Raw genomic sequence first — 47,655 nt, forward strand, 5'->3', positions numbered from 1 at the left:
TAGCAGTGTTCGGCTCTTCGCATTCAGCCATTATCATTATTCGCCAATTACATGAGCTTGGTGTTCAACGCATCGATAATTTTTATCGTAATAGCTTGCGTTTTGCTGTTCCTATGGAGGGCTGGACGCTGTATGACAATACCGGCTTAAAAGCCGATACTGCTCGTTGGGCGATAGATACCTTATGTCACAATTGCCCAGATCACATCGTTCGCCATGTATCCAACGAGCAAAATATTCAGCGCTTTTTGCCTGAATGCAGCAAGGTCATTTATGCGACAGGGTTTGAGCGCCGTAGCCCAAGTTTTTCCGCTATCGATGCCAATCAGTATGATTGTTTCACCGGAATTATTGCTCCTGGAGTCTTTGGCGCAGGTCTTGCCTACCCACTAAAAATTAGAACGCCACTCGGTGATTCTGAGTTTGATATTGGGCTGTGGAAGTTCATGAAAGGCATGCAAAAAGTGTTACCAATTTGGTTGAAGTACCCTTAGGGCTTTGCCTTAAATACAAGGCTTAGGACTGTATACCCAAGTTTGTTTCCAACCCTGTCGGTTGAAGCAACTTGGGTATTTTTCTTTTCCATACCATCTGCAGTTAAATCAGTGACTACCTCCCGCTTTCAAGTCAAATAAGGGTTTTACACAGTTTAAGCTTGGGCAACTCTCACTTTAGAGCTGAAAAAATTGAAATTATCTCAATAAGTTATTAGAAATTAACTATGAGTTACTTCTACTAATTGAAGCAAGGAATCATTCAACCAGTGGACGTTTATATAACTCAGTTCAGAATGTAGCTCTGGGCTTGGTCGTCAAGAGAATGAGATGTCTAAAGGGATGTATATGAAGGCGTATAGGCAAATTCGTTTTGGGTGGCTCGGTGTGTTGTGTTTGATGGCGGTTGCACCGTTCTCTAACGCCACCAGTACTGACGATTGGGGAGAAGTCAGTGATATTGGCTCGACGGGCCTTGTGGTGGCAGCTTTGGCTGTTCCTACCTTCAATGGAGACTGGCTGGGGCTTCAGCAAGCCAGTGTTAGTATTGTCACCGCTTCTGGAATTGCGATATTAGGTAAAGCGGCGGTGAACAAAACTCGGCCAGACGGCTCGGATCGAAAGAGCTTTATTTCCAACCATACCTCGACCGCCTTTGGCGCGGCGACAACACTAAGTATTCGTTATGGTTGGCAGGTTGCGATTCCCGCTTACAGTGTTGCCACCTTAGTTGGTGTCGGCAGAGTGAAAGCCGATAGGCACTACTGGGAAGATGCGGCATTAGGTGCGCTGGTCGGTACTGTCGCTGGTTGGACGTTTACCACGCCTTCTCGCTACCAATTGCAAGTCATACCTTGGGCGAGTCGAAGAGAGGCGGGTGTGATGGTAGCGATGAATTGGTGATGTGTTATTGCATGCCCCCCAAGATTTGCCTTTTTACAAACCATAGTTGCAGAACAGGCAGCAAAAACCATTGAGCGACTGGAGACAGCCCTATGCCAAACCAAGGTATGATGGGCATCAGTTCTCCATAATGCCAGCGATTCAAAGGTCCGGTTGCCAAGAGTTCAAACGCAAGCGTAATGGCTATCCCAATAACAAGGAAATAGGTGATACTGAATTTATTTCCTGTTATGACCCAATCTCGGGACCGAGATAACAAGCATGCCCCCCAAAAGGCGATCAGAGAAATAACAACATCGCCCAAAGTGGCTCTTGTGCAATGAAGAATGACATTGTAATACGGCACGTGAGAGAAGTCGCCGAATAACGGCATTTGGAATAGCTCCCAGATAAAATTGAGCAAGAAGGCAAATATTGCGATATGAAGCTCGGGTAGATTCATCAAGTTTTTTAAACTGAGTTGTGCCATCTTTTGCCTCTCCAACGATATAAACGATGTCGTTCAATATAACTTCAATCGAAGAAATACGCTTGTGCATTTTTGCATTAGCACTGTGAATCCTACAAGAAGCCTGTCGCAGAAGTACGCGAAGGCAGCGTAAAAAACGTTAGATACGACAGATCGCGTCTAAAATATTTAATATAGAATGTATTGGGTTGGTACATGCGGTAGAAATCTCTCCAGCCTCTTATACTAAGAATGACTTGAGGTATAAACACTAGAACCGGTAGCAAGTGATGGATAGTGAAAATCAAGAAGTGGTTATTATTGTTGGCCACAAAGTGATTCAAGATAACCACTCGAAATTCTTTGAGTGGTTAGACAAAGTGAAGGCGGTATGCGGAAACTTTGAAGGTTATTTGGGGACCGAAACGTTGCACACAAGAGAAAATGAGTACACGTGCATTTATCGATTCTCAACCCTTGATAATCTCGAACGCTGGATGGCTTCAGAGCAGCGTACTAAGCTGATGGAAGAAAAAGTTGATATCGTTGAAGAGGACAGTCAATACACTCATCATTATGGGCTAGAGTCTGTCTACCACAATAAAACGATTGGCAAAAAAGATCCTACCAAAATCGAGTTAATGCTACTCACTTTTATCGGTCTGTTTCTTCCTGTTTATTTCATTCCCGGTTGGTTGGCGAAAATCGAGCAACTGCCTAGCATTGCGATTACTATTCTATCCTTAATCATAACCGTTGTTTTGATGAACTATGTGATTATGCCGATTCTGTTTTTCTTGTACTACAAAGTTCGGCGCTGAATAATTGCCATAATTTGAGTGCACGAACGCTAATGCACTCCATACTAAGAGGGCACACTTAGTGCGCCATAGCAGGCGTTTTGTTCTTTTCTGAAATATGATCCGTTTTCATGCTTAGTGCAACGAAGATGCCCAGCGCCATCAAAATGATCAGAAGCCATGCTGCGTGATGAAAACCCACCAAAAAACCACCTTGCGCGGAACGAGCCAGCAATAACCCAAATGCGGCCCCTAAGTTGCCACCGAGTTCTTGGATCGACGAATACGTGCCTGTCGCAATTCCCGCTTGTTGAACAGACAAGGTGGACACAGCCACCGTTGTTGTCGGCCCCCAAACTAGCGATGTCGCGATGCCAAAGCTCGCCATCGAGGCGATGACTATCATTGGGTTTGCCGAACCATCAAGGGCAAGCAAGAGTGCAGCTGACATTACGGCAAAAACAAAGCCTGAGGCAATCCAATATTTGGCTTGGTGGACGTTATAGCGTTTGCCGACTAACAAGGACAAGAACACTTGGGGTAGTGGCAGGAAAATCATCACCAAACCCACCTGAACCACTGAATAATGAGCAACAGACTCAAGAAATAGCGGAACCAGTAAAAACACACTCCAAGTAAAAAATATCAATAAGCTACTGTTAATTGACGCCTTTAAAAACAGAGGATTTTTGAGTAAGTCTGCTCTTAAAATTGGCATGTCAGCTCGCTTTTCGACTTTGACTAACGCTAATGTACTTAAAACGCAGACGAGCAGTGAAGTGAGGATCCAGTGGATAGACAAGCTGCCATATTCAACAATAGCAAAGACTAAACTACCAAGAGCGAGTGTCACCAAAATGGTTCCTGCGATATCTAGGTGCGCAGCATCATGGTCATTTTTGGATTCGCTAGCAAATTTTATCACCAAGAAGCTTGAGATGAGGGCGAGAGTTAAGACAAACCAGTAAATCGAGCGCCAGCCTAAATACCCAACCAGCATTCCGCCCACAATCGGTCCCATCGCTAACGAAATCCCTATCACCATCGCCCAAAGACCAACGGCTTTTCCTCTTTGATGCTCTGGGAACTCAAGAGACATCATGGCCTGCGAAGCAGACAGCATAATCGCATTGCCCAGCCCGGTAAAAAACTGTAGAGCGATGATCACCCCAATACTTTGACTCAACGCGTCACCAATCATCGCTAAGCTGGTGCATGCTAAACCAAATACAAAGATTTTCTTTCGGCCAAAAATGTCAGCGAGTCGTCCAAATGTCACCAAAAACGCACAGCCAACAATACCAAAAATATTGACGATCCACTGAGCTTCAATCAGCTTGGCATGCAGCTCTTTGGTTATCGTAGGTAGAGACACATTCATGAGTGGGTAATAGATACTTATCGCCACGATCCCCAAGCAAATACCGAGAATACTAGGGATGTTAAGTGATGGATTCACTTTGCCCATAGCCTAACCTCTAAAACAAATTAATTTAACAAGATGATGAAATATCGGACTGTAAACAGACCTAGGTAGGAGAGGGGTGTATTATAATCGCTAAAAACGTGATCTGTATAGCCTATTTGATTATATAAATGCGTTGATTTGTGTGAATTTTATGTTTCTAACCAAGGGCAGATAATGAAGTTAATTCCATTGTTACTGTTTTCTATTCCTTTTTTCGCGAATGCGCAAGACGCGCCGTACTGCAATCCTGAACACCTTCAAATTCGGCACTTAGCATTGGTTACTCCCGGTATGTCGCAGACGGATGATATATATGGCGTATTTAATACCTCCAATCATGCTTGCTTGATGTTAAATCAGGCGGTTCACGTGTCGCCTATCGTCGAAGGCAATAACAAAGTGGTGATGAGGCAAAATCCTCAGCCGACTATACCAAAGAAGCGCGATTATTATTTACTGCCATCAGCCAAAGGAAACACTCAACTCCTTGAGAGCTTAGTGTGGTTTAAAGTTCACGGGGCAGGAGCGTGTGATAGCCGAGTTCAAATTAACGAGCTTATGGTGACATTATCGCCATCCGATAAGCAGCAATATACTTTGCCTTTTTCAGGGTATTCTTCTTGTGGCGTTGCGCATAGTGTGCCGCTGCGTCAGGGGGCAAAGGGGTGGCCAAGTTATTGCCAATATGATGGAAAAACACAGAGCGAGCAGAGAGCAAGTAAAACGATTTTAATCGACCAGACTGCCTCCTGTGGCTAATGGCCCACTTTCGCGTCAAAGGCCTTTGAAATGGATGGCCATTCCTGCAGACCTTTTCCTTAAATTGGGCCACTAACATCGCTCTGAATCCTGCATCTTGAAGTAACTTGGGTATATATACATTCCAATATGGAATGTATATATGAAAAAGTGATTGTTGACTCCACTAGTGCACGAAAATAAAATTCCCCTCGCTTCAAGCCTTGAAGCTGTATAGGTAGATTGAGTAAATAGGTTAGTTTATGTCTGTTGTTGAGCGAATTCTTCTAGCAAGTGATGAAAGTGAGTACCAAGCGGAACTGCCCATTTTAAAGCGCCATTCAGAAAAAATATCAAAATGTACGGAATCCATCGAAAAAATTATTCGGGTGATTTCTCCAGACCTAAACCTTATCAATTTTACCTTTTCAAGAATCAATGATAGGTCTGAGTTGTCATGTGTCTCGTTAAGGCCTGAGATACTGTTTGGCTTATATAAACTTGGACTCTTCAAAAAAGAAGAAACGTTAAATTTATCTGTGGTTAAGCCAATCTATAGCTTAACTCCATTACATAACCAAGAAATAAAAGCCTTTTATAAACAAACACTAAATATTGATAATGAAGTGACGTGTATTGCCCTAGATTTTGAGCTTGGCCGAAGCAAAGATTCATTTTATTTTTTATTTGAAAAAGATGAGAGTAAATCTCTGGGCTCTTATTACCATTTACTTCATAGCCTTTGTTTGTACTTCTACAAATATTTTGATCAGGATAAGCTTGAGTTATTTTTCTTATCTGACCTAATAAAAGGCAATAAATCTAATCGGGAAGATGGTCAATCATTCTCCCCTTTTGATTCGCTAAAAAGTCGTTATGACTTAACTTCTATACAGCTCGATTACGTTAAGTTGGTCGCCCTAGAAATGGAAGCAAAGACCATATCTAAAATTACCAACCGCTCGACACGAACGGTAGAGTCAGCCATATCTGAGCTGAAACGAAAGTTTGAAGTGGATACTAAGTCTCAACTTGAAGGCATTTTAAAACTGCACTACACGATTGAAGCGAATAAGTATCTAAAAGAGCAAGGCTTATTGTAGTCCAATGACGCAAACTACGTCCTAATATCACTAAAATGGAAATCTTGAATTAGGCTGGATTTTAATGTTTTTATCAGTTTTCGTATCGAGTCGTTGAGCGGTCTACTGGCTAAATGGTAGATGGAAAAATCAAAAAAATCGACGTTGGAAGAAATACGCTCTAGTTGCCCTGCGTGGATTTTTTCTTCCACCATAAACAAAGGCACTAAGGTCGCAGCTTGTCCAGATTCGGCAATTTGTACCCGCACTTCGTTGCTATCTACTTGATAGGCGATATTTCCCTTTGCTTTGACTCTTTGGTAAAACTCTTGAATTAATGGGTTGTTAAGACGTGATGCGATATGGTGAGTATCGAATTGAGGGAATGCCCATTTGTAGTTGGTAATGTCGTCTTGTTTGTGGATTGCTGGGGATTTAATGCACGCTGTTTCTAAGCTTAAGAAAGGTGTTTTTGCAAGAAGATCTAATTCTGGAATATTGGGTAGCAGTTCCGACTGAGAAATGAAAAAATCGATTTCGCCTTGAAGCAACTTTCTATTTAAATTCATGAAGGTGCCGGAAATAATACTCACCTTGACGTCATCATTGTTTTCGTTGTTAACTGGCAGGCCTATACAAAGTGCTTGACTGATGATGGGCGAGACTAGCTTTCCGATCCCTATGCTCAGTGCACCATAATTTCCATCGTGGACTTTTTGGGTCAGTCTTTCTAAAGACAGGAACTCTCTGTACAAGTCCTGAAACTTAGCATAAAGATAATCCGCAGCTTGGGTTGGTGCTAGGTTTCGTGTACTTCTATCAAACAGCACTACATCAAGTTTCGCTTCCAGACCTTTCATGATTTTGGTTACGCTGGATTGTGTCGTGCCAGAAACCTTGGCCGCTTCTGTGATGCTTTTCAGTTCGTACACATTAATAAAGTATTCAATCGCACTTCCATTAATGCTCATAATATTTTGTTTGTTCATCGCTTGTTCACTAACTCTAAAGCTTCTTCCACTGTCGAAGTACTAGCCAAAAATGAAAGGCCAGAATGTTGGCAAGCTTTTGAGACATACATTACTTGAAGCGCACTGGTTTGCACTAACACTACGCCGTGGCAGCCAATTTTCGCTAGCTCTTGGTAGCACAAGCCTAACATTGTTAATGCTTCATCTGTCATGTGCGCATCTTTAGATGGAGCCTCAATATAGTACCAGTGTGGCTTTTTATTCGTCTCTATGAGTTCGAGCACCAGATCCACTTGGTGCATTACGCCTGCTTTATTAAACTGCCCTTTAGGGTAGTGAATGATTGCGTTGCCTTCCATAGTAACGCTTTGACTACCATGGCTTTCATGTCTAATTTTCATTGTCGCTATTTTTTACCGATTATACAGGTTAGTACTTTAGATGTTAGAACTGTCAACACAAATTGCATAATTCACGTAATTGACATGTTATGGATTAATGAAATAGCTGACTGACTTGAGGCTTCCACAAGTATTGTATAACAAACAATGAGATAACAATGCCCACCAAGTTTAATGCCTGCTCAAAAGCAAGGGATAGAGCAGTACTCGGATGATGTATATGTATGGAAATCAGGCTGTAGGGTATCATAAATAGGTACAGACCGATGGTCAGGTTTTTGCCCCAGCGCTTCATTAACCATAGGCCACGTGCAGATAACACAAGGGTGAGACTAACCAGCATGAGTATACAGGCTCCCGTTCTCTGATCGACAAGCATTTGCTGTGATCCCATGACAAGGTTAGCCAAGGCTGTAATAATAATCCCTGTTCCGCCTGAGAATAGGCCCAAAATGGATATGAAAATTAATTCGGGTGGCTTGGGTTTAGTGTTCACACTTTTTCCCTCCACCCTTTTTCCCTCCACCCGTAGTGAGTTAGCACACTATGGTTACTCAGTTTTCCTGAATAGCTGCCCGCTAGGTTGGCAGAATAATTCGACTTGCTCGATAAGTGACTGTTTCGAATCTCGGAGCAGATTAATGATTTCCCCGATACCTCAATCACGCTACCAGGGCTATAAACCTGGCTTTTATAGAAGCAGATGCCATTTCCAGATAAGGGTACGTCTGGCCTAGCAAATGAAACATTTGGTAGAGAGGCAGCGAGAATGCCAGAAATCATGATTATAGAAATTTTCATACTTATTCCCCACAAATAGTATTCAGTCTGGAAACGGAACTCAAAACATGGGTAGTGAATATAGAGGTATTGGTATGAATTTCCCCCGTAGTGGATACTTATTATAATTTGAATTTACAGTACGAAATATTATTTATGTAATGGTGGAAGGTGTGGCTAGTCTAATATTTTCGGCGGTTGACTAACTCTAATCCGAGACGGTTATTGGCTGAAACCATTAATGATTGTTTTTGTTTTGTATAGGGAATACTAAGTTGTGTACGGATAATATTACCTTTCGCTATAACATGATGTATCTGAACATTACTTCCCAAAAATTCGATATCCACTAAGTCAAGAGATTGGGTGAGTGCATTATGGTGAAAGCTCGCTAGGTATACATTATTTTCTTTCGTTCCGGTGGAGTGAACTAAGATACTGGTGTAAGCGTGATTGTTAAACTGCTCAAGCTTGGTGAGCTTTTTCACATCCATTTTAATTACGCCTACTTCTTCTCCATTGTTGTACTGACCCACAATGTCGTTGGTGATAGGCTCAATTTGATTCAAGTGAACTTGTGTAGAGCTATTTGGCACATTAACGATAATGGGAGCGGCAATTGGAATGTTAATGATCTGGCTGATGGTATCTATGCTGTGAAAAGGCTGATTTTGCCGTGTTTCGTTGCGCTCACGCACATCTGGCCACAACCTAACCGCCAATATGATGATTAGCACTGTGGTCATGCAAATTACATAACCAATAAATAATGCCCGTGAACTCCTTGATTGCATTCTTCTTTCCTTTCGGTGACGAACGGCCTCGTCAATGAAGCTCAAGCAGCTTGCTTGATATACAGACTTAGCACATTGACTAGGTCGTTTTTCAGATCAAATTTATACAAGGTATCGTCTGCACCAAACTCTTTGGCTGCTTCTAAAACGAGTGCAGGATCTCGTTCACCGTATCCGGATGAAATCGCGATAACAGGGACTTGATAGTTCTGCTTTATATGGGTAATGAGCTCATAACCATTAAACTCTGGCATGACAATGTCGGTTACCACGATGTCGTAGGTATGCTTGGACAACTTGTCTATCGCGATCGAGGCATTGTCGCACAGGGTTAGGTCGACAGAGTGATAAAAATAGCTTTCTTTTATCAAAGTCTTTATGAGGCTCAAGCACAGCATTGAGTCATCAATGACGAGTATTTTATGTTTCATCATAATTATTCTACCTAGCAACTGATATGAAACAAATTTGTTATTAGTTTAAATATAGACTACTTTTTAGAGTGAATTAGAAAAAAGTAAAGCTAGGTAGAAATGTAATGTTAGTAGTAACTCTTGATGATATTGATTTACCACAAATTTATGCCCATATTGGTTGGTTGATCAATTCCAAAAAAGCAGAGGCAATAGCTTTTGAAGTGGCAGGAGAGCAGTTGACTGTTAAAGTCGTCCCGGAGATTTGCTTATCCAATAAATTATTAAGTGAAGTGCTAGACTCCCACTTTAATCAAAGATTGCCTTTTAAGTTGAATTTAGAAAGATATATCGTCACTAAGCCTGTGAATATTCAAGGGCGGAGTATTGAAGATATTCTAATGGAATTAGTCAGCTATTTGAATGATGAGCTGAGAGATGTCGACTCGATACGAGAAGTTGGCAGTGAAGTACCAGTATAATACATATTCTTATACCCAGTAACTTGGGTATATTCAGCTTAATCAAATATTTGCATCCAATAATGTTGCCTTTGCTTGTGCTGGCATAGCCAAAGAGATTGTTCACAAGTATAAGGGCAACCCGACGTTTTGATGACATGCAGCTTGTGTTCGTGCGCGATGTAATCGGGAAGGTACGCGAGTAACGGGCGAGCATTTATCAAGGCAATTAGCGCTGCCGTATTATCCACTCTTGCTGAAATTAACCGACTAAAATGTTCATCATGCCAGCCATCTGGGCTGCGCTGCTCTTCCATTTTTCCATAAAAAGGTTGAGAAGGAACGATAAAAGGATGCTGTAGAACTTGTTCAATAGGGGTTACTTGGCCAGATCGGCTAACAAGTGGGTGATTAAGGTTCGCGGCGGTAACAAAAGTGACTTTCCTTAGTTTTTTCGCAACGATTTGTCGCTCGGAAGGTGGCTGATCGTTAAGTTGGCAAATGAGCGCTAAATCAACGTCGTGTTTAAGCAACATAGACAAATCATGTGCTGTTTTTGTCTCTATCGTCGCTTGTGGCTGTGCTGCGATAAATTGGTGCATGAGGCCGGGTAAAAAATAGCTAAGGACGGCATTAGGACCACTGACTCTTAGGTGTGGCCTACGAGGTTTGCCTAATTCACGTTCTATTTTTTCATTGACTTCTATGAGTTCAATAGCCCGTTGAAACAGGGTCTCTCCGGCAGAGGTTAATGCCCAGTTGCCACCGATACGGCTGAACATTTCATGCTGATAGTGTTCCTCAATGCGTTTTATGGTTTTAGATAAGGTCCCAGGATGGATGCCAAGTTGCCTAGCGGCCTGCCTAAGGCTCTGAGCTTTAGCCACTTCTACGAATATTGCCAGATCGTTGATTTTCATGTGTTGCCTATTTGGAAACAGATGTGGAAAATATGTTTCTTAAAATTATATACTGTCTAACATAGACTAACCCCCTTCGAAAAGATACCTATGGGTAAATGAATATGCGACTCTCTCCAATTCGTGCCGGCCAATTTCAACTTGCCAATCGTATAGTTGTGCCTCCTATGGCATCTCAAACGGCATCCACTCAAGGCTTTGTTACTGAACAAACTCTCACACACTATGATCGACTCGCGCAATCTGGCGCGGGGTTAGTGATGGTGGAGTACAGTTTTGTTGCTCCCTCTGGTCGCAGTGAACCAAATCAACTTGGGGCGCACGATGATCGATGTATTCAAGGAATGCGAAAAATAGCGACAGTTATACATGCAAGTGGAGCGAAAGCTGGGTTTCAGCTGACGCACTGTGGAGGTAAAGCTCAGTTAGATGTATGCCCTGATTTGATGGCGCCATCGGGCATTACGGTGCCTGCGTATGATAGAACGCTACCAGAGCCGCGCTCAATGGACCTAGAAGATATGCTGAGCTGGAAAAGAGCTTTTGTTCAAGCAGCGGTGCGAGTCGAGGCGGCCGGGTTTGACTTCGTAGAACTTCATTGCGCTCACGGTTATGGTTTAAACCAAGTGTTGTCGCCCATTACCAATCAGCGGCAGGATAGATATGGTGGCAGCAATGAAAATCGTGCACGCCTTATCGTGGAGATCATTGAGGAAATTAAGCAACGTACTCATCTTTCCGTAATGGTACGGATTCCCGGGCAAGATCTATACCCTGAAGGTCTAACGCAACAGGATATGGTGCAAATCTGCCAGTGGTTTATCGGGGCTGGTGTCGACGTGATTGATGTCTCTTCGGGTATCGGTGGTTGGAATCGTCCTAAAGATAGGCGTGGTGAAGGGTATTTGGTTGCGGAATCTGCCTATCTAAAAAGTGCGGGACTAGCGGTACCTGTTATCGGAGTGGGTGGCATTGAAAGCCCGGAATACATCGAACAAGCTTTAAGCGATCAATGGTTGGATCTTGTCGCGGTGGGCAGGGCGATTCTACGTGATCCCTCAACGTTTAAACAGCGAGTGATACAGCAAGATAAGGTGAAGGATACTCAAACCGCTTGATACTCTGTTGAGCACTATTGTTGTACCAAATTAAAGACGCTCTTTGCTCAAAGCGTCTTTTTTAGTTTTTCTTCAATCTGTACATTGTCAATGGAAACAAAGCCATTTTGGCAATACTTTGCGAGGCGCTCTTTAAAATCAGGTACGGAAAGGGCCTTAGAAAACAAAAAGCCTTGGTAATAATCGCATTGACTATTTTGCAGAAAATCGAGCTTTTCTTTTGAGTCAACGCCTTCTGCAATGACCTTCATGTTCAAGCATCTCGCCATATTGATAATTGCTAAGATTAGCTCTCTATCCTCTTGTTTATTATTAATTTTATCGACAAAAGACTTGTCTATTTTTATATGATCAATTGGGAATTGAGACAGATAACTTAACGACGAGAATCCAGTGCCAAAGTCGTCTAATGCTATTGTCACGCCCATATTGCTGATTTTGTTGAGAACAGAGCGGGATAACGCCTTATTCGCCATCATCGCCGACTCGGTGATCTCGATGACTAAGTTTTGCGGTATTAGGTTAAAATGCTTCAGCGCGTTTGAGAGGATATTCACCAAAGAGTGGTTGACGAAATGCTTGGCCGATATATTGATGGACAAAGATGCACAATGAGAAACAATGCCTTGTCTTTCCCAGCTTTTCCATTGATGGAAGGATTCGTGAATCAGCCATTCGGTCACAGGGATGATAAGCCCATTTTCTTCCAGTAAAGGAATAAATTCGCCCGGAGATACCAGCCCAGCTTGAGGGTTATTCCAGCGCAGTAGGGCTTCGGCACCGATGATTTCTTTGGTTGTTAAGTTGAGTTGCGGCTGATAATGAATGGAAAGCTCTGACTTTTTAACCGCGTGATGCAGCTCATTTGATAGCTCCATTCGATACAAGTTTTTCGAATTCAGTTTGTCGGTGAAAAACTGTAGCTGATTTCGACCATTTTCTTTTGCGCGGTACATGGCTAAGTCAGCATGCTTGATCAGTGTTTCGCTGTCGGTACAATATTCACTAGTGACGGCAACGCCCATACTAATGGTGACAAACAGTTCGTGACTCTCAATCAAGAAAGGGGCCTCAAAACAGGCGAGTAACTTTTCAGAGACGGTAATTAAGTTTCTTACTTCAGTAAAATCGTCAATAATGACCACAAACTCGTCACCACCTAGCCGGGCTGCGGTGTCACACTTTCTTATATTGTTCTTGATTCTCTCAGAAACCAGATAAAGCAATTTGTCTCCAACGTTGTGTCCGAGCGTGTCATTTATTACTTTGAATTTGTCTAGATCAATGAATAGTAAGGATACCAGTGTGGCCGCTCGTTGTGCACGGAGCAAAGATTGCTCTAAACGGTCGGAAAACAAAGCACGATTGGGTAATCCTGTTAAGGTATCGTATTGAGCAAGGTATTTTAGTTTCTTCTCAGTGATCTTGCGCTCTGTAATATCCCGAACAATGCCGGTATAAAACAATTTTCCATCACACATATAACTGGTCACAGACATCTCGATAAGCTTTGATGTACCTAAGTGATCATCATATCGATAGACGGCCTCTTTGTTTTCTATACTACCGTTTGTTAGATCAAGCGAATTCAATGTATGGGCTTCTCCATACATGGGTTTTAGTATCTCGAGTATATTGACGGCGGAGCTAAAGTCCGTTGAGGATAATATCCTTTCACATGATTTATTGATCTTTAGAACCTGACCTTGCTTATCAAAAGAAACAATCCCATCATGAGTGTTTTCCAGTAGTGAGGTGAGCTCAGTATTACTTTTTAGCAGTTCTTTACGCATGCAATACATTCGTTCGACACCAGAGATAAACGCATCAAACATGGTGAGATTTAAAGGCTTGGTGAAATAGAAGTCCCCTCCGGCATCTATGCCTTTTTTATAGTAGCTTTCTTTGCCAGCACCACTCATAAAAATAATGGGTGTCCATTGCTCTTCTACATTGCGTATGACATGGGCAACTTGAAAGCCATTCATACCGGGCATTTCTACATCCAATACCACCATGTCTAGGTCGTGTTGGGCAAATAATTTTAAGCCTTGTATACCTGATGTCGCCGTCAATACTTCGTAGTTTCGTTCTTTAAACCAATCAGACAAGATGGTTAGTATGGCCTTAGAGTCATCGATTATTAGAGTTTTCATTAAGCATTCCCCAAACTTAATTCCCTTTATGTAATGAGTTGCTTATCAATAGTCATGTTCTTCAATAGTAGTTCAATCCTTTAAAACCAACAAACTACTCAAATGATTAGGGCGACCGATGGTCGCCCTGAATTGGTTGATGTCTAAGCTTTTGGTGCCGTGGCGGGTTGATGAGTCAGGTTCAAGTAGTACTGAGGCGCTGGGTAGTCTCTGTAACGTACTGTGGTCATCATGCCTGCATCAGCGTGCCATAAGATGTGGCAGTGGAAGGCCCATACACCCGGGTTATCAGCATCAAACGCGATGGTGACTTTGGAGTGTGGTAGCACATTGACCGTATCACGCATTGGACCATCGATAGCTTTGCCATTTAGTGAGACAATTTGGAAATCGGTGCCGTGTAAGTGCATAGGGTGCGGCATCATGGATTCATTGTTCAGCGTGACTTCTACGCGCTCGCCTTTGCTCACCCATAGCGGTGGTGTGTTAGGCCAAGTCTTACCGTTGATTTCCCATGCGTATTTGGTCATATCGCCCGTTAGGTTCAGCGTGTAGTGCTCGTCGACCTTACGTTTAGCTAGCGGTGTTTTCGCATGCAACTGTAGCAACTGTTTGTAGTTGTACGCTGGGTACTCGGTGTTAACTTTTTCTGAGATGTTAGGAATTTTCGCCCCTTCAGTGGCCAAAATAATGCCCGTTCTTAGCTTGGTGCCTTCCCCTTCAGCGATGATGGGGAATGCCCCTTTGTGTGGTACGGTAAAGAGGACATCACTGCGTTGAGCTATCGCGACTTGGTAATTATTACCGTTGACGGGTTTGACACCTTGGCCATCCACCGCAATCAAGGTGTTATCCAGTTTACCCATGTTTAAGTACACGTTGGTATCGGTTGAACCATTAATGAATCTTAACCTCACCTTTTCACCCACTTTAACACGAACGATTTCTGGTTTTTTCAGTGTATGGCGATTGGCGAGCAGTACATTCGGTGGCACATCGTTAATTTCGTTGCCGTTAATTTTCAGCTTGGATTCATTGGGCTTGGTCAATGCTTTCCAAATGCTATTAGGGCTGGCGTAATTAAAATCCTGCACCATCATGGTGACGTTTTTCACGTTCGCTTCCGGGCCAGATTTTGGATAGATGATAAAGGGTGCCGCCATCAATCTGGCTTCTTCAAAGCCGACATGGGAGTGCATCCAATACGTGCCAGTTTGATTGAGCTTAAAGTCATAATGCTGCTGCCCATGTGGGGGAATCGGCAATTGGGTGACATCAGGAACGCCATCTTCTTTGTTCGGGTCGACTAAGCCATGCCAGTGTAGGGTGATGGGTTTATCGGTGTCGTTTTTCACTATCGCGTTGAAGTTTTCACCTTCACGACCAGTAAAGCCATTCCCCCCTGCACTATTGGTAATTTGATAGACGGTTTCATTGTGTCCATCAATATTGAGCTGAGTGTTGTGTACCGTCAGCGTAATCGGGGCTTGTGCTGCGTAACTGGATACGGAATACAGGGGTAGTATCGCTAAACCAGCGGTGGCAAGCATTTTGAAGGTTTTAGACTTAGTCATCATAATTTTTTCTCGTTTCTGTGTGAGTGACTACAAGGTAATCCTTACCCTTACTGTAAGGTCAATGGTTTAATTTAAAAAATTGACCAAAATTTTTGTTTTATAGCTCTATTTGTTCTTAATGATTTGATTTTTATAGAAAAATTAAATTGTCCATAAAACAAAATTTTCCAAAAAAATCGATTGGTTGCAGAGTGATGATGGGCATCTGGCCTCAATGCTTTCATCAAATAACATCCCATTTTGCTTGCCAATCAGGCGTATCGACCGACAACGGCTAGAAGATCGATAGCAAAACATTTTAGTTACAAATTGAAATATAAATAGCCAACGCTCGCAGGTACATTCTGTTAAATTGCACAAAGGTTATGCAAAAATGCACAATGGATAGGCATGCCGTGGCAAAATTTACTGTGTGATCAGTGCGATAGGTAACGAACCAACATGGAAAAACGCATGGTTATAAGCGGTTTACTATTTATGATGACTAACAATAATCAGGATTTAAAAATAAATTGCTCCATCATGCTTCTCATCCCTTGAGCTTGTTGTTCTAGCTCTTCTGCGGATTTCGCGCTTTCGTTGGAGGCTGCGGCGTTCATTTGAACCACTTGGTCAACGGAGGCAACCGCTTCATGTGCTTCAGAAACGCCTTGTGCCTGCTCTCGGCTTGATTCTGCAATTTGTGCGACAAGGTTGGACGTGTTGTTAATACTCTCAAAGATTGACACAAGTGCAGACTCGGTGTTTTCTGCTATGGCGGCACCATTGATGGTTTTCTCTTCGGCACCCTTGATGAGTTTCGTGGTTTCTTCAGCGGCCGCTGTGCTACGAGATGCCAGGTTGCGGACTTCATCGGCAACGACTGCAAATCCGCGCCCCTGATCACCTGCGCGTGCCGCCTCAATGGCTGCGTTTAATGCGAGTAGGTTAGTTTGCTCGGCAATCTCATCAATCGTTTTGATAAATTCAGAGATGCTTTGGCTTGATGACTTTATCTCTTGCATGGCAGCAACCATTTCTTTCATGTGTTCCTGGCCACGACTGACGGCCGCTTTTGCCTGCTCAGCAAGGTGGTTTGCCTCTTTTGCGTTGTTTGCGTTGTTGCCCGTTTGTGTGGAGAGCTCTTCCAATGAAACGGAAATTCGCTCCAAACTTTCTTTTTGTTGAGTTGCCCCTTCTGCCAAGGATTGGCTAGATTGAGAGACATTTGAACTGCCTGACGAAATTTGATCGCCCGTTCTTTGTACATTTTTAAGCACATCGGTGAGATTAGTCACCATGTGTAGCAGGGCATTGCCTAAACTATCGCGATCTGATGCGAGTTTTACATCTGAAGAGAGATCACCTTCTGCTATGGTTTGGGCTAACATTGCTTTTTCTTTTAAGGTTGCAACCATACTTAAAATTGAGCCGTAAAGGCTATTGGGCAGTACGTTTTGGTTAGGTAGATCGAGCTCAAGATCTCCTTCAGAAACGGATTTTACGATATTCGTTACTTCTTCCGGATCTCCGCCTAACTGATTGTTTGTACGGCGCGTAATAGTAAACGCGACCACAACTCCGACCGCAAAGGCAATAATGACTAAAACGGTGATAACCCATACGGCGACCTCATTGTTGCGTTGTAATTGCGGGCCAAGAATGTCTTGTTCTTCTTTCACCGAAAGCTTTATCTTTTCTATTTCGGAGGCAACGATGGGGCCAATTCTGTCTAACGTATTGTCTATAATGTTGTTTCTTTTATGTATTACATCGACAACTCCCGCAAATGTTGTTTTGTAAAGCTTGGAATCGGATGCCACTTTGGCCAACAGATCGCGTCTAAAGGGGTTTTCAAGCTCATCATCTAGGTTGATCAAGTTTTTCTCTAAGTCGTTGAATTCAGCGTTCACTCTATCTATGGCGCTTTGTTGGTTTGATTCAACAAATTTCAATACGTAGAGCCTAGCGAGAAGCAAATTGCGCATAGATAGTGAGGTGCTGTACGCAGCTGCCATGTCGTAGTCGTTATTGGCAGAAGTAAGAATTTCAGTTAAGTTTTGTTCAATCTTAGGCCCAATGACATTAAGGCCTTGATTGAATAATTGGTTGCGCTGCTGTTTCAATGTCACGACTTCACGAAACTTACTCTCGTACTCAGTCAACATGGTTTTGATTGAGTTCATCATATTTCGGCGATTAGGATCGCTGACATTATTTAATGCTTCTTCCAAGAATCTAGTGGTTTTTTCTGCGTACTTTTCGAAGGTTTCCCTGTCTTTTTCCGATGCACTAATAATGTAGTTTTTTACGGCCATTCGCATCATCAGCACATTGGCTTGGACTCGACCAGTAATATTGGTGGTTCTGGCGAGCGAGCGATAAGTTTGAAACCCGTTAGAGGCCTGCTCGATGACATAGAAAGAAGTGACGCCGACCACTAAAAGCAGGGCAACCACACTGCCAAAACCTAAGTACATGGATTTTTGAAAACTTAGCATAAGTTCAGATCCTATCTATATGGAAAATTAATCCAGCATCCTGAAATAACTTGGGTGTAAGCGAATTATTGACCTTATTAATATAGAAGATGATTAAGGTTTGTGTGATTGATGACTTTTCTCTTTACATCGTTGCCAAATGAAAAAAGTAAGTCAGGAAGCACTAAGGTGTGAACTGCAGTCCAAGTTGAGTTGTGCAAAATACAAGCACCACTTCTATATGTTGGGAGAACAGCATTGTTTATGGGTGTGGTTGCATTTATGAAAAGTGAGTTTTGGATCTTTTATTCCTAACCATGGAGCCCCGCTTATAAGCATGTAGGGGCTGCCTGTCGTTAAAAAGCATTATAGGCAGCATGAGAGGTTATGCGGAGTTGACCGCATATAAAAAGGAAAAAAGTAATGATCTATTCTCTTTATTCGAAACGCTATGTCGCTGTGCTGACGGTTATTGTTGGCATCTTATACCTGTTCAGTGGGCGAGCAATGGCATTGGAGTACGAATATCTTTTGCAAAGTGAGTGGGGTGGTGGAGGTATGTCGACATTAATTGTCAGGAACAATACCGATGCCCCTGTTACCCACTGGCAAGTTAACTTTTCGTGGCTAGGGGATGAACACGTCGATTTTGCGTGGAACGCGACGGTGAACCAGTCTGGTAATACAGTCACAGCGACCTGTAATCCTAGCTTTTGTGTTATCCCTCCTGGAGAGGCGAAAGCATTTGGCTTTGTCTTTTCTGCCAGTCAAAAATCCATCATTCCTACTAGCATTGTGGTTAAGGCCGATGGTGGGGCTACTGAGCCACCTGGACCTGTCACACCAACTCCCGAGCTGCCTACCACGCCACCTAATACTATCGTCCATGACCAGTTTAACTATGTATTAGGGACACAAACGATCTATCCGCTATATGGCTTCACTAACGACGGACGATTAGTGGAAACGGCAAAAGAAATTAAATCACTAGGCTCGAATTTATTGAAATTTAGTCTGTCCCCCTACAGTTACCAAGATTTGGTGACAAACTATCAATCTTACGCTTATCAGTTTGTTAAGTTGGCTCGCGACGTTCCGGATTTCAAGCAAGTTTTGGATATGGACTTTGCGTATTACATGATTTGGTTAGAGGACTCTGGCCATTGGATGGACAACAATGGTATGGATCAGCAAGAGCTCGATCTACAGTATTCTAAGATCTACAACTTAGCCGAGTATTTGCTGACTACTTATAACAACACGGGCAAGACTTTTATGTTTGGCAACTGGGAACTGGATTGGCAGTTGGTGAAAACAGTGGAAGTTGACCCGGCGACCGGCAATAGCGTAGAGCGATATGACGATTCGGTGGTAGAGTTGCCCGATTTACGTATTCAAGGCCTAATAGACTTTCTTAACATCCGGCAAAAAGCCATAGATGATGCACTTGCCAATGTGCCGCATAACAATGTATCGATACTACAGTATATTGAAGTGAATCGCGTGGAGTCCGCGATGCAAGGGAAAGAGCGAGTCACGAATATGGTATTGCCCCACACCAATGCGGATCTGGTGTCTTACTCTGCTTACGATATTCCAAACAAAGCAGAAAATGCAGATATCAATAAATTGGATGCGGCGATGACCGACGCGCTAAATTTTATTGATTCGCACCTTCCTGCCAAAGCCGGTGTGCCTTTCGACAATCGAGTGTTTATTGGTGAGTATGGTTATGCCTCAAGCTGGTTTTTGGATCATGGTGACAAAGCCGGTGAAACACAGGCCTTACTGACCAAAGGCATGATGAAAGTCGCGTTGAATTGGGGCACGCCATTTATCTTATACTGGCAGATATACGACAATGAATGGGATGGCTACTTGCAGAATTATCGCGGTTTTTGGTTAGTTGACCAAAATGGTGTTAAGCAGCCCAGTTACTTCTTACATCAAAATTTTTTAACGCAAGCGAAAGCTTGGGTAGCGGACTTTACTGCACTTCATGACAGGCCTCCGACGTCTGAAGAATATCGTCAGCAAGCTCTAAAAATTATCGACGCACTATAGTTTCACAAACCGAATGCCCAACACACGTGGTTGGGCATAGTTGTCAATTTACAGGTTTTCAACTTGTTGTGTTCGCACCTCAATGTTTCCTTTATTCTGCTCTAACTGCTTTAAGCAGAACACACATAGGGTGCCGATGACCATCACAATACCAGCGAGATATAAGCCTTGCGTATAGCCTAACCCGTGAGAAGCCATAACAGCGACGGCAATAGGTGCGACCACTTGCGCAAAGGAATAGCTTAGTGCTACTTTTGCCATCATTTTGGCCGGATTTTTAGGGTAGTATTGACCTGACATCGTCATTACGATGTTAACGATGGCGATAAACGTGTTGCCAAACAGTATCGCGCTAATGAGCAGAGTGGTCAGGCTAGAATCAAATGCAACCAATAAGATCCCCATTGTTTGGATTAGACAAGCGAGAAGCAATGCATTTAAATGCCCCATCCGATGTGAAATCTTATCCCAAATAATGGGAGACGGTGCTGCCGCTGCCCCTAACAAAATAAATATCAAATAGCCTTGAGAATCATTGCCTAGAGTATGGTTGACGATAGCAACGATAAATGTGGCATTTACGACAAACCCAACGCCTGCACAGAAATAGCCTAGCCTTAACATTCGTAAAAACAGTGGTGATGGAGTCTTCCCAAGTGCTTCTTTTGTCGTCTTGTGGGAGTGTTGACGTGTGGGCTTAGGAAGCCACATTAACGCGGGGTAGAGCAATAGCGCGCACGTAATGCCATAGACAAGCCACATTTCGCGCCAATCTATAGATTGGTGCACAAAAGTAGCCACTATAGCGGCGAGCATAATCCCCAAACCAATGCCACTAAAATGCCAACCTAATTTCGATGCTTTATTGTTATTAATTAACCAATTAAGCACCAAGCCTGAGCTCATTAATATACCGGCAGAGCTACTTATGCCGGCAAAAAATCGTAGTAAGCCCCAGAGCCAAATATTAGAGGTACTCGCCATCAACATGGTTGATAACACGGCGATTACCATCCCTAAGCGGTAGCACGTGTCTTTTAGGCGAATATCATGGATAGAAGCGGTGAGCACCACTCCAAGAAAATAGCCTATGTAATTAATGCTTGCCAACCAAGCGCCAGCGCTCTGGCTTAATCCAGCTTGAGTTTGCATGATAGGCAGCATAGGCGTGTAAGCAAATCGTGCTATGCCAACGCTGAGCACTAGACTTGCAATACCTGCAACGAATACTTTTGCTTTATCAAAATCGAACGACATACGTAAATCTCAATGGTGTCACAATACCAGTGACTATAAATACATTGTTAATTCAATAAAAATGATTTATTTTGAACTTAACTATCAATAAAAGAGAATTAATGGGATGGATCTTCAATCGTTAAGAACCTTCGATATGGTGGTAAAAGAAGGAGGGATATCTCCTGCTTCGAAAAAGTTGAACACCGTACAGTCTAATGTGACGATGAGAATACAGCGTTTAGAATCCGAGCTTGGTGTAGCGCTGTTTCATCGAAAAGGGCGCGGATTGGTCTTGACGGTCGCGGGGAGAACATTGCAGGACTATGCGCAGAAAATGCTTAAATTGGAGCAACAAACCGCAATGGCATTACGCCATGTTGGCAGTGAGGAGGGCGAACTTAGAGTGGGTTCGATAGAAACCTTCGCTGCAACTGAGCTACCTAACCTTCTCAAAAATTGTACCGTGGATCATCCCAAAATTGCTTTGCAAGTCCATAGTGCTACCACCGCTGAGCTGGTAACTAAACTGCTCGAACACAAGCTAGACGTCGCTTTTGTTAGTGGGCCAGTTGAGCATTCAGAGCTGGTTACCGACGCAGTTCGAGAGGATTCTCTAGTATTAGTGCATCGTAAAGAGGCCGATGTTGCGACACTTCCTTTAATCTTGTTTCGGCAAGGATGCTCTTATCGCTCTCAAGCACTAGCCTGGAGGCGCTCTTTGGGGGACACACAGCTTAAGATAATGGAGATGGGATCTCTGGACGGCATACTAGGATGTGCTGCAGTCGGAATAGGTTGCACCCTTATGCCTGAACGCGTGTTAAAGCAAATGGCGAAGTACAATCAAGAACTGACGGCAACGCCTTTGCCACAACAATACTCTCGCACCCAAGTTCAGATGCTAAGACATAAAGATACCGCGTTGCTACCTGCGATTAGCACGCTCAGAGATGCGCTTATGGCGATTAATATGTAGAAGGCCCCACGCTCCAAAAATTAAAAAGGACACATGCTCTAAGTGTTGAGTAAGTATGATTTGTCGAGAGCCTTGAGGTATATCGTCATACTCGGGATATCTTCCGTGATCTATTTCCGTCATCATTATTTCATCTCTTCACTCTTGGATATCAGATAATGACAACAGCTCGCTCTCGATTAGTATGCCTTGAATCCACCGCCTACTATCATTGTGTCTCACGCTGTGTTCGACGCTCATTTCTGTGCGGTGAAGATGCCTTGACGGGTAGAAGCTATGAGCACCGTCGAGCATGGGTTGAGAAGAAAATACACCAATTGTCTGCTGTTTACTGTATTGATGTGTGTGCTTATGCCGTCATGAGTAATCACTACCATATTGTCATGCATGTCGATAAACAAGGTGCGGACAAGCTAACACCCTATGAAGTGGCTAAACGTTGGGGTCAACATCACCACTTACCATTGATAGTTCAACGTTGGCTGAACGGTGAAGCTAAGAGTAAAGCAGAAAACCAAGCGGTCTTCACCCTAATGGAGCAATGGCGAGCTAGACTCTGTAACCTGAGCTGGTTTATGAAAGAGCTCAACTATGAGATTGCGTGCCGAGCGAACAAAGAAGATGACTGTAAAGGGCATTTTTGGGAAAGCCGCTTTAAAAGCCAAGCTTTACTGGATGAACAAGCCTTACTTGCGGCAATGGCGTATGTGGATTTGAACCCTGTGCGAGCTGGCGTGAGCAAGACGCCAGAAAGCTCAGAGCATACATCGATTCAAGTGAGAATTCGCGCGCTCAAGAACAATCAACCCACCGTCCCAGGGCTAGCGGTGTTCATTGGTAACCCAACCAATGAAATAGTCAAAGGATTACCGTTTCGTCTCATCGATTACCTGGAACTGGTAGATTGGAGCGCTAGGCAGTATAGTGAAGGGAAACACGTCATGCTGAGCAAGGTTCCTCCGATACTCTGCAGACTCAATCTCTCTCCCACCCAATGGGCCATCGCTACCACTCAAATTGAAAAGCCCCGAGCTACATTTGTAGGCTGTAAACCCAACCTTATCCACCTCAAACAACTGAATCGCCGAAAGCGGGTTCATGCCTTATCTTTAGATAGCTAATCGTATCTCGTACCAATTTTCACTTTACTCTAAGACAAGGCAAATCGTGATTGCAGTTGAAAGCCAAGCAAATAATCATCTGTTTGGCTGCAACTTCATTTATTAAAAGTAACGTATTGTTCTCTCACGTTGATGAGTGACAAAACGCATTTGCTTGTTGTGTTCTTTAGGGTGTGTGTCCATACAAGACAATCTAGAAAGCCTTCTTTGCTCGCTTGCTGGATGGTTTCCATCCTCGTGAGAGGAATGTCGTCCTCTTTTTCCTCAATATGACGCTGTACTGAATTTAATATTTGAGAGGTTCTAGATAGACTTAATACCATAGGTAAGTTTTATTGTGTGAACTGTGGCGTCAGGATAATTAATCTTTAATCGTGCTTATATTAAAAATTTGATTATCTTATCATTTATCTGATTGATTTATTAAAGACTACCGATCTCACCCAGAGTAACCCAATCAAGTTAGATAGAGGTCAAGGTGCCAAATTTGCATGATGCTTGTTATGTCACTGAGTACTGATTCGAAATCCTCGCATGGTTTTATTCTCTTGTTACGTCTGGGTGCTCTTGTGTGGCATTTTCATGGAAAATATCTGCTAGATAGCGGCCAATTTCATCAGGATCTAGCTCAGGTGGTATGACGACATCATAGATTCGAGCCTTGATTGAAGTCGCTGACTCTCGGTAAAGCAACCATTGGTCATGCTTACGTTCTACCGACATTGTTTGACCAAATACGCTGAACTTAAGTTTTTTCATTTCAATCCATTATTATCATTGTTTTCAATTTGGTGTAATTTAAGCTTTGGCCAGTGAACAAGCCAGTTTTTGCCATCTACTCGTTGAGCAAACTCACTAAATTTTCTTTTATTGTTGTAACTGATCGTTAAGTCGAATAGTCGTTTAATACCAAATGATGAGATCACGTCCAAAGAACCGTTTGCCAATAGCCGAACGGCAATAGCGGTCTCTTTTTCTGGCCAAAAGCTCATGGCATCTACCACACTCGTGTAGGCCCTATCTTGGTTTCGAGTGTGTAATTTTGCTTGGTTGCGGACTTGCCAAACAATAGAAGGACACATCTCGGTCAGTGCATTTTCATAAACGGTGTTCTGATTTGTGGAGCGTTCTTTGGGGTCGAAATAAATGACATCCACATCATTAAGCAGAGTACGTGGGTTGTAGCCATGGAGATCATCCCAGACTAAGTTTCGTATAAATCCCGCCGCGATATAACACTGCGGTAGATTGAGTGTGCGAACACAACGTAGCGCTTGCATGCGTAGTGAGTCTGAGGTGATGAGGTGTTTTAATCTATCCAAATAGCAGTTCGAAGACATCTAAAGCGATTTATACTCCCATATTGTTTAAATGATATTCACTAGAATCCACCCAGTGGAAGTCAGTTTAACAGCATTGAGTGTATGACGCTGCTGATCTTTGCTCAGTGTGAAGTGCCATTCGCGTTGTTGCGGGTTTTCTCTAACATAGGAGAGTAGGGATTCTATCGTACTATTCATACTGGGCTCTGAAGAGGGTTGACCATCTAAATTGGCATTAAACAACGCTTTTGCGCTGCGGTAGTAGATCGGCTTGTTGATACTCTCAGCAATATGCGAGCCTAAATCTGCGATTTTCATTCCTTTGTCACTCACGATAAGAAAACGGCCCAAGTCGAACGACCGGATATCTTTAAACGTGCGTAGAAGGTGATTAATGGTGACATCGACGGATGCAACGCCTAATAAGTGTCCTTTGCTGTACATTGGGTAGGAAGCGGTGACCATCAGGCCGCCACCAACGAGATCCATATACGGATCAGACCATCCGAGTTTTCTGTCTTTGAAGTTAGCCGCTTGATAGAAAGGTGTCTGGGTTGGGTTCTTATTGGCTAAAGCTTCATCAAATGGTACATAGGGGTAGATAGCCATAACGTTGTCGCTGGTGGTTAGATACACCCAGCCATCGTTAAGGGTAGTATATAAAGCAGAAAATGCGGGTTGCATCTTGGCAATGGTGCTGACTTGTTTGCGCAGTAAAGGTGTGATGCTGTCGTCGCTATAAATGTAGCTTGATAGAACAGGGGAGCGATAACTCACTGAGCCTTTAGGAGTGTTGGAAAAGTCAATTTGCCTCAACCCTTGACGGAGCTGTTGACTAAAAGCGCCATGAGATAAACTTGAGTCTTGGTTACTATGGTGTTTCACATACTGACCCACGTAGAGCGAAGAGCCCGAGCCAAGGCTGCCGCCCAACGTTTGATAGGATTTAATGTAAGTTCTTCCTAATGATGTCGCCGAATTAGCGACCTGATCAAACTTAGCGTCGATGTTATTGGCAAGTTCACTGACAAAGGTTTGCTGAAGGTACTCAACTTGGGTGCCTGAATTAGCGAAAGTCGCCACTGGGAGTACGCCAGCGAATAGAGTGATAAATAAACGTAACGAAGTTTTCATATCAATCCTTGAATGTAAAAATGTTCGTTAAACTCAATGAAAATCTAAAGGCAATATCCATTATAATCAAATAAATACAGATAACAGAGCGTTACTGTTAGGTCTTGTGATCACTTTGGATGAAGAAGTACGAGATTAACATTGATTTTCAGTACCAATGTTGAGGCGACGTGGGTAAGCATACTGAATTAAAATCTTTTATTTCAATGAGTTGAACTTCTTGCCCAACGGTTTGTCATCGATATAAGCAGATAGGACTGTTTTTCTTAAGTATAGATGAGACAATACTCAACCCTAAGTCCATTCAATTTGAACCAATGGTATGAAATTAAAACAGTTTGTTAAAGAATTTGAGGTTAGATTTACTGACTTAAACGCGGGCAACCATCTATCCAACCACCTCATGTTGGGCTACATTACTGATTATGTCTCCGCATTTTTGGCGAAGCATCATTTTGATTACGGGAATGTTTTCGATCATAAAGTGTTGTTCAGCCGAGTGAACGTGGATTTTAAGCGTGAAGTGTTTGAAGCTGATGTAGTAAAAGTCCGTGTTGAGTCTTCAGAGGTCAAAAGCCGCAAGCTTATCTTGAACTTTGTTGCTACGGTGGGGGACAATATCGCGGCAAAAACCACTCATGAGATTTGCTTTCTGAAAGACGATCGCGTGGTATCGATTGATGAAGACATAGCGAACTTGTTTGCGTGCTGAACTGAATTTTTCGGCAATGGGAAGTGTTTCCAGCACTTCCCGAATATTTTGTCTGAATCACTACGATTTCATTAACAGGCCACCATTGTTGTTGATTACTTCTCCAGTGATGTTTGGCTGTTGGGCTAGGAACAGAACAGTGCTTGCAATTTCTTGTGCAGTAGCGACTTCGCGTCGCGGAATTTGTTCGTGCATTTGTTGTGCGTACGGGATGTTTTTGATCATGTCGGTGTCCACGTAGCCCGGGGCCACACAGTTTACTGTGATACCTTTCTCTGCATACTCTAAAGCAATGACTCGACTAAATGCTTCAAGCCCAGCTTTGGAAACGGAATAACTCATCAGCCCTTTTTGAGGCATAGATCCAAGTACGCTAGAAATATTGATAACTCTGCCAAACTTGTTCTTCGACATGTGGCGAATAAACTTTTTAGTGATGAAAATGGCGGACTTAAGATTAACATCCAACAGGTTGGTAAACTCTTCTTCGTTGACGCGAGACAGTAACTCAATGCTACTAATACCAGCGTTGTTGACCAGCACGTCTGGAAGCGAGCCATTTGCTTTTAACGTTGTATACAAGGTATCTAAATTATCGCGATGTCTTACATCGAAATGGTGTGATTCAAAGCCTAGCTCGGCTAAGTTGGCAATGTCTTCCTCACGTCTAGCCGTTGCAACGACATGATAGCCACTTTGTTTAAAAAGGGTAGCAGTGGCTAGCCCTATTCCCCGGTTTGCTCCAGTAACAAGTACATTTTTCATAAGGTCGGTTCTAATCACGAGTAAAGCGGTATTCTCTCATAGGTAACTTACTCAATTCAAAAGAATAGTTTTGATAATTAGCTCGTAGCCTCTTGTGTCAACCAGTGAATAAAGCGCTTTATTCGACTTAACCGTTTTGACTGAAGGTGATACATGGCAGCGTTGCTAATTCCAGGAGTGAGTTCAATATCAAACGGCTTAATGAGCCATTTTGTCTATGGGGCCTATGGGGCCTAGGCAACTTACTAAAAAAATGGGGAAGGCCCTAGCCTTCCCCATAACATAAACTTATGACATAGGTTAATCAGCGGCGCACTGTTTGTTGACCTCATCAAAGTGGCGAGTGGTGGTCTCGCATGGCTCTTTATCTTTAAGGCTAACAAGGATAAGAGTGATAGAAGCTAGAACGAATCCTGGTACGATTTCGTATAGGCTGAATAGTGTAGAATTCGGCCAAGTCGCATGTGCCCATATCCAAGCAAGTACTACGGCAGCGCCGACAATCATCGCTGCGATTGCACCATTGGCGGTACAACGTCTCCAAAACAGTGAGAATAGGATAACGGGACCAAACGCTGCTCCCATCCCAGCCCATGCATGACCAACGATGGATAAAATCGTGCTTTGCGGGTTGCTAGCAAAAATCATTGCTACCAGTGATACGGCAACCACTGCTGCGCGACCAAACCAGATTTTAGATTTTTCGGATAACTCGATATGGAAGAAATGAGCGATATCTTCTGTTAGTGCACTTGAAGACGCTAATAGCTGAGCGGCGATAGTACTCATGACTGCTGATAATACTGCAGAAAACAATATCGCTGCTATCCACGTTGGGAATAGGCCTTTCGCCAATTCTAAGAAGACCATTTCATTATCGAAACTGTGGCCACGGGTTGAATAGTACATGGCACCTGTGATACCAACGGCAAACGCGCCAAGTAGAGAGACGATCATCCAGCTCATACAAATTCGGCGTGCGACAGGCATACCTTTTACATCTCGAATCGCCATAAAACGAACAAGAATATGTGGCTGACCAAAGTAGCCTAAACCCCAAGCAAGTAGCGAAATAATACCGATTGCACTGGTATGCTCGCTAATAGTTGAGAAGTAGTGGGTAGGTAAAGCACTGACTGCGGTCGAATGATCTAAATGATACCAAGTCGCGATTGGCGTAATAAGTAGTGCAAAAAACATCAGAGAGCCTTGGAAAAAGTCCACCCAGTTTACGGCCAAAAATCCACCAATTGCGGTATACGCGACTAAGAAAATTGCGCCAAACCAAACTGCTTCATGATAGGGCAAATGGAACAGGGCTTGGAATAAGAATGCACCACTGACAAAGCCTGCCGCTGCATACAAAGTAAAAAAGATCAGGATGACAACGGCTGTCATCAGTCTGAGTACTCGGTTACCGTTGCCAAATCGAGCATCAAAATACGACGGTATGGTGAGAGCATCGCCCACATTTTCTGTGTATATTCTCAATTTTTTAGCGACATAACGCCAGTTCAGGTAGGCACCGATGGTCAGGCCAACAGGTAGCCACAATTGATCCAAACCCGATACGAACACCGCGCCAGGTAGGCCAAGAAGCAACCAGCCACTCATGTCCGATGCACCTGCGCCCAAAGCAGTAATAGCTGGGCTCAAGCTTCGGCCACCAAGTACATAGTCTGAATTATCTTTAGTTGCTCTTGCTGCGAAGAGGCCTATTGCAAACACGATTAGAAAGTAAATCGCCAAAACGATATAAAACGTTAACATCAAATCTCCTAGTGGCCCGCGTATTTATTGTTATCACTCAAGTATGGGTGTATTTCGGGCCTTGATTGTTCTATTTTTCTTGGAATGTAAAGTGTGAACGCCGTTTCTGCGTTCTCCTAGTTTCATTACTTAGCGTAAATTTATAAATAACCCTTATACATTATATGGTTGCGTTGCAGTGATAATATTATCACTAGGGCATTATCATCCAACCCTTACACTTAACACACCGAATGCCAAAAGGTAATATTTTGCTTTTATATATTTTACATTTATATCTATATCGCTAAATGATGACGGCGGATTCTAACATTAAATGAACTGATAATGAGTGAATGGTGAGTAAATTTGTGGTCTTGATGCCGCTTTCGACCTTCAGTGAATTTAAACCATTTCCTGCTCAATATAATTCAAAAATGCGCTGATTTTAGGCGGTTGCAGGGATTTGCTTGAATAGTAGGCATAAAGTTCGAGATCCAGTGGTTGATGATCTAACGCGACGATTTGCAATGCGGAACTTGCAAGTTGGGCTTGACAGGCTTCTTGCGCAAGTATGGCAAAACCAATACCTGACACGGCGGCATTCATCGCCATGTTCCCGCTATTTACTCTAAATTGAGATTTGACACTGACAGTGATAGGGCGATGGCCCCGTTTAGGTTTAAATTTCCATGGTGTACCATTAAGTGCTGTTGTGGTGGAGATGCAGGGAAGCTGTCCAAGTTCTTGTATTGTTGATGGTCGTCCGACTTTGTCAATGAGATCAGGGCTTGCTACCACCACACTCTGCCAGCAGCGCAGTTTCTTCGCTATCCAATTTTTGTCGGCTAATTTTCCTCTATTGAAGTTGAGTATGACATCGTAACCATCTTGCAAACTAACCTGTGGGTGTAAGCTTGTATCACAACATATTGATATGTCTGGATAACTGGTTGCAAAACTGCTGATCACGCTACCAAGGGCAGGGATGTCGGGAATCATTAATTTCAATGTTCCAGACACAGATTGGTTGGCCGATTTGATGTCATTAAACGTTTCGTATAGTGCGGTCGTTAAGTGGTAGGTCTGATTAAACAAAGCGGTTCCCGTTTCAGTCGCGACCACTTTTCTCGTGCTCCGCTCGAATAGCTTTACGCCAAGATATTGCTCTAATAAGTGGATATGTCGACTCACGTTTGAACTCGGTATGGCTAATGCTTCGCTTGCGCGTATAAAGCTATGGTGCTGGAACACGCAGTGAAAGCTATCTAGCCAACTATGATCGATTTTCTCTTCCAACTTATTATCCCAAAATATGAGTTAGTGAATGCAATTTTGGTCAGTTTATCCCATTTTTTTGATTGATTAAACTAGGTGCTCTCTTATTAGAAAGTGAGTGTAAAATTTTGAAAAATAGGAAAAATATAAACTTAAGTGGAGAGGTTTACCCATTTTTGATTCATTTTGTTGTTGCGTTAACTACTCTAGCGACTGTGCCACTGGGCGCTTACATTGTATCTGGGACTTCACTAGAGCCATCCCAACTTGGGTACTTGGTCAGTGCGAATGCAATTTTTTCCTCTCTGGTCAGTTACTTCGTCAGTAATCGACCTTGGTTCAGCAGGCTGAACATGCCACTTTTTGTCGCTAGCTTGGCCATTGCCCTATTTTTGATGACGTTATCTCGGTCGCCCTACATCATGATCATTTTCCAGAGTTTAATTGGTGGCTTAAGTGGTGCGATCACTGTCATGAACTTTAATCGGACAATGCATACGAGTTCACAGCAGAATAGAAAATCACGTATTGCCATGCTTCTCAGTGCGTACCCGTTAGCGCTTGCCGTTGGTGTACCGGTATTGATTCTTGCAGCCAGTACGCATGGCTGGAAGGTTGCATTTTATGTGTTATCAGTGATGACATTGTTCGTTGCCTTGTGCGGTATAAAAATAGTAAATACCAAGTCAGAGCTGTGCATTGACATTGCTAGTAATGAGCATCAAGCCAGTGTAAATGGAGGTATTTATAAGCGCAGCGACTTTTGGCTCGGTAGTGGCGCTATCTTTATGTGCGTGTTTAGCACATTCTTATTTTCGATACCTTTACCCTCTTACTTGCTTACCCAGCAACATGTCTCCGCTTCCATGCTGAGCATCGCTTATGTGTTAGGAGGGTTAGGGTGCTTTTTTATGACAAACAAAAATGCGCAAGGTGATCACTGTTCTTTGTCTATAAAAGGGTTAACGCTAAGCTCCGTTGGTATAGGCTTGCTGGCGTGGATAGCATTCTACGTTCAGCAGAGCAACGTGGCTGTGATGGCGTTTGTTCTATTTGTTGTTGTTAGCGCGAGCAGAACGATAATGGTGAAAACAGAAGCGTTGTACCAGGTTGATTCTGGTGTTAGGTCGTTAATGATTGGCAGTCAGCCTGGAATACAGCACACCGCTATGGCCGCGGCTGGACTCATTGGCAGCGCCATATTGTCTTATGGTAATGAGGGTGGTTATGCTTCATTAGTAGAGGTTGGTGTATGCTTTTTACTTCTCGTTCCTGTGCTATATGCCGCTTTTAAACATCACCTAAGTGAGAAAAAGCCTAGCGTTTGCTAGGCTTTACTGCGTGTTTGGTCTAGTTAGCTATGCGCATCACTAGGCAACCAAGATTGTTCTGAAATCAGTCTTTGGTGTCTGAACGTTAGCTGCTCAACTTTTTGTCCATCTGGATCCCAGCAAGTGACTTTGCCATCACTTAAAGCGCCATCTTTATATTTGGCTTCAGTGGCTTTGTGACCATTTGGATAATAGTGGGTGAAGGTGCCATCTTGTTTGCCATTGACGTAATGTGCAGTTAGTCGTTTTTCACCATTCGGGAACCAACGCTCTACTGGTCCATTAAGCTTGCCGTTTTTGTACTCTAATACGGCTTTCTTAGCACCATTTGGATACCAAGCTTCAACTTTTCCGTCTATTTTGCCTTTCACATAATGAATTTTTGAGGCTGTTTGGCCGTTTACATACCAGTTTGTTTCTAAACCGTACTCTAACCCATTTTTGAATTGGGTCTTGGTAGCGTACTGACCATTATCATATTTTTCAGCATACTTGCCAGTGAAAGGCGTGGTTTGGTTTACCTGATAAGCGACTCCTTGCCTCACTTGCAGGTAGTCGACTGTATTCCCGTTAGTGGTAGTCGTAGCTGCATAACTTGCGCCTGAGACTGCACTTAACGCAATTATCAAAGGTATGTATTTTTTCATAGGGACGCCTCTTTATAACTGACTGTTTTCAATATAGTGGATTGAAATGTACTGAAATACAGCATTCCATTTCAATAAATAAAAGTCTTCAACTAATTCGTAAGACATATTTTGCACAATTGCATTACATTTTGATGGAACTTTTCTCTCATCAAACAATCGAGTGTAATAAATAGCATTTTTTTGTTAAAAATTTATGTTATTCAATGTCTTATAAAAACATTGTTAACATGAATTTTATATCTATTTACCTATTATTATGGGATGAATAGTATTTTTCAAAGCTTATTATCAATATATAAGATACAGAAAATCGGCTAGAAATAAGTACTTATTCAATAAAAGTATGTTTTATATTTTCTCTATAAATAAAGATCAATTTGTCATTTAAAAGACTTATTGATAGAAAAACCCTATCCCGATATTTATACATGGGGATAGGGTTTCAATGTGCTAACTCGCGTCAGATACAGCCCTAATAAAAGTGGTTTGCGTTGCGGTTTGGCCGGAAGAATCTTGAACTTTTAAGGTATATTGCTTGTTGGCGTGGGTAATGTTTGACAGGTAAACCGTGCCATTGCTGTCGGTCGTATAGGTTTTTGAAGTTTGTTTGCCAGCCACGGTAACCGGGGTATTAGCAAGGGCTTGGCCATTCTCGGAAACGGTCACGTTCGTGTACTGTCCCATCGGGATTACCTGAAAATTAATATCGTTCGCACCAGCTGCAAATGCGAAGGTAGAAGTCATGGCGGCAAGTGCAACAATTGGAAGTAGTATTTTTTTCATTTTGATATCCTCGTGATTCATCTTAATTAATTTGTCTATATACGTGGATAACGCTTAATTACGGTAAGTTGCTGATACTGCGCTACTAAACAGCAAAGAGATAAGCAGGCCACTAGAGATAAGTTACGCCATCAGTAATGAATCATTGATGAATAAAGCTGACAGGTTAGATTTATACCCCGTTTTATTTGAACCCAGACCAATTCCGCTCAAAATCCCAATTATTGCTCGTTATCTAATTCTATTGGCTATACTTTTGTTACGTATGTCACACATTGCGTTTTGCGGCTCTATGCTGGCTGGGTGCGAGCGTTTTGCAGTTAGTGTCTATTTTTTGGCTCGAAGTCACATTGTAATCATTCTACAAGTCGAAATTGCAAGTTAATACGGCATACCGTACAGAGAGTTTGATAGATTTTGCTAGACTTTGGAGTAAGTTACATTCTTTTTTTAAATAGGTTAATGAAAGAAAGAGTAGTGGTATCGGTTTCTTCGATTCACGGAACCAAGCATTTCCATCTCGATAAATGGTATCGCCAATTCCTTAAAGGATTTGGTTATTTCGTTGCGGTCGGCATTTTGACGATTGCTGGGGTTATTTATTATCTGATGAACGAAGTGGATTTTGCCAAGCTTAAACAACAAGAGCTAGAAACTAAATCGATGACTCTGACTGAAGAAGTGGAATCACTAAAGCAACTTAAGTCGAATTTGGAAAGTGATCTTCTCGATAGAGAGGAAAGAATTAATTTGGTCTCTGATCGCTTGGGGGACTTGGAGAAAGCGCTCGGTATGGAAGAAAGTGACGGTGCGTTAGAGTCTCGCTTAGATACCGCGGCAATTAATTCATCTGTACGTATGGTGATGTTAATGCAAATACCCAGTGGTGCTCCGGTCATTAATGCGCGAATTTCTTCCGGGTATGGTAAAAGAAGGCACCCAGTTACAGGGACGCTCAAAATGCACCGAGGACAAGACTTTGCTGTTAACACTGGCACCCCCGTGTATTCGCCAGCAGATGGGGTGGTGGAGGTGGTAAGGTCAAGCGATAAAGGCTCAGGGAATTTTCTTCGCCTACAACATAGTTACGGGTTTTCAAGTTCTTACTCTCACTTACACAAGTTTAAAGTGAAAACTGGCGATTTTGTAAAAAAAGGCGATTTGATTGCTTACTCAGGGAACAGTGGATTGTCGTCAGGACCTCATCTTCACTATGAGATTCGATTCGTTGGACGCTCTTTAGATCCCCGTCCCTTTGTCGATTGGAGTGTGGACAATTTTGAAATCATATTTGGTAAAGTACGAGGTATCCGATGGGAATCTTTAGTAAACCGAGTCGAGCTGAGAGTCAGCAGTCAGCTACAACTCTCATCGCAAAAGGCTGCTCTATTACAGGACAACTCAAGCTAGAGAGTGACCTGCAAGTTGACGGCAGTGTTGAAGGTCAAATCAACGCAGAAAAAACGCTCGTCATCAGTGAAACAGGTATGGTGTCAGGCGAGATATTCGCTGACCGTGTGTTAGTCAATGGCCGTTTTGAAGGAAAATGCTACGCTGCCAGTATTGAAATACTGAGTAAAGGTAAGGTATCGGGGACATTATATACCGATGATCTAAGCATAGAGCAGGGCGGTAAATTCTTAGGTGAAACCTTGGCTTCACCAGACAAACAAGTGGTTGACTTGCAGGGTGCAAAAACAAAAGTTGAAGGTTAACTGCTAAGCGCTTGGCCATAGACTAGCGTGTGGTGATGATCACTTGTGATGGCCAGTGTTGTCAGAATGAATGAGTTTTGTGACCTAAACTTATAAAGGAAGGTAACGTTTAATTTTCTAATGTCGATAGCAAGATATTGAAATGAAATGATAAGTGCAGATGAATATATTTGGAATTGCGATCGGTGTAACCGGGTTGGCACTCATACTGGTCTTTTTATGGATGCTAACACTATCTATGAGACGCAAGCGTCTGGAGCAAGAAAAGCAAGAGCGAGAAGCGGCTTACCGTAAGGCATTAGAAACAGACAAAAAGAAAGAACATCAAGAGCGCGTGAGCAAAGCAGAAGGAGGTGATATATCCACTATTCTGTTTTTAGCAAAAGAGGCCGAACGCCGCAATTTAAAAGAAGCGCTGCACTGGTATACAAAAGCGGCGGAGCTCGATAACGTAACGGGCATGTACGGTGTGGTTCGAGTCAGTACTCGCATTCATCAAGATGCCGTAGTGAAAGAAAAATCGAGATTTTGGCAATTACGTATTAACGCAGCAGAAGGTAGTGTACAGGCCAAGTATGAAGTGGGATTGTGCTATTTTAAAGGGCGAGGCACGACAAAAGATATTGCTAAAGGCGTTGATTTTATTAAGCAGGCCGCAAAGGAAAATTACATCACTGCTCTGATTTATTTGGGCGATTGGTTCTCTTCGGCACAAAACCCTCAGAAAAACTTCCAAGACGCGATCGCGTGGTATAAACAAGCCGCTCAGTTAAAAAGTAACCAAGGTAGAATAAAGCTTGGAAAAAGCTATATCAGTGGTATGGGGACGCCACCTAATCATAGCCTTGGTGTGTATTGGCTAGAAAGAGCAGCGGAAAAAGGCGATGCCCAAGCCATGTACTTGGCTGGTGAAGCATGGATAAACAAAGGATCCAGTGGGAATTCAATTGCCTATATATGGTTGTTTATTTCTGCTTATTTTGGCTATGAAAATGCTAAGTCTCTCAGAGATGAAGTTGGAGCTGAGATCGGCGTTGATACGATAGTCGGGCTGCAAACCTTCGCCAAGCCTATGGTAAAGAAAATAGAAGAAAAAACGGTAAGTAAACACGCCATCATTAAAGTACTCAACAAGCTATATAAACGAAATGTTCCTCTTCAAGAGGGAGGCTCCTACAACGCGTCAGATGCTAATGCTGACAGTATGGAACACGAAGAAGAGCAACAAGATGTACCTTTTACCGAAATTGGTGTAGCGGAGGACACAGCCTCAAAGGAACAACCACCAACGAGCGAAGGTGGAAAACTGGACTTTTCTTCCACTCCGATTGATAAGGAACAATAGCGTTTTAATCTTCTTTTCTAGCTAGCTTTCCCTATACAGGCCATCGATGCCTGTTCGATAGACAAATCAAACTTTACCTCAAAAGATGAACAGCCCGAATGTAAACCTTACGACCCTCTCAGGCTGCCTCCTTTAGTCATTACAATTTTTAGACAATTTACGACAAATTATCAACAGATCTATTTACACCATGAATGAATAATTGGCGCCCGATGTAACAGATAGCAACCCTGAATGGTTATCGAGGCTATCTGATTGAAAACTTGAGGCCATATTATGCGTAAATTTACATTATTACTCACATTGAGCGTACCGACTTTATTTCAACCTTTGACTGCTTTTGCCAGTGACCATATTAACTCACAGAATGTTTCGACAATTCATGGAGATGTAGGTCTGGCGTTTAGCTCTGGAAAATATTCATCCAATTTTATCGCAAGCGATGAAGGAGATAGCTCGGCGGTGTCGAATGGACTAAACCGAGCACCGTCGGACGAGTCCTATACCAAGACGACTCCATTACTTGATTTGAACTACACAATTGGGTCAACAGACACCAGTTTATTTTTGAGCAGTCAGACAGGTGATCCCCTATCTCAAGAGTCTTATGTGAGTATTGGCGCTGAACAGGTCATTGGCCGTTTCGGTACGCTTTCTACCGCTTACTTGTTTTCGATACCTGGGAGCAACAAGGAGTGGGCAGATCCTTATGCAACAAACCATAAGCGCAGTTCTACTGACACTCGCAGCCAAGGTGTCAGCGTTGGTTGGCAGCAGATATTGGGTAGCCAGCTGTCCGCAAGCTTTACCCATATTGAGAAAAAACTTGATCAGGAAAGAGGCGGGGATTCTCTTTCTGAACTGAGCACTAGCCAACGTAACATGCTGGATCGGAATGGTCATATCGATAGTGCCAGTGTGTCTTATATATTTGCCTTATCAGAAAATCAATCTTTAACGCCTGAATTAAGATACAGTCGATATGGGCTTAATGGAAGCGCGATGAGTCACAATCAATTTGGTATTGGTTTAACTCATAATATTGCAATTGCTAAATATAGCTTGTCCAATGGTATTTTTTGGGCAGAGAATAAATATGATGAAGACAACCCGATATACAATAAGAAATCTGACTCCAATGAGTATTATTTCAGTAGTACACTGACCAAGCAGCAGCTTTTTGGTTTTACCCAATTAACAGGTTTGTTGTCTGCATCGATAGGAAAAAATAAGTCTGATATTCAATTCTTTAACGCTAAAAATACTAGCTTCGAAGTTGGCGTTGCTTACTCTTTTTAGTAATAAATATCCCCCCAGTACCCTCAAGATGCAATTTGTAATATGAAGCTTGAGGGGCTGAGCATTGGAAAAGATTCATGAATATCGTAAAGACCATAACAAGACTAAGTGTTGTCGCATTACTATTGTGCTCTGCAAACACATTATCGATGGAGCTGAGCCCTCAGACAAAAGAGAAAATACAAGGCGCACTAGAATCCTACCGAGTAGCAAACAATATTACTGGCGCTCAGCTAAGTGTAAGCTTACCTAGCTATGAGCATAGCGACTCCATTGCTACATTCTATTCAGGCTATACAACCACAGAGAACCTTACTCCAATCGGCAGTTTGCTTGAGAGCTCGAATGAAAAGGTAGATTTATTATCTATTGGCAGCATTACTAAGTCGTTTATAACGGCGGTAATACTGCAGTTAGACAAAGAGAAGAAGCTCTCCACCAATGACAAACTTAGTCAGTACTTTCCTGATTATCCCGATTGGGGAAATGTCACCATTAAAGAGCTGCTTAACATGACCAGTGGCATTGCTCCATACATGGACACGACGCAATACGAGAGTGCGCCACCGACTACGCAATGGACAAAAAGAAAGCTGGTTGATCTGGCGTACAATAATATCCAGCCAAATCGGTGTTCCAATGTGGGTGGAAACACATGTTTTACGCCGGGGACAAGTTGGTTTTATTCGAATACGAACACAAACCTCGCTGGGCTGATTATAGAAAAGGTGACAGGGAAAACTTTAAAGCAAGAGCTGGAGCTGCGATTGCTGGGAAAACACTCAAAACTGCATGCACTGAGCAGTACCTTTTTTGTACCAGATGGGGACAGCGCCAAGATATACAAGAGAATGGTGCATGAATACGATGAAAATGATCGTATTACCGATTACACATCATTCAATTTGTCTTGGGCTAGGGCGGGAGGTGCGATGGTGTCGAATTCGAGAGATCTTGTCCGATGGGGAAGGCTATTGTTTAACACAAACAAGGTAATCCCGAAGAGTGAGTTTAACGACTTTACTATGCTACATTGTATTGACGAAAACTCAACGCGCTATACCAAGCCAATTAACCGTGTGAGTGCGCAATGTAATATTGGCTTCGGTCTGAATATTATGCAGATGAGAATGCCCGATGGTAATGTCGTGTGGGGGTACGAGGGGGACTGGCCCGGAATTCAGGCTCAGTTCTGGTATCTCCCCAACACCGATATAGTGGTGAGTTTACAACAAGATACGGGCAAGCATGGAGAGCTTCCAGCTGACATTATGACCCTGTTTAAGCAAATTTATAAGTACTTGAACTAAAGGACCATACTGGCAGAGGTAACCTGGGTATAGGTAGCTCGGGTTATATTGTTATTGTCTATACTTTGCAAAGACGTTGGATTAAGGCTGAGTGATATTCTCACGCATTACAGCGTGAGAATGTTTTGGGGGCGGTTTGTGTAAGACAGTACTTATCGTAGAAGATGATAAGAAGTTAAATAATCTCATGTTTGAGTTTTTGACCCAGCATGGCTACCGAGTTATACAAGCCTATAGCGGTGATGTTGGAATACAGATGATATTGGGTGAAAAACCGGATTTAGTTATTCTTGATATTATGCTGCCTAACTTCTCCGGCATCGAGGTGTGCAAAGCTGTCAGGTCGGCCTATCGCGGCATAATCATTATGGTGACGGCACAAGATGACGATGAATCTGAAATAGAAAGCCTAACATTAGGTGTAGATGACTTTATTAGAAAACCTGTAAATCCAGATATATTGTTGTTAAGAGCCAACAAACTTTTAACGATGACTTCAGTAGATAGTAATAAGAAAGTATTGAACTATGGTAACTTAAAACTGGATCTGGTGAAGTTTGAGGTGTTTTTGTCATCAATACAAATCGATATATCTCAGTCAGACTTTAAACTACTCGCCTATCTAGCCGAAAATGCAGATAAAATAATGAGTAGAGAACAAATATATACAGATATAAAAGGCATTGAATACAACGGACTTGATAGGTCTATTGACAACAAAATATCACACTTGAGAAAAATATTGGGAGATGATCCTAAGAAACCAGAGAGAATAAGAACAGTATGGGGCAAAGGGTATTTATTTTGCTCGGATGCTTGGTAATAGTATGATTAAAATTTTTCTTAAGAATTATTTTCTGTTTGCTTTTCTGATATTCATTTTTATCGTCATTACATTTTATCTGTCAAAAGTAATGGAAAAGGCAATTTTAAACAAATCCGCTTTGTCATTCTCCAACGGTGTATTTAATTATGTAAGTGAGCAACTTCATGGACTCGACAGTTATCAAATAGACCTTAAATTAAATGAAATTCAAAAAAATGTCGCTGATCAAAAAGTAAAAATTATAGCTTATTCTTCACTTCCTAACGCATTAAAGTCCAATGATAATTTGGCTAAAGGGAAAGTCGTCGAGTATCATTCTTTTCTTTCTGGGGTGCATCACGGTAGTTTGTATTCGCTGTACTCAGCCTACGATATCAGGTATGCATTTAAACGTTTGGGACAATCTAAAAACTATATGCGTATCGTGTTAGGTAGCCCCCAAATTTTAGAAGTAAAAAGGAACACCCAATGGATAACCAATATTGTTCGAGAATCGTTCAAAGATAAAAATGTTGATCAATTTGAGCGCATTTCTAAGCACTTGTCAGACATTTTTGGCATCGAAGTTAGCCTAAAGAAGCAGGATACTTTGACAAGTAAAGAAAGTGAATTTGTTAACCAATGGGGATTGTTAGCGCTTTCTTATTTTGATGGGCATGTCTATGACTTAGCGATACCTATTAGTGGAACTGATGTTTTAGTCGTGTTGCATGGAATATCTGATCACTTAGCTGGTTTTGAAAAAAACTTCTACTTCTATCTATTACTCATTATCGGCCTAGTCATCATGCTTATCTGTTGGATTTGGAGTTATGTTTTTTATAAAACCTTGAATAAAGTTCAAGTCCAAGCAATTGAGTATGGAAAAGGAAACTTTGACTATCATATTAAAGTCCCCTCTTTACTTTCTCTTAGCCCATTAAACCAGGCGTTAAAAAACATGGCAACTAGAATTGATCTTCTACTAACGTCTCATAAAGACCTTACTAATGCTATCGCACACGAATTAAAAACACCGTTAGCGCGAGTTCGGTTTTCGCTGGGGCTTTTAAAGGTTAAAAACCCTCAACTTGATCAATCTCAACTGGCTGATATTGATGATGAGATCGAAATCTTAGATAAGCTTATTAACGAAATTTTATTGCATGCCAAGTTTGATAGGAAAGGCGTTGTTCTCAATTTTGAAAAAGAATCAGTGACCGAAGTCGTTTCAGCAAGGCTAGAGCACTATAGGAAACGATTCCCTGATAAAAATTGGACTATGAATATATCTGAAAAAGTGGAAGCGAGTTTTGATAGAAGTTTAATATCACGCATGATGGACAACTTACTGATTAACGCTTACTACTATGGTGGGAACAATATCCAAGTATCTGTGTTCTGTGTGTATAACCAAATAAGTATAACGGTAGAGGACGATGGGGTTGGAGTGGAGCCTTGTGACTATGAGAAAATATTTAGTCCTTTTGAACGCTTAAATCCGTCGCGAGAAAATGAAATACCGGGGCATGGGTTGGGGTTATCTATTTGCGATAAAATTGCCCAAGCACACAAGGGTACGGTTCGAGCCGACAAATCCACGCTTGGTGGTGCAAAGTTTGAGATTGAATTTCCGCGAAGCTTGACTCCTAAGTAAGTGAAAATAAGCAGCCCTTGCTAGAAAGGCTGCTTCGCAGAAGCGATGCTAATGATGCTTATGCGCCATTTTCATTCCGGCTGCGACTTTTTCGATTGGTGCGATAAAGGTTTGGGTGTCGCCATTGGCAAAAGTGAGTGTGACAGAAACTTTCTCACCTGGCACGAGTGGCTTTTTCAAATCTAGAAGCATGATGTGTAAGCTGCCAGGCTTTAACGTCACCTTACCATTGGCTGGTACTTTGATTTGTTCAATTTGGCGCATTTTTAACGTGTCGCCATTTTTAAACACATTATGAAGTTCGGTTTTTTTCGCTACCGTTGTGTGTGCAGATACTATGTATCTATCCTTATTTCCACTATTCACGATTTCAGTGAACACGGCACTATTGCTGGCGTTAGGAGGGGTTGCTCTGGCGTAGGCGTTGACTTCTTTGATTGTGTTGGTTGATTGTGCAAACGCTGCAAGAGGTGCTAACGCTAAGCTCGCGATCAAAAGTGTTTTCAACTTCATGATGTTTTTCCTTGTTGATTTTGACTGACAACGGTATTGATTGCTTGCACCAAGGGTGCTGGTGATTGCAGGTGAGGAACCTTAGTGATAAGGGTTCCGTCTGGTTTTAAAATATAAAAATAAGAGCTGTGGTCTATGGTGTACTTTAATTCTGAATTCGGTAGTGCTGTCTTGTGGAAGATTACCCCATATTTGTGAGCAACGGCTTCAGTCACATTCATCGGAGCAGACAAGCCTTCGATCATTGGGTTGAAGTATTGTGCGTATTGAGACACTAATTTAGGCGTATCGCGCTCTGGGTCAAGAGTAATAAAAATAGGCCACAAGTGCGCCTTAGCTGAATCACTCAGTTGGTTCAACGCACCGGCAAGCATTGCCAGTGATGTGGGGCATACATCAGGGCAATGGGTAAACCCAAAGTAGACGATTCTTATGCGTTTGTCGTCCGTGTTGAAGATGCTAACGGGTTTGTCGCCTTGGGTATAAAGCGTCGCGTGTGAGACGTCAACTGGTTCTGATGACTTTCCTTTCGTATTTGATGTGCTTCCACTTTCTGAAGAAGTCCATAAGGCATTGGCCCCTAGACCAGCAGCGAATGCCAGTATTAAAAAAAGAATCCACTTTTTATTCATCGCGTAGTCCTAATCGCAGGATAAACAGTGTGAGTGCCATCTGTGAGCTTTCCTAACCATGTCATCGAATTCAACGTACAAGCAGGCAAAACAATGGTTCCTTGATACTCACCATTTTTGATTTGCTTTAGCTTAAACATTGGATTTCCCATATTCATTTCCAACCCAGATAAACTCAGGTTTAACGTGCTTGATTGGCTAGATGGCCAATTGACCGTCAAGGTGATTGGAGTGAGGGCATGTGGAGAGTCCTGACTTAACGTCATTGTCACTTGATCTTGCACACAAGGGGATGAGGAAAGAAAGCAAGCGTTGTCAGCAGATGGAACAAAAGCTGTGTTATCGGGTTTTGCAAAGAAAGTATTGGCAAAAAAGCCAGCTAACAACGCAATGAGAATTGCGCTCACTTTGATAGCGGTTTTCATGCCTATAGTTCCTTCTACTCTAAAGACGCAATAGTAACATGCTGTATTGTTAGGCGGGAGATAAGAGCAGAAAAAAGTGTGGTGGTATTCAAAAATGAGGCTAAAAAGCCTCATTTCTCGAAGTCATTTGGCTAGAAGTATAGCGACAGATTGTTTACGCGTCGTTTGTTGAACGCTCAGCAAACTTCTCAAGGCCCAGCACTAAAACGACAGCGATGACCATCATAAACAGCGCTAGCCAAAATCTGTCGGGCTGTGACGTGACGACTTCATAATTAAATGGCATGAGGTTTTGCTGCAGTTGAGGCACTTTGTCCCCATGAGAATTGACTGTCCAGCTTAAGGTTTCTTTCCAAGGCCAGATTTTCGGAAGTGTTCCCACCATTAGCCCAATTAGGAAGGTAATCGTGATGTCTCGATAAGTTCTCAGTAGCCAAGACAACAGATGCGAGAACGTTAATAAGCCGACGATACAACCACCGGCAAAGAGTACCAATACGTCCATTTGGAACGATTTCACCGCATCAATCACAGGTGTATAAATGCCAATTAAGAGCAAAATAAAGCTGCCAGAAATGCCAGGTAAAATCATCGCACATATGGCGACTGCACCAGATAGTACAAGGTTTATCGGGGTTGGCTCCACCTGAGATGGTGAGACAATCGTAATGGTATAAGCCGCTATGATACCTAAGATCAGGGTAACAAATCGTGAGACAGTGACTTTATCCACTTGCCGAAACATATGGTACACAGATACTAATATCAAACCAAAGAAAAAAGACCACACGGGAATAGGATGAGTTTCTAGTAGCCAAGAAATTAGTTTGGCAAGTGTTGCGATGCTGGTCAAGATACCTGCAAACAGGGCGATTAAAAAGCCTCCGTTGATGTAGTTAAACGCAGCTTTCAGTCCTTGAGATTTGATGATTTTAAAAAGGTTAAAGTTAACGCGACGGATGCTTTCGAGTAGGTGATCGTATATGCCAGTGATAAACGCAATCGTACCGCCAGAAACACCTGGAACAACATCGGCTGCACCCATTGCTAGCCCTTTTAAAAACGTAATTATGTAATTCATTAATTTGCGGGATGATGTGGAATAGATGAAATGAGTATACAAATTAATTTGTGGAAAAAGTATCAAAAACCCTGCGCTATAAACGTTATTTTACAAAATGAATCAACATTCATAATTCTCGACTGTTGATTTTTATCCCTATAGATAGTTCTAAAGATAAGAAACAAGGTGAATATCATTATGCACATTATTTGCAATTTGCATTCGCATATTGCAAATAATGTCTGGTTTTTTGTGTGTTTTTGCCACGTTTTGTCTTATTTTGCTGTATTTAAAAGTTGGCACGCATGATGCATGGTATAGCTTGACCCTTCTTAAAGCCGAGGGTCACCTAGCCAACTGACGTTGTTAGTGAATGATATTGTTCACATATTATAGAAGCCAATCGTGCCATTACGATTGGCTATTTTTTTGCCTTTTTGGCTAGATATAGCTTAAACACTCACCATTTCTTTGAGTCTCACAATTGATATTAAGCACAAATTAAGTGCTTACACTCGACAAACCGTACAAAAGCCTTTATTAATATGCGCCTCGTTTTTACTTTGGATATTCAAGAACAGCGAATAAATAAACACTTTTAGCATAACTAGATTGTTTTTTTATCCATTGTAGGAGAAACACTTAAGATAGAGGTTATATGAACCAGTTCATTTCTGTAGGCCCTTTTGAGTCCTTCCTCATCGCATTGTGCGTGTTGTTTATAGGCCACACTGTGAATGCCCAATTTTCTGTATTGCGTAAATACAACATCCCAGAGCCGATTGTTGGTGGGGTGGTCATAGCTATTGCGATCATGGCATTGCATTTTTATGGCATCAGCATTGATTTCACTTTGCCACTGGCGAACACATTCATGCTGATGTTTTTTGCATCGGTTGGTCTGGCTGCTAACTATAAGCAGTTAGTGAAGGGTGGTGCGAAAGTCTTCCTATTTCTAGCGGTCGCAACAGTATACATCGTTATTCAAGATGGTGTTGGCGTGACTCTCGCCAATATGTTAGGACTAAACCCCATGCTAGGCCTTATGGCAGGATCGATTACCTTATCTGGTGGGCACGGTACGGGTGCTGCTTGGGCGCATACTTTTTCAGAGCAATATGGCCTACCTAATACGTTAGGTATAGCGATGGCAGCGGCCACTTTTGGATTGGTGGTTGGCGGTATTATTGGTAGCCCAATTGCCCAGAAACTGATTAACAAACATGGCCTTGTCTCGGAATATGGCAGTTCCGATCACACTCATGATAAGTTTCCCGAAGTCGTGACTTATAATGAGAACGAAGAAGACCGTGTGACCGCGAAAAAGGTGATAGAAGGTGTGTTTGTACTCCTGCTTTGTGTGGTGGGAGCAAGGTACCTTCATGAGTGGGTCAGTACTTTTCAAATCAAATGGTTAATGATCCCAGATTTTGTCTACGCCCTGTTTATTGGTGTATTCATTACTAATACGTCAGAATTGTTCAAAGTTCGCAAAGTGGATGCGGAAGTCGTGGATATTCTAGGGACAGTCTCATTGTCTTTATTCCTAGCGATGGCGCTCATGAGTTTAAAGCTATGGAATATTTTCAGCCTTGCTTTGCCTTTACTCATTATCCTCGTCATACAGTCGATCATTATGGGAATATTTGCTTACTTTGTTACCTACCGCATCATGGGTTCAAATTATGATGCTGCGGTAATCACGGGTGGGCACTGTGGCTTTGGCCTAGGAGCGACACCTACAGCGGTGATGAATATGGGCTCACTTGTCAATCGATTCGGTCCATCGCCACAAGCGTTTTTAGTTGTCCCTATTGTAGGCGCATTTTTTATCGATATTATGAACTTGATTGTATTGCAGGGGTACATTTCCTTTATTCATGGATGATATGCCTAAGGCGTTTGGTATAGTCTCACCAAGTTTTCATTTAATTCTCGCCCTTCGTTATCTACTGTGGATGAAGGGCGTTTCAGATTTGCAATAAAGGTGACTAGGTATGGAAATTGCGCTCCTACCCGCTAGCGATCCAAACTATGCAGAGCAACTCACACGAACGAATATGGCCCGTTATTATCTTCGGCGCAACATAGCCTGGGACACTTCTCGCTTTGAATCAACATGGGCTGAATTAGACAATTTTGAAATTTACTGGAACGATAATCGAGTAGGCGTGATGAGGTTGAGCTACGAAAACAACACGATGCATCTACGAGATTTCCAATTATGCCGAGAAGCTCAAGGAAAAGGGGTAGGTAAGTGGTGTTTGGAATCACTTATTCAGCGCGCAAAGCAAGATAACTTCGCCAATATTCTGCTTAGAGTTTATTCGGAAAATCCGGCTATCAATCTGTATAAAGCCAAAGGCTTTGTGGTGATATCAGAGATTGATAGCTTGATTGAAATGGAGCTTATCTTGTGAGCGTAACAGGGTGCTCACGCCAAGCCATATTTTTGTGCAAAGCGGTCTTGAGTGGCGTCGCTATTCCATTCGTACTCGGCTAGGTCTGCTATTTCTCGAGCTTTGTGCTCTCCCCATATATCACTAATAAACGCTAACGCCATATCAGTACCGGCTGATACACCTGATGAGGTATACACATTGCTATCCTTGACCCAACGTGCTTTGGTGACCCAATGTGTGTTTGGACCTTGCGACATCACCCAATGAAACGCCATTTTGTTAGTCGTTGCGCGTTTATTGTCAAGAACGCCACTTTTTGCCAGCAATGCGCTCCCTGTACAAACGGAAGTGATGTAACGAGCCTTGTCGGCTTGCTGAGTAATCCAGTTTAATGTCCTCTGATCATCAACTAGCTGCCTAGTACCCATCCCACCAGGAATAAGCAGGGTATCGTATTGTGTTCCGCTATCTAACTGGGCTTGAGCATAAGCACATGGCCCCTGCGCGGATGCAATAGGACCAATCGATTGTGCCACTAGCTCTATCGAGATATCTTCGACATGCCCCAGCATCTCAAGAGGGCCAAAGACATCAAGTAGTTCGAACTGATCAAATAGTAAAACACCAACTTTCATGTATATCTTCTCCTCTTCATTTTCTCAAAATGTTAGAGAGTTCCAGCGAGAGCTTGGACCTCGATTTCAACATCTAAACCAAAAGCAAGCTCGCTAATCACAGTACTTCTTACCGGAAAACCACTTTCAAATTGTGATTCATAGGCTTGATTAAAGGTTTGGAAGTGTTTCATGTCAGACAGCCAAACCGTCGCTTTCACAATGTTATCAAGTGATGATCCACAGTCTTGCAGCGTAGTTTTGATTCTGTCGAAAATTACGTCGACTTGTTCTGCAATCGTGCCATAAATTGGCTTTCCGTCAGAGCACATAGAGACTTGACCAGAAAGGAACAAGAATCCATTAGCTTCTACTGCTTGAGAAAATGGGAAAGGCATTGATGATTTGTATCTTTTTAGTTTGTTATCCATATGTATTTCCTATTTTCTTGGCCTTTACTTTTCAATATGTTGGAAACTATAAGCGATATACTCCAGTGACCACAAGCGGTTTGCTGGCTCTGCATGTCCAATCCAAATCTGCGCCTAGAGTATCAGGTCAAAAATAAATACTTTTAAGACAAAAACTAATACATACGTGACATGTTGAATTTTTTAATCTGTATCAGTGGTATCCTCAGTAGAGCGTGGAAAAGGATGATTCATACGATGAAACCTGAGTTAAACAAAACACTCATCAGGCCTGGCTTTTCTTGGCGTCATTTTCGGGATGAGGCACCAAGTTCAAGTTGTACTTTTCATTATCATA

The 47,655-nt window shown here is 42.5% G+C and carries 48 protein-coding genes (1 of these 48 running past the window's edge); 21 read left to right on the top strand and 27 right to left on the bottom strand.

Going from position 1 to position 47,655, the window contains the following annotated elements:
• Both M9194_RS09845 and M9194_RS09850 read left to right on the top strand, forming a co-directional pair.
• Window positions 1–494 carry the final stretch of an FAD-dependent oxidoreductase gene (locus M9194_RS09845; RefSeq protein ID WP_250612461.1) on the top strand. Its footprint begins 559 nt before the window's first position, so 494 of the gene's 1,053 nt are visible here — the last part of the coding sequence; its start codon lies off the left edge, out of view; it ends in the stop codon at window positions 492–494.
• Between the two features lie 330 nt (window positions 495–824).
• Complete coding sequence (locus M9194_RS09850) at window positions 825–1,397, top strand: phosphatase PAP2 family protein (protein WP_250612462.1); 573 nt, start codon at window positions 825–827, stop codon at window positions 1,395–1,397.
• A gap of 4 nt (window positions 1,398–1,401) precedes the next feature.
• Here the strand turns inward: M9194_RS09850 and M9194_RS09855 are convergent, their stop codons facing one another.
• Window positions 1,402–1,866, bottom strand: coding sequence for a hypothetical protein (locus M9194_RS09855; RefSeq protein ID WP_250612463.1), 465 nt, complete (start codon window positions 1,864–1,866; stop codon window positions 1,402–1,404).
• A gap of 269 nt (window positions 1,867–2,135) precedes the next feature.
• Between M9194_RS09855 and M9194_RS09860 the strand changes: the two genes are divergently transcribed.
• Complete coding sequence (locus M9194_RS09860; RefSeq protein ID WP_250612464.1) at window positions 2,136–2,666, top strand: putative antibiotic biosynthesis monooxygenase; 531 nt, start codon at window positions 2,136–2,138, stop codon at window positions 2,664–2,666.
• A 58-nt stretch (window positions 2,667–2,724) separates the two neighbouring features.
• On the opposite strand, the gene M9194_RS09865 is transcribed toward M9194_RS09860, so the two are convergent.
• Window positions 2,725–4,113 (bottom strand): MFS transporter, encoded by a 1,389-nt coding sequence (locus tag M9194_RS09865; protein WP_250612465.1) that lies wholly within the window; start codon window positions 4,111–4,113, stop codon window positions 2,725–2,727.
• Window positions 4,114–4,287: 174 nt separating this feature from the next.
• On the opposite strand from M9194_RS09865, the gene M9194_RS09870 reads away from it, so the two are divergent.
• Both M9194_RS09870 and M9194_RS09875 read left to right on the top strand, forming a co-directional pair.
• On the top strand, window positions 4,288–4,872 hold the full coding sequence (locus M9194_RS09870) for a hypothetical protein (RefSeq protein ID WP_250612466.1): 585 nt from the start codon (window positions 4,288–4,290) through the stop codon (window positions 4,870–4,872).
• Between the two features lie 242 nt (window positions 4,873–5,114).
• Complete coding sequence (locus M9194_RS09875) at window positions 5,115–5,954, top strand: helix-turn-helix transcriptional regulator (RefSeq protein WP_250612467.1); 840 nt, start codon at window positions 5,115–5,117, stop codon at window positions 5,952–5,954.
• Between the two features lie 14 nt (window positions 5,955–5,968).
• Here the strand turns inward: M9194_RS09875 and M9194_RS09880 are convergent, their stop codons facing one another.
• From M9194_RS09880 to M9194_RS09905, 6 genes are all read right to left on the bottom strand, one after another.
• Window positions 5,969–6,922 carry a LysR family transcriptional regulator gene (locus M9194_RS09880; protein WP_250612468.1) on the bottom strand — a complete coding sequence of 318 codons (954 nt, stop codon included), beginning with the start codon at window positions 6,920–6,922 and terminating at the stop codon, window positions 5,969–5,971.
• A complete protein-coding gene (locus M9194_RS09885; RefSeq protein ID WP_250612469.1) occupies window positions 6,919–7,305 on the bottom strand; it encodes a hypothetical protein in 387 nt (128 codons plus the stop codon). Before M9194_RS09885 ends, M9194_RS09880 begins: the two co-directional genes overlap by 4 nt.
• 94 nt (window positions 7,306–7,399) lie before the next feature.
• Complete coding sequence (locus M9194_RS09890; RefSeq protein WP_250612470.1) at window positions 7,400–7,801, bottom strand: DUF2127 domain-containing protein; 402 nt, start codon at window positions 7,799–7,801, stop codon at window positions 7,400–7,402.
• Window positions 7,798–8,106: a DUF1496 domain-containing protein gene (locus M9194_RS09895; protein WP_250612471.1), complete on the bottom strand. Its 309-nt coding sequence runs from the start codon at window positions 8,104–8,106 to the stop codon at window positions 7,798–7,800. The genes M9194_RS09890 and M9194_RS09895 overlap by 4 nt, the downstream gene beginning before the upstream one ends.
• Before the next feature lie 161 nt (window positions 8,107–8,267).
• A complete protein-coding gene (locus M9194_RS09900) occupies window positions 8,268–8,879 on the bottom strand; it encodes a hypothetical protein (RefSeq protein WP_250612472.1) in 612 nt (203 codons plus the stop codon).
• Between the two features lie 41 nt (window positions 8,880–8,920).
• On the bottom strand, window positions 8,921–9,313 hold the full coding sequence (locus M9194_RS09905; RefSeq protein WP_250612473.1) for a response regulator: 393 nt from the start codon (window positions 9,311–9,313) through the stop codon (window positions 8,921–8,923).
• A gap of 104 nt (window positions 9,314–9,417) precedes the next feature.
• Here M9194_RS09905 and M9194_RS09910 point away from each other — a divergent pair, with 104 nt between their 5' ends.
• Window positions 9,418–9,774 (top strand): hypothetical protein, encoded by a 357-nt coding sequence (locus M9194_RS09910; RefSeq protein ID WP_250612474.1) that lies wholly within the window; start codon window positions 9,418–9,420, stop codon window positions 9,772–9,774.
• A gap of 38 nt (window positions 9,775–9,812) precedes the next feature.
• Here the strand turns inward: M9194_RS09910 and M9194_RS09915 are convergent, their stop codons facing one another.
• Window positions 9,813–10,673, bottom strand: a complete 861-nt coding sequence (locus M9194_RS09915; RefSeq protein ID WP_250612475.1) for a LysR family transcriptional regulator — start codon at window positions 10,671–10,673, stop codon at window positions 9,813–9,815.
• A 104-nt stretch (window positions 10,674–10,777) separates the two neighbouring features.
• On the opposite strand from M9194_RS09915, the gene M9194_RS09920 reads away from it, so the two are divergent.
• On the top strand, window positions 10,778–11,791 hold the full coding sequence (locus M9194_RS09920; protein WP_250612476.1) for an NADH:flavin oxidoreductase: 1,014 nt from the start codon (window positions 10,778–10,780) through the stop codon (window positions 11,789–11,791).
• Between the two features lie 47 nt (window positions 11,792–11,838).
• Here M9194_RS09920 and M9194_RS09925 read toward each other — a convergent pair whose 3' ends face one another.
• The 3 genes from M9194_RS09925 to M9194_RS09935 form a co-directional block, all read right to left on the bottom strand.
• Window positions 11,839–13,947 (bottom strand): EAL domain-containing protein, encoded by a 2,109-nt coding sequence (locus M9194_RS09925; protein WP_250612477.1) that lies wholly within the window; start codon window positions 13,945–13,947, stop codon window positions 11,839–11,841.
• Between the two features lie 143 nt (window positions 13,948–14,090).
• Window positions 14,091–15,524, bottom strand: coding sequence for a multicopper oxidase family protein (locus M9194_RS09930; protein ID WP_250612478.1), 1,434 nt, complete (start codon window positions 15,522–15,524; stop codon window positions 14,091–14,093).
• 494 nt (window positions 15,525–16,018) lie between these two features.
• Entirely contained in the window at window positions 16,019–18,004 is a 1,986-nt protein-coding gene (locus M9194_RS09935; protein WP_250612479.1) for a methyl-accepting chemotaxis protein, read from the bottom strand.
• A 402-nt stretch (window positions 18,005–18,406) separates the two neighbouring features.
• Between M9194_RS09935 and M9194_RS09940 the strand changes: the two genes are divergently transcribed.
• Window positions 18,407–20,047: a cellulose binding domain-containing protein gene (locus M9194_RS09940; RefSeq protein WP_250612480.1), complete on the top strand. Its 1,641-nt coding sequence runs from the start codon at window positions 18,407–18,409 to the stop codon at window positions 20,045–20,047.
• 48 nt (window positions 20,048–20,095) lie between these two features.
• On the opposite strand, the gene M9194_RS09945 is transcribed toward M9194_RS09940, so the two are convergent.
• The gene (locus M9194_RS09945; RefSeq protein ID WP_250612481.1) at window positions 20,096–21,304 is read right to left on the bottom strand and encodes a YbfB/YjiJ family MFS transporter; all 1,209 of its coding nucleotides are present in this window, start codon (window positions 21,302–21,304) and stop codon (window positions 20,096–20,098) included.
• Window positions 21,305–21,410: 106 nt separating this feature from the next.
• Here M9194_RS09945 and M9194_RS09950 point away from each other — a divergent pair, with 106 nt between their 5' ends.
• Window positions 21,411–22,262, top strand: coding sequence for a LysR family transcriptional regulator (locus tag M9194_RS09950; RefSeq protein WP_250612482.1), 852 nt, complete (start codon window positions 21,411–21,413; stop codon window positions 22,260–22,262).
• Between the two features lie 158 nt (window positions 22,263–22,420).
• Window positions 22,421–23,383, top strand: a complete 963-nt coding sequence (locus M9194_RS09955; protein ID WP_250612483.1) for a transposase — start codon at window positions 22,421–22,423, stop codon at window positions 23,381–23,383.
• A gap of 540 nt (window positions 23,384–23,923) precedes the next feature.
• Here M9194_RS09955 and M9194_RS09960 read toward each other — a convergent pair.
• The 3 genes from M9194_RS09960 to M9194_RS09970 are packed head-to-tail and all read right to left on the bottom strand — an operon-like array spanning window position 23,924 to window position 25,839.
• Window positions 23,924–24,142, bottom strand: a complete 219-nt coding sequence (locus M9194_RS09960; protein ID WP_250612484.1) for a DUF7661 family protein — start codon at window positions 24,140–24,142, stop codon at window positions 23,924–23,926.
• Window positions 24,139–24,705 (bottom strand): nucleotidyltransferase family protein, encoded by a 567-nt coding sequence (locus M9194_RS09965; RefSeq protein WP_348772045.1) that lies wholly within the window; start codon window positions 24,703–24,705, stop codon window positions 24,139–24,141. Before M9194_RS09965 ends, M9194_RS09960 begins: the two co-directional genes overlap by 4 nt.
• Before the next feature lie 45 nt (window positions 24,706–24,750).
• Complete coding sequence (locus M9194_RS09970; protein WP_250612486.1) at window positions 24,751–25,839, bottom strand: cache domain-containing protein; 1,089 nt, start codon at window positions 25,837–25,839, stop codon at window positions 24,751–24,753.
• 322 nt (window positions 25,840–26,161) lie between these two features.
• Here M9194_RS09970 and M9194_RS09975 point away from each other — a divergent pair, with 322 nt between their 5' ends.
• Entirely contained in the window at window positions 26,162–26,551 is a 390-nt protein-coding gene (locus M9194_RS09975) for an acyl-CoA thioesterase (RefSeq protein ID WP_250612487.1), read from the top strand.
• 60 nt (window positions 26,552–26,611) lie between these two features.
• Here M9194_RS09975 and M9194_RS09980 read toward each other — a convergent pair whose 3' ends face one another.
• The 3 genes from M9194_RS09980 to M9194_RS09990 all read right to left on the bottom strand — a co-directional run bounded on the left by M9194_RS09980 (window position 26,612) and on the right by M9194_RS09990 (window position 30,364).
• The gene (locus M9194_RS09980) at window positions 26,612–27,316 is read right to left on the bottom strand and encodes an SDR family NAD(P)-dependent oxidoreductase (protein ID WP_250612488.1); all 705 of its coding nucleotides are present in this window, start codon (window positions 27,314–27,316) and stop codon (window positions 26,612–26,614) included.
• Between the two features lie 300 nt (window positions 27,317–27,616).
• A complete protein-coding gene (gene putP, locus M9194_RS09985; RefSeq protein WP_250612489.1) occupies window positions 27,617–29,086 on the bottom strand; it encodes a sodium/proline symporter PutP in 1,470 nt (489 codons plus the stop codon).
• 384 nt (window positions 29,087–29,470) lie between these two features.
• Window positions 29,471–30,364 carry a LysR family transcriptional regulator gene (locus tag M9194_RS09990; protein WP_250612490.1) on the bottom strand — a complete coding sequence of 298 codons (894 nt, stop codon included), beginning with the start codon at window positions 30,362–30,364 and terminating at the stop codon, window positions 29,471–29,473.
• 107 nt (window positions 30,365–30,471) lie between these two features.
• Between M9194_RS09990 and M9194_RS09995 the strand changes: the two genes are divergently transcribed.
• Window positions 30,472–31,674 carry an MFS transporter gene (locus M9194_RS09995; protein WP_250612491.1) on the top strand — a complete coding sequence of 401 codons (1,203 nt, stop codon included), beginning with the start codon at window positions 30,472–30,474 and terminating at the stop codon, window positions 31,672–31,674.
• A gap of 23 nt (window positions 31,675–31,697) precedes the next feature.
• Here M9194_RS09995 and M9194_RS10000 read toward each other — a convergent pair whose 3' ends face one another.
• Window positions 31,698–32,321, bottom strand: a complete 624-nt coding sequence (locus M9194_RS10000; protein WP_250612492.1) for a toxin-antitoxin system YwqK family antitoxin — start codon at window positions 32,319–32,321, stop codon at window positions 31,698–31,700.
• A 453-nt stretch (window positions 32,322–32,774) separates the two neighbouring features.
• On the bottom strand, window positions 32,775–33,107 hold the full coding sequence (locus M9194_RS10005) for a hypothetical protein (protein ID WP_250612493.1): 333 nt from the start codon (window positions 33,105–33,107) through the stop codon (window positions 32,775–32,777).
• 462 nt (window positions 33,108–33,569) lie between these two features.
• Here M9194_RS10005 and M9194_RS10010 point away from each other — a divergent pair, with 462 nt between their 5' ends.
• From M9194_RS10010 to M9194_RS10040, 7 genes are all read left to right on the top strand, one after another.
• Window positions 33,570–34,517: a M23 family metallopeptidase gene (locus M9194_RS10010; protein ID WP_250612494.1), complete on the top strand. Its 948-nt coding sequence runs from the start codon at window positions 33,570–33,572 to the stop codon at window positions 34,515–34,517.
• Window positions 34,421–34,822 carry a bactofilin family protein gene (locus M9194_RS10015; RefSeq protein WP_250612495.1) on the top strand — a complete coding sequence of 134 codons (402 nt, stop codon included), beginning with the start codon at window positions 34,421–34,423 and terminating at the stop codon, window positions 34,820–34,822. The genes M9194_RS10010 and M9194_RS10015 overlap by 97 nt, the downstream gene beginning before the upstream one ends.
• Before the next feature lie 160 nt (window positions 34,823–34,982).
• Window positions 34,983–36,167 carry a tetratricopeptide repeat protein gene (locus tag M9194_RS10020; RefSeq protein ID WP_250612496.1) on the top strand — a complete coding sequence of 395 codons (1,185 nt, stop codon included), beginning with the start codon at window positions 34,983–34,985 and terminating at the stop codon, window positions 36,165–36,167.
• Between the two features lie 276 nt (window positions 36,168–36,443).
• Window positions 36,444–37,466: a DUF2860 family protein gene (locus M9194_RS10025; protein WP_250612497.1), complete on the top strand. Its 1,023-nt coding sequence runs from the start codon at window positions 36,444–36,446 to the stop codon at window positions 37,464–37,466.
• A 77-nt stretch (window positions 37,467–37,543) separates the two neighbouring features.
• Complete coding sequence (locus M9194_RS10030; RefSeq protein ID WP_250612498.1) at window positions 37,544–38,776, top strand: serine hydrolase domain-containing protein; 1,233 nt, start codon at window positions 37,544–37,546, stop codon at window positions 38,774–38,776.
• Between the two features lie 136 nt (window positions 38,777–38,912).
• Window positions 38,913–39,599: a response regulator transcription factor gene (locus tag M9194_RS10035; protein WP_250612499.1), complete on the top strand. Its 687-nt coding sequence runs from the start codon at window positions 38,913–38,915 to the stop codon at window positions 39,597–39,599.
• A gap of 4 nt (window positions 39,600–39,603) precedes the next feature.
• The gene (locus tag M9194_RS10040; RefSeq protein ID WP_250612500.1) at window positions 39,604–41,238 is read left to right on the top strand and encodes an ATP-binding protein; all 1,635 of its coding nucleotides are present in this window, start codon (window positions 39,604–39,606) and stop codon (window positions 41,236–41,238) included.
• A gap of 48 nt (window positions 41,239–41,286) precedes the next feature.
• Here the strand turns inward: M9194_RS10040 and M9194_RS10045 are convergent, their stop codons facing one another.
• From M9194_RS10045 to M9194_RS10060, 4 genes are all read right to left on the bottom strand, one after another.
• Window positions 41,287–41,751 (bottom strand): copper chaperone PCu(A)C, encoded by a 465-nt coding sequence (locus tag M9194_RS10045; protein ID WP_250612501.1) that lies wholly within the window; start codon window positions 41,749–41,751, stop codon window positions 41,287–41,289.
• Window positions 41,748–42,383: an SCO family protein gene (locus M9194_RS10050; protein WP_250612502.1), complete on the bottom strand. Its 636-nt coding sequence runs from the start codon at window positions 42,381–42,383 to the stop codon at window positions 41,748–41,750. Before M9194_RS10050 ends, M9194_RS10045 begins: the two co-directional genes overlap by 4 nt.
• Window positions 42,380–42,808, bottom strand: coding sequence for a hypothetical protein (locus M9194_RS10055; RefSeq protein ID WP_250612503.1), 429 nt, complete (start codon window positions 42,806–42,808; stop codon window positions 42,380–42,382). Before M9194_RS10055 ends, M9194_RS10050 begins: the two co-directional genes overlap by 4 nt.
• A gap of 154 nt (window positions 42,809–42,962) precedes the next feature.
• Entirely contained in the window at window positions 42,963–43,889 is a 927-nt protein-coding gene (locus M9194_RS10060; protein ID WP_250612504.1) for a polyprenyl-phosphate transporter, read from the bottom strand.
• Between the two features lie 640 nt (window positions 43,890–44,529).
• Here M9194_RS10060 and gltS point away from each other — a divergent pair.
• Together gltS and M9194_RS10070 are read left to right on the top strand one after the other, a co-directional pair.
• Complete coding sequence (gltS, locus tag M9194_RS10065) at window positions 44,530–45,759, top strand: sodium/glutamate symporter (protein WP_250612505.1); 1,230 nt, start codon at window positions 44,530–44,532, stop codon at window positions 45,757–45,759.
• A 109-nt stretch (window positions 45,760–45,868) separates the two neighbouring features.
• Window positions 45,869–46,291: a GNAT family N-acetyltransferase gene (locus M9194_RS10070; RefSeq protein WP_250612506.1), complete on the top strand. Its 423-nt coding sequence runs from the start codon at window positions 45,869–45,871 to the stop codon at window positions 46,289–46,291.
• Window positions 46,292–46,305: 14 nt separating this feature from the next.
• On the opposite strand, the gene M9194_RS10075 is transcribed toward M9194_RS10070, so the two are convergent.
• Window positions 46,306–46,908 (bottom strand): DJ-1/PfpI family protein, encoded by a 603-nt coding sequence (locus tag M9194_RS10075; protein ID WP_250612507.1) that lies wholly within the window; start codon window positions 46,906–46,908, stop codon window positions 46,306–46,308.
• 32 nt (window positions 46,909–46,940) lie between these two features.
• Entirely contained in the window at window positions 46,941–47,318 is a 378-nt protein-coding gene (locus M9194_RS10080; RefSeq protein WP_250612508.1) for a RidA family protein, read from the bottom strand.
• Window positions 47,319–47,655: the final 337 nt, after the last annotated feature.

Origin of the sequence: Vibrio sinus, assembly GCF_023634645.1 — a bacterium.
In the GTDB taxonomy this organism is placed as follows: Bacteria; Pseudomonadota; Gammaproteobacteria; order Enterobacterales; family Vibrionaceae; genus Vibrio; species Vibrio sinus.

Excerpts from the sequence above, each read along its gene's own strand:
- M9194_RS09850 (WP_250612462.1), top strand. The coding sequence starts at position 825 with ATGTCTAAAGGGATGTATATGAAGGCGTATAGGCAAATTCGTTTTGGG.
- M9194_RS09855 (WP_250612463.1), bottom strand. The coding sequence starts at position 1,866 with ATGGCACAACTCAGTTTAAAAAACTTGATGAATCTACCCGAGCTTCAT.
- M9194_RS09860 (WP_250612464.1), top strand. The coding sequence starts at position 2,136 with ATGGATAGTGAAAATCAAGAAGTGGTTATTATTGTTGGCCACAAAGTG.
- M9194_RS09865 (WP_250612465.1), bottom strand. The coding sequence starts at position 4,113 with ATGGGCAAAGTGAATCCATCACTTAACATCCCTAGTATTCTCGGTATT.
- M9194_RS09870 (WP_250612466.1), top strand. The coding sequence starts at position 4,288 with ATGAAGTTAATTCCATTGTTACTGTTTTCTATTCCTTTTTTCGCGAAT.
- M9194_RS09875 (WP_250612467.1), top strand. The coding sequence starts at position 5,115 with ATGTCTGTTGTTGAGCGAATTCTTCTAGCAAGTGATGAAAGTGAGTAC.
- M9194_RS09880 (WP_250612468.1), bottom strand. The coding sequence starts at position 6,922 with ATGAACAAACAAAATATTATGAGCATTAATGGAAGTGCGATTGAATAC.
- M9194_RS09885 (WP_250612469.1), bottom strand. The coding sequence starts at position 7,305 with ATGAAAATTAGACATGAAAGCCATGGTAGTCAAAGCGTTACTATGGAA.
- M9194_RS09895 (WP_250612471.1), bottom strand. The coding sequence starts at position 8,106 with ATGAAAATTTCTATAATCATGATTTCTGGCATTCTCGCTGCCTCTCTA.
- M9194_RS09900 (WP_250612472.1), bottom strand. The coding sequence starts at position 8,879 with ATGCAATCAAGGAGTTCACGGGCATTATTTATTGGTTATGTAATTTGC.
- M9194_RS09905 (WP_250612473.1), bottom strand. The coding sequence starts at position 9,313 with ATGATGAAACATAAAATACTCGTCATTGATGACTCAATGCTGTGCTTG.
- M9194_RS09910 (WP_250612474.1), top strand. The coding sequence starts at position 9,418 with ATGTTAGTAGTAACTCTTGATGATATTGATTTACCACAAATTTATGCC.
- M9194_RS09915 (WP_250612475.1), bottom strand. The coding sequence starts at position 10,673 with ATGAAAATCAACGATCTGGCAATATTCGTAGAAGTGGCTAAAGCTCAG.
- M9194_RS09920 (WP_250612476.1), top strand. The coding sequence starts at position 10,778 with ATGCGACTCTCTCCAATTCGTGCCGGCCAATTTCAACTTGCCAATCGT.
- M9194_RS09925 (WP_250612477.1), bottom strand. The coding sequence starts at position 13,947 with ATGAAAACTCTAATAATCGATGACTCTAAGGCCATACTAACCATCTTG.
- M9194_RS09930 (WP_250612478.1), bottom strand. The coding sequence starts at position 15,524 with ATGATGACTAAGTCTAAAACCTTCAAAATGCTTGCCACCGCTGGTTTA.
- M9194_RS09935 (WP_250612479.1), bottom strand. The coding sequence starts at position 18,004 with ATGCTAAGTTTTCAAAAATCCATGTACTTAGGTTTTGGCAGTGTGGTT.
- M9194_RS09940 (WP_250612480.1), top strand. The coding sequence starts at position 18,407 with ATGATCTATTCTCTTTATTCGAAACGCTATGTCGCTGTGCTGACGGTT.
- M9194_RS09945 (WP_250612481.1), bottom strand. The coding sequence starts at position 21,304 with ATGTCGTTCGATTTTGATAAAGCAAAAGTATTCGTTGCAGGTATTGCA.
- M9194_RS09950 (WP_250612482.1), top strand. The coding sequence starts at position 21,411 with ATGGATCTTCAATCGTTAAGAACCTTCGATATGGTGGTAAAAGAAGGA.
- M9194_RS09955 (WP_250612483.1), top strand. The coding sequence starts at position 22,421 with ATGACAACAGCTCGCTCTCGATTAGTATGCCTTGAATCCACCGCCTAC.
- M9194_RS09960 (WP_250612484.1), bottom strand. The coding sequence starts at position 24,142 with ATGAAAAAACTTAAGTTCAGCGTATTTGGTCAAACAATGTCGGTAGAA.
- M9194_RS09970 (WP_250612486.1), bottom strand. The coding sequence starts at position 25,839 with ATGAAAACTTCGTTACGTTTATTTATCACTCTATTCGCTGGCGTACTC.
- M9194_RS09975 (WP_250612487.1), top strand. The coding sequence starts at position 26,162 with ATGAAATTAAAACAGTTTGTTAAAGAATTTGAGGTTAGATTTACTGAC.
- M9194_RS09980 (WP_250612488.1), bottom strand. The coding sequence starts at position 27,316 with ATGAAAAATGTACTTGTTACTGGAGCAAACCGGGGAATAGGGCTAGCC.
- putP (WP_250612489.1), bottom strand. The coding sequence starts at position 29,086 with ATGTTAACGTTTTATATCGTTTTGGCGATTTACTTTCTAATCGTGTTT.
- M9194_RS10000 (WP_250612492.1), bottom strand. The coding sequence starts at position 32,321 with ATGAAAAAATACATACCTTTGATAATTGCGTTAAGTGCAGTCTCAGGC.
- M9194_RS10005 (WP_250612493.1), bottom strand. The coding sequence starts at position 33,107 with ATGAAAAAAATACTACTTCCAATTGTTGCACTTGCCGCCATGACTTCT.
- M9194_RS10010 (WP_250612494.1), top strand. The coding sequence starts at position 33,570 with ATGAAAGAAAGAGTAGTGGTATCGGTTTCTTCGATTCACGGAACCAAG.
- M9194_RS10015 (WP_250612495.1), top strand. The coding sequence starts at position 34,421 with ATGGGAATCTTTAGTAAACCGAGTCGAGCTGAGAGTCAGCAGTCAGCT.
- M9194_RS10020 (WP_250612496.1), top strand. The coding sequence starts at position 34,983 with ATGAATATATTTGGAATTGCGATCGGTGTAACCGGGTTGGCACTCATA.
- M9194_RS10025 (WP_250612497.1), top strand. The coding sequence starts at position 36,444 with ATGCGTAAATTTACATTATTACTCACATTGAGCGTACCGACTTTATTT.
- M9194_RS10030 (WP_250612498.1), top strand. The coding sequence starts at position 37,544 with ATGAATATCGTAAAGACCATAACAAGACTAAGTGTTGTCGCATTACTA.
- M9194_RS10040 (WP_250612500.1), top strand. The coding sequence starts at position 39,604 with ATGATTAAAATTTTTCTTAAGAATTATTTTCTGTTTGCTTTTCTGATA.
- M9194_RS10045 (WP_250612501.1), bottom strand. The coding sequence starts at position 41,751 with ATGAAGTTGAAAACACTTTTGATCGCGAGCTTAGCGTTAGCACCTCTT.
- M9194_RS10050 (WP_250612502.1), bottom strand. The coding sequence starts at position 42,383 with ATGAATAAAAAGTGGATTCTTTTTTTAATACTGGCATTCGCTGCTGGT.
- M9194_RS10055 (WP_250612503.1), bottom strand. The coding sequence starts at position 42,808 with ATGAAAACCGCTATCAAAGTGAGCGCAATTCTCATTGCGTTGTTAGCT.
- M9194_RS10060 (WP_250612504.1), bottom strand. The coding sequence starts at position 43,889 with ATGAATTACATAATTACGTTTTTAAAAGGGCTAGCAATGGGTGCAGCC.
- gltS (WP_250612505.1), top strand. The coding sequence starts at position 44,530 with ATGAACCAGTTCATTTCTGTAGGCCCTTTTGAGTCCTTCCTCATCGCA.
- M9194_RS10070 (WP_250612506.1), top strand. The coding sequence starts at position 45,869 with ATGGAAATTGCGCTCCTACCCGCTAGCGATCCAAACTATGCAGAGCAA.
- M9194_RS10075 (WP_250612507.1), bottom strand. The coding sequence starts at position 46,908 with ATGAAAGTTGGTGTTTTACTATTTGATCAGTTCGAACTACTTGATGTC.
- M9194_RS10080 (WP_250612508.1), bottom strand. The coding sequence starts at position 47,318 with ATGGATAACAAACTAAAAAGATACAAATCATCAATGCCTTTCCCATTT.